The organism is Pseudomonas sp. URMO17WK12:I11, assembly GCF_007677725.1.
Lineage (GTDB): Bacteria > Pseudomonadota > Gammaproteobacteria > Pseudomonadales > Pseudomonadaceae > Aquipseudomonas.
Genome location: NZ_VEDF01000007.1, coordinates 121604 through 179274 on the forward strand (window position 1 = coordinate 121604; position 57671 = coordinate 179274).

The window sequence follows — 57671 nt, forward strand, 5'->3', positions numbered from 1 at the left end:
GCGCCATGCGCCAAAGCGTTCGCGCGCAGACCTCCCAGGATTAACAGGCTCGAAATAAACGTAGGAGCGAGCGCAGCTCGCGATGCGCCGCGCGGGCGGCGCTGGATTTGTCCGGCGCCAAATATCTCAAGGCATGCCATAACGCAGCGTCGAAGGTCTCGCGGCTGTGCTCGGCGAAACGCGGGCGCTGGGTGAGGCTTTCGGCGTCGAGCTGTTTACTTGGCGATGATCCAATTGCCATTGAGGTATTTCTTCATTGTCCCCTCAATTCCAGTGATCTTGGTCCTGCCGATGATCACTGACCAGGTCAATAACTGGATCTGGGGAGTATTGCTGGTGTCCTCGGAGGTCATGAAGGGATGGAGTCTATGGTGGATGCGTCGTACGATCATACGTCCATAAAAAAGGAGAGCCGAGGCTCTCCTTTCGCATCACAACCTTCGGCCTCAGCCAATGGTCATCAAGCTGGCATTGCCGCCCGCAGCAGCGGTGTTGACGCTGACCGCGCGCTCGATCACCAGGCGCTCCAGGGCAATCTGGTGGTCACCGCTGGACAGGCCGTGCACACCGACGATGGCGCCGGCACGCTTGGATACCTGATGACAGACCGCACGCAGCTGGTCGGAGTCGCCATGGTGGATGACGGCGTCGAAGGCCACTTCATCCTTGGTCCAATCGCCTACCAGCTTGACCTTGGCCTGCAACTCCTTCGGCAAGCGGGCGCGCAGAGCCTTGCCAGGTTCGGCATCGGCCCACAGCGCCGAGCTGCCTACCGCCAGCACCGCCGCGAACTGCGCCAGCAGGTCGGCTTCGTTGTCGGCCAGGCACAGCACGTGCTCGCGCGGCAAGATGGTGTAGCTGTTGCGCTCGCCGGTCGGGCCAGGCAGCAGGCGGGCGATACCGCTCTGCGACTGGCTGGCGAATTGGCTGCACAGGGCGGCCAGGTCTGCCTGCTGGTTGCTCTCGGCCCATGCCTTGAGGCTGTGCAGCGGTTTGACCAGTTGCTCGTGCAGGGCACGGTCAGGCTGGCCTTCGCCGTCTTGCTGCTGGAAGTGGCGGCCAATCGCGTCGGCCGGACGGGTCGACAGCAGGCGGTACAGGTACAGCGGGCCGCCTGCTTTCGGGCCAGTGCCGGAGAGGCCTTCACCACCGAATGGCTGCACGCCCACCACTGCGCCAACGATGTTGCGGTTGACGTACAGGTTGCCGGCGTTGGCGTTCTCCACCACCTTGGCGATGGTCTCGTCGATGCGGGTGTGCACGCCGAGGGTCAGGCCGTAGCCGGAGGCGTTGATCTGCTCGATCAGCTGGTCCAGGCTGCGGCGGTTGTAGCGCACTACGTGCAGCACCGGGCCGAAGATCTCGCGTTTGAGCTCCTCGAAGCTCTCCAGCTCGATCAGGGTCGGCATCACGAAGGTGCCACGCTTGATCTCGGCGCTATCGGCGATGGCCACCTGGTACACCGGGCGACCTTTTTCGCGCATGCCTTGGATGTGTTTTTCGATACCAGCCTTGGCTTCTGCGTCGATGACCGGGCCAATGTCCACGGCCAGACGATCCGGGCAACCCAACCGGCTCTCGGCCATGGCGCCCTTGAGCATTTCGATCACGCGGTCGGCGGAGTCTTCCTGCAGGCACAGCACGCGCAGGGCCGAGCAGCGCTGGCCGGCGCTGTCGAACGCCGAGGACACGACGTCGATGACCACCTGCTCGGTGAGCGCCGAGGAGTCGACGATCATCGCGTTCTGCCCGCCAGTTTCGGCAATCAGCGGAATCGGCCGGCCCTGGTTGTCCAGGCGACCCGCGACGTTGCGCTGCAGCAGGCGAGCGACTTCGGTGGAGCCGGTGAACATCACGCCTTTGACGCGCTCGTCACCGACCAGCCCGGCACCGACGGTTTCGCCGCGACCTGGCAGCAGTTGCAGCACGCCTTCAGGGATGCCGGCTTCCAGCAGCAGGCGTACGGCCTGCGCGGCGATCAGCGGGGTCTGTTCGGCCGGCTTGGCCAATACCGGGTTGCCGGCGGCCAGGGCAGCGGCCACCTGGCCGGTGAAGATCGCCAGTGGGAAGTTCCACGGGCTGATGCACACCACCGGGCCCAGCGGGCGGTGGGCGTCGTTGCTGAAATCGTTGCGCGCCTGCACCGCGTAGTAGCGCAGGAAGTCCACCGCTTCACGCACTTCGGCGATGGCGTTGGCGAAGGTCTTGCCCGCTTCGCGGATCAGCAGGCCCATCAGCGGCTGGATCTCAGCCTCCATCAGGTCGGCGGTGCGCTCGAGGATGGCGGCGCGTTCCGCAGGCGGCGTGGCCTGCCAGATCGGCGCGGCGTTCAGCGCGCACTGGATGGCATTGTCGACGTCGGCAACCGTCGCTTCCTGGACATGACCGACCACGTCACGGTGATCGGCTGGGTTCAGTACCGCTACAGCGGCGCCCTCGCTGGCCGCGCAGGCCAGCAGTGGGGTGGCCCGCCAGTCGTTATGGGCGGTGGCGAGCATGGCGCATGACAGCGACGCCAGGCGATGTTCGTTGGCCATGTCGATACCGGCCGAGTTGGCCCGCTCGCTGCCATACAGTTCACGCGGCAGCGGGATGCGCGGGTGTGGCAGGCCGATGCTGCCTTCCTGGGTGCCCATGCGCTCGATGCTCGCGACGGGATCGGCGACCAGTTCCTGGATCGAGATCGAGTGGTCGGCGATGCGGTTGACGAACGAGGTGTTCGCGCCGTTTTCCAGCAAGCGGCGCACCAGGTAGGCCAGCAGGGTTTCGTGGGTGCCGACCGGCGCATACACGCGGCACGGACGGTTCAGCTTGCCTTCCGAGACCTTGCCGACCACTTGCTCGTAGAGCGGCTCGCCCATGCCGTGCAGGCACTGGAACTCGTACTGACCTGGATAGTAGTTCTGCCCGGCGATGTGGTAGATCGCCGACAGCGTATGGGCGTTGTGGGTGGCGAACTGTGGGTAGATGGCTTCCGGCACCGCCAGTAACTTGCGGGCGCACGCCACATAGGACACGTCGGTATACACCTTGCGGGTATAGACCGGGTAGCCTTCCAGGCCTTCGACCTGGGCGCGCTTGATCTCGCTATCCCAGTAAGCGCCCTTGACCAGGCGAATCATCAGGCGATGACGGCTGCGCTTGGCTAGGTCGATCACATAGTCGATCACATACGGGCAGCGCTTCTGATAGGCCTGGATGACGAACCCGATACCGTTCCAGCCCGCCAGGGACGGCTCGAAGCACAGGCGTTCGAGCAGGTCGAGGGACAGCTCCAGGCGGTCTGCCTCTTCGGCATCGATGTTCAAGCCGATGTCGTACTGCTTGGCCAGCAGGGTCAGCGACAGCAGGCGCGGGTACAGCTCTTCCATCACCCGCTCGTACTGGGCGCGGCTGTAGCGTGGGTGCAGCGCCGAGAGCTTGATGGAAATCCCTGGGCCTTCGTAGATGCCGCGGCCATGGGATGCCTTGCCGATCGAATGGATGGCCTGCTCGTAGGACGCCAGGTATTTCTGCGCGTCGTGTTCGGTCAGCGCAGCTTCGCCGAGCATGTCGTAGGAGTAGCGGAAGCCCTTGGACTCGAAGCGAGTGGCATTGGCCAGGGCTTCGGCGATGGTTTCACCGGTGACGAACTGCTCGCCCATCAGGCGCATGGCCATGTCCACGCCCTTGCGGATCATCGGCTCGCCGCTTTTGCCGATGATGCGGGTAAGCGAGGAGGTCAGCCCAGCTTCGTTATGGGTCGAGACCAGCTTGCCGGTCAGCAGCAGGCCCCAGGTTGCGGCATTGACGAACAACGACGGGCTGTTACCCAGGTGCGGATGCCAGTTGCCGTTGCTGATCTTGTCGCGGATCAGCGCATCGCGGGTGCCTTTGTCGGGGATGCGCAGCAGGGCTTCGGCCAGGCACATCAGGGCCACGCCTTCCTGGGACGACAGGGAGAACTCCTGCAGCAGGCCCTGGACGATGCCAGCGCGGCCGCCGGTGCTCTTCTGGTTGCGCAGTTTCTCGGCAATGCCGGCGGCCATCTTGTTGGTCGCCTCAGCCTGAGCGGTGCTCAGGCGCGCCTGCTCGAGCAGCATCGGCACCACCTCCTGCTCGGGGCGGCGATAAGCGGCAGTGATCGCCGAGCGCAGCACCGACTGTGGCAAAATGCTTTCAGCGAATTCGAGGAAGCACTGGTGCGCATGATCGGGTTGGACCTCGCCGGCATCGTCGCTGCCGGTTCCGGCCTGGCCATTGAGTTCGGTCAGGGTAGCGCCACCCTCGAGCTTCTCCAGGTAATTGAAGATCGCTTGCTTGATCAACCAATGCGGCGTGCGGTCGATGGACTGCGCAGCTGCTTTGAGTCGCTCACGGGTAGGGTCGTCGAGTTTGACCCCAAGGGTGGTCGTCGCCATTTCTTATCCTCATTATTGCCACGGTGGTGGCTTAAGCTGGCGCCAAGATTAGCGGGAGCGGATTTTGGGTGCAACCAGGTGCAACCGTATTTTTTCGAAGAAAAGGTGCAACTCGTCTGACATATTTTCCTACAGACTAAAAACGCCGCTTTACGGTGCGTTTTCTTATTAAAAGGTCAGGTTTTGCTCCGATTAGGCGCATAAAACCACTTTTTCCAGGAAAGCACCTAACAGGTGCAACTTGCCGACGAAAAATGGTTGCACCGGCTTTGCGTTGTTGAATAGCATTCGCCGCCTGGGTGCAACCGTCATCGAGGCGGTTGTGCATGAGATAAAAACAAACGCCAGGACACACGCATGGGCAATCCACTTACGATCACCTTCGTGATCTACATCGCGGCAATGGTGCTGATCGGCTTCGCCGCCTATCGCTCCACCAAAAACCTTTCCGATTACATTCTCGGTGGTCGCAGCCTTGGCAGCGTCGTCACCGCGCTTTCTGCCGGTGCCTCCGACATGAGCGGCTGGCTGCTCATGGGCCTGCCAGGCGCCATCTACTTTGCCGGCTTGTCCGAGGCCTGGATCGCCATCGGCCTGACCGTCGGCGCCTACCTTAACTGGCTGTTCGTCGCCGGACGCTTGCGCGTACAGACCGAACACAACGGCGACGCGCTGACCCTGCCGGATTACTTCGCCAGCCGCTTCGAAGACAAAAGCGGCCTGCTGCGCATCATTTCGGCCGTGGTGATCCTGGTGTTCTTCACCATTTACTGTGCCTCGGGCATCGTCGCGGGCGCCCGCCTGTTCGAAAGCACGTTCGGCATGTCTTATGAAACCGCGCTGTGGGCCGGTGCTGCGGCGACGATCGCCTATACCTTCATCGGTGGCTTCCTGGCGGTCAGCTGGACCGACACCGTGCAGGCCTCGCTGATGATCTTCGCGCTGATCCTCACGCCGATCATCGTGCTGATCTCCACTGGCGGCTTCGACACCACCTTCATGGCGATCGAAGCGCAGAACCCGGCCAATTTCGACATGCTCAAGGGTGCAACCTTCATCGGCATCATTTCGTTGATGGGTTGGGGCCTGGGCTACTTCGGCCAGCCGCACATCCTGGCGCGCTTCATGGCCGCCGATTCGGTGAAATCGATCGCCAAGGCGCGTCGCATCTCGATGACCTGGATGATCCTGTGCCTGGCCGGCACCTGCGCCGTGGGCTTCTTCGGCATCGCCTACTTCTCGGCACATCCTGAGCTGGCAGGCCCGGTCAGCGAAAACCATGAGCGGGTATTCATCGAACTGGCCAAGATCCTGTTCAACCCATGGATCGCCGGTGTGCTGCTGTCGGCCATCCTGGCGGCGGTCATGAGTACCCTGAGCTGCCAGCTGCTGGTGTGCTCCAGCGCACTGACCGAAGACTTCTACAAAGCCTTCCTGCGCAAGGGTGCCTCGCAGCGTGAGCTGGTCTGGGTCGGTCGCTTGATGGTGCTGGCCGTGGCGTTGATCGCCATCGCCCTGGCAGCCAATCCGGAAAACCGCGTGCTGGGTCTGGTGGCTTATGCGTGGGCAGGCTTCGGCGCCGCCTTCGGCCCGGTGGTGCTGATTTCGGTACTGTGGAAAGGCATGACGCGCAACGGCGCGCTGGCAGGCATCGTGGTCGGTGCGCTGACCGTGATTCTGTGGAAGCAGATCGACGTCTGGGGCCTGTACGAAATTATCCCTGGCTTCCTGCTGGCGAGCATCGCCATCGTGCTGGTAAGCAAGCTGGGCAAGCCATCGCAGGCCATGTTGCAGCGCTTCGAAACTGCCGATGCGGCGTATCACGCCGAGAAGTAACGCGCGCTGAAGCACGCCGGCCGGCTGGCGCAGGGCCTGCACTGACCTTCAAGCAGTGCAGACCCTGCAGGGCCGGCGTGCGCAGATCGACAGGCAGGCCTGACTCCGCCTGCAAGGCAAGGTAAACTTGCCGTCTTCGCAGGAGTTGCCATGAACTATCGTCACGCCTTCCACGCCGGCAACCACGCCGACGTGCTCAAACATATCGTGCTGACCCGCCTCATCGCCCTGATGTCGCGCAAGGAACAGCCTTTCGCCTATATCGACACACACGCAGGCCTGGGTCTGTATGACCTGCAAGGCGACCAGGCCAGCCGCACCGGCGAATACCTGGAAGGCGTTGCACGTCTTTGGAATCGCGATGACCTGCCGTCCATGGCCGATGACTACCTGCGCATCATCAAGCGCCTGAACGCCGACGGCGAGTTGCGTTACTACCCAGGCTCGCCTGAGCTGGCCCGCCGTCTGATGCGTCAGCAGGACCGCGCCCTGCTCAATGAGAAGCACCCCGAAGACGGGCCGCTGCTCAAGGAAAACATGAAAAAAGACCCACGGGTGATCGTCCACCTGGGCGAAGGCTGGCATGTGCCCAGGGCCTTGCTGCCGGTTCAGGAAAAGCGCGCGATCATGCTCATCGACCCGCCGTTCGAGCAGGCCGATGAACTCAAGCGCTGCACCACCTCCATGAAAGAGGCGATCGGCCGCATGCGGCAGACGGTCGCGGCGATCTGGTACCCGATCAAGGATCAGCGCACCCTCACGCGTTTCTACCAGGACCTCACCAGCACCGGCGCGCCGAAGCTGCTGCGGGTCGAATTGTATGTGCATCATCAGGACAGCCCGCAGGGCCTGAACGGCTCCGGCCTGGCCATTGCCAACCCGCCATGGGGGCTGGAAGAAGAGTTGCGCGAGCTGCTGCCATGGCTGGCCAGGGAGCTGGCGCAGACGGCCGGTAGCTTCCGGATGGACTGGCTGATCGCCGAGTAGGCCGCAGCCCTCGCAGAGGCATGCGCACACTGCGCTTTGCGTTATAATCCCGCCCTTTAGCCGCCAGCCGCCCATGAGGCCGCTGGCGCATCTCTACCGAATGAAGAGGCTAATCCCTTGGCATTGACGATCCTTGGCCTGTCCGGCGCCCTTAGCCATGACCCTTCCGCGGCCTTGTACATTGACGGCAAGCTGATTGCCGCCGCCGAAGAAGAGCGCTTCGTGCGTGACAAGCATGCAAAGAACCGCATGCCCTACGAGTCGGCGAAGTTCTGTCTGGAGCAGGCCGGCATCAAGCCTTCCGACGTCGATGTGGTGGCCATTCCGTTTGCCCCGATCAGTCTGTTCGGCAAGGCCCGCTGGCATTACGCCAAGCGCTACTGGTACGCCCCGGACCGTGCGCTCGACGCCATCCTGATGGGCAACCGCCGCTACAAGCGCTACCGCAAGAAGATCGTCTGGTGCCTGGAGCAACTGGGCTTCGACCCGAAGAAGATCAAGATCGAACCGGTCGAGCACCACCTGGCCCACGCTTCGAGCGCGTACCACTGCTCCGGTTTCAAGGAAAAGACCGCGATCCTTGGCATCGACGGCAAGGGCGAGTACGCCACCACCTTCTTTGGCTACGGCGAAAACGGCAAGATCCACAAGATCAAGGAGTTCTTCGACCCGGATTCGCTGGGCGGTCTATACGGCGCGATCACCGAATTCCTCGGCTTCGAGATGCTCGACGGCGAGTTCAAGGTCATGGGTATGGCGCCGTACGGCGACGCCAGCAAGTATGACTTCTCGCGCCTGGCCAGCTTCGAAAACGGCGAGCTGGTGATCAACACCGACTACGCCAACGTGATCGGCCTGCGCCGTCATAAAGAGAAGGGCAAGGGCTTCTACTTCTCGCCCAAGCTGATCGAGTGGCTGGGGCCCAAGCGCGAAGGCGACATCGCCGACGAGCCGTACATTCATTACGCAGCCAGCATGCAGGCGTTGTTCGAAAAGATCGCCCTGCAGATGATCGATCACTACCTGGGCGACACCCTGCGCGAAACCGGCAAGCTGGCATTCGCTGGCGGCTGCGCGCTGAACGTCAAGCTCAACCAGAAGATCATCGCCCGGCCTGACGTCAAGGAGCTGTTCGTGCAGCCGGCCTCCGGCGATGCCGGCACCGCTGTAGGCGCCGCTGCCTATGTGTCGCATGCCCGTGGCGTGCCGGTGGAGAAGATGGAGCACGTCTACCTTGGCCCTGCCTATTCCAACGAAGACGTGATCGCCGCCTGCGCCCGTCACCCGCACGCGCCGAAGTGGCGCAAGCTCGACGACATGCCCCAGCGCATCGCCAAGATCATGGTCGACGGCAATCCGGTGGCCTGGTTCCAAGGGCGTATGGAGTTCGGCCCGCGTGCCCTCGGCGGTCGTTCGATCATCGGTTGCCCAAGCGTGCCGGGCGTGGCCAATCGCATCAACGAGCAGATCAAGTTCCGCGAGCGCTGGAGACCCTTCTGCCCGTCCATGCTGGACACTGTCGCACCACAGATGATCAAGGTCGATCACCCCGCACCCTTCATGACCTTCACGTTCGAAGTGGCAGAAGAGTGGAAAACCCGCGTGCCGGAAGTCGTCCATGAGGACGGCACCTCCCGCGCTCAGGTGCTCAAGCGCGAGTACAACCCACGCTACTACGACATGATGAAGGCGCTGGAAGACCTGACCGGCAATGGCGTGTCGCTGAACACGTCGCTCAACCGCCGTGGCGAGCCGATGATCTGTTCGCCGACCGACGCACTGAACATGTTCTTCGGCTCCGACCTGCAGTACCTGATCATGGAAGACATCCTGGTCGTGAAGGACGGCGCCAGCGCCTATGACCAGCCGCTCTGAAGCGCGCGTCCTGCAGTTCTGCCATGGTTACGACGGGCCATTCCTCGATTGCGCCCGTCAATATGCCAGTCTGTTCCAGGGCAGCGGCTACAAGGTCACTACCGTGTTCCTCACCGGCGCCGCCGACCCGCAGGTCGCGGCGGGCTGCGCTTCGGACGAGGTGTTGTTTCTCGAATTCAGCTCCAAGGCCGTGCGCGGCCTCAAGCTCGGTGCCATCCGTGCCCTGCGCCGGATTGCCGCTGAACGCCGTTTCAGCTTCTGCATCGCCCACCGTTTCAAGCCGATCTACGTGGCCCTGCTCGCCACGCGCTTGCCGGTTATTGGTGTGCACCACGCCTTCGGTGATTACCAGCGCAAGGGGCGGCGACTGTTCGCCAACCTGTTTCGCAAGCGCCTGAGCCTGCTCGGGGTGTCTGACGCGGTGCGCGACGACATGCGCCGCTGCCTTGCGCAGTGGCCGGCCGAGCGCATCCAGACGCTTTACAACCGTATCGATATCGACGCCCTGCAAGCGGCGCTGGTGCCGCGTGCAGAGGCGCGCCAGGCCTTGGGCCTGGACGCCCAGGCCTGGGTGGTGGGCAATGTCGGGCGCCTGCACCCAGACAAGGACCAGGCCACCTTGCTGCGCGGCTTCGCCCAGGCATTGCCAGACCTGCCTGCCGGCGCCCGCCTGGCGATCCTCGGCAAGGGCCGGTTGGAGGACAGCCTCAAGGCCTTGGCGACGCAGCTGGGCATCGCCGATCACGTGCTGTTCCTTGGCCAGGTGCCGGATGCCCGGCGTTATTTCCAGGCGTTCGACGTGTTCGCCCTGAGTTCGGACCATGAGCCATTCGGCATGGTCCTGCTCGAAGCCATGGTCGCGGGGGTGCCGGTCCTGGCCACCGCCTGTGGCGGCGCGCGCGAGGTGGTCGAAGGGGTCGGTGTGCTGTTTGCGCTTGGTGATGCCGGGCAGTTGGCTGCGGCCCTTGCACATATGGCCGAGCTTGATGAGCAACAGCGCGCGACGTGCGCTGCGTTGATGCTGCAGCGCCTGCGCGAGCGGTTTTCCGACCAGGCAGTGCGCGAGATGTTCTGGCGCCTGCCGCAGGTGCGCGGGCTGACGGAGAAAGGCTGATGCTCAATCATTTCCAGGCCTTTCGCGAACGCGGTTGGCAGGCCATCGATGCGCCGACCTATGCGGCGGCGTGGGCACGCTTTGGCGGCAGCGTCGCCACTCACCCTCTGGTGGTCGAGCAGCTGGCCGAGCTTGCGCAGATTCCCGTGCGCTACCTGGGCTGGTATCGCGCCGGTGAACTGCAAGCGGCCATTCCCACCTGGGGGCGGCACCTGGCGCTGTCCAAGGAGGTGCTCAAGCGAGCCGGCAAGAAGGCCCTGTTCGACCTCGGCAACGCGGAGATCATCCTGCCAGCTGCAGCCGACGCTGGGGCGCCACTGCGCCATGCTGCGCGCTACCTGTCGCAGCTGAACCAGGGACGCTTCGACGGCCTCAAGGCGCAGCAAGAGCAACTGGCCATGGCCCGTGCGCCTGAAGAGCTGTCGAAGAAGTTCCGCTACAACCAGCGCCGCGAGTTACGCTTGCTCGAAGAAGCCGGCGGCGTGGTACGGCCGATCAGTGATTTCACCGCGCCGCAGATCGCCGCCATGTACTGCGATCTGTTCGCCCGCCGCTGGGGTTTCCCGGCCACGGGCGCCGAGCGCATGGCCGATGTGTTGGCGCGCCTGCAGTCATTGCTGATCGGCTCGGTGCTGCTGCTCGACGACAAAGCCATTGCCATCCAATTGGTGTACCGGGTAGAAGCGCCGGAATGGGTCAGCGTCGAGTACATCAATGGCGGCGTCGATCCGGAGACCAAGGCGTTCAGCCCCGGCAGCGTGTTGAGTTTCCTCAATACCCAGGCCGCCTGGGAAGACGCGCGCGCGCGCAACAAGCCGCTGCGCTTTTCATTCGGCCGTGCCGATCGTGAATACAAGGACCGTTGGTGCAACCCCGTACCGGTATTTCAGGCGTGAGCCGCAAGCAGCAGTTGCTCAAGCGCTACCGGCGAAACAAACGCCTGGGCGTGATCGTCTGCGCCCTGGCATCACTGGTGCTGGCGCTCTTCACCTGGTGGTGGCTGGCGCTGCTGTTGCTGCCGCTGCTGTGGATCGCGCATGAGGCCTGGTTCGCCGATCATCTGTTCTATACCCCGGGCGAGGACTATCGCTACCGTTTTGGCGAGCTGACCCGCGAGGCCGATGTCGAACTGCGCGATGGCCTGCTCACTGTCGACTCGCCGCTCCAGGGTGATGAAACCCTTGTGCTTGAAGTGCGAGTGGAAAGTGGCTGGCTTGGCCGGTTTCTCGACCCTCGTGTCGAGTTGACATGCACAGACGACAACGACCGGCAAACCTTCGAGCGCGGCGTGGACGGGCTGCGTTTTCTCAACCTCACGGGTTTCGCAGCGGCTTTGCAGGCGGGCACCTTGCGCCTGCGCGGGCGTCATTGCCGCCTGCTGGGAAAGCCGCGGTTGTGGATAACGCCTGGGGTCGAGTTGCAGCGCCGCCGAATCATGGTGATCGCGCCCCATGCCGACGATGCCGAGCTTGCTGCCTACGGTTTGTACAGCCAGGCGGACGTGGCCTGGATCGTGACGCTCACCGCGGGCGAAATCGAGGCTGAGCATTACCAGCAGATGGGCTTGGGCAAGGCCGAGGCGGCACGCCTCAAAGGTCGCCTGCGGGCCTGGGACAGCGTTGCCGTGCCGCGCTGGGCCGGCGTACCGGAGTCACGCTGCGTACAGCTGGGCTACTTCTGCCTGCAATTGCCCGCCATGCAGGCTGCGCCTGATCAGCCGTTCGCCTCGCGCGAGGCAGACATGCAGGATATTCGTCCGTTCAGGCAGTTCAATACCTTCTCACTGCCCGGCGACAGCAACGGCGCGCCGACCTGGCGCAATCTGCTTGCCGATCTGGCCGCGTTGCTGGAAATGGCCAAGCCCGACGTGCTGGTCATGCCGCACCCGCAACTCGATCCACATCCCGATCATCTGAGTGCCCAAGCGGCGGTCATGCAGGCTTTGCAGGGTTTAGCCTGGCAGCCGCAGACCCTGCTGTGCTACGCCAATCACCTGCATGACAACGACCGCTGGCCCATGGGCGACAGCGGCGATGGCGTTGCCCTGCCGCCGCAATTGAGCGCAGAGCAGGCCTGGGCGCCCTGTGTCTTGCCGCTGGACCTGGCAACCCAGCGCGACAAGGCGATGGCGTTGGGCATGATGCACGACCTGCAGCCCCGTATGCCGTTCAAGCGTCGCCTGCGTCGTCTGTTGCAGCGCTGGCTGGCTGGGCGCCGAGCATCGCCGTATGGCGAAAACGAATTCTTCCGCAAGGCGGTACGTCGTCATGAACTGTTCTGGCGCCGTGAGCTGTGACCCGGACCGCGATGGCGCCGAGCGCCCAAGGAAAGCAATGAAGGTTCTATTCCTGGTACAGAAGGAACAACGCGCGATCCTCGATCGCCTGTATGACGGCGTCGCGGCCAATTGTGAATGCGACCTGCGCTGGTTGAGCAGTGACGAGCAGCGCAACCTGCGCCGCTATTTCAAACACGAAGTTCAGGCCGAGCGCTACGACCGGATCATCTTCTTCCTGCGCTTCAAGCAGGAGATTCGCCAGGCAGCATTCATTCGCACGGTGCCCAACCTGGTCATTCTCGAGCATGACGCCTACCAAAATTACATCCCATGCAAGTACACGGGCAAGTTCAGCGCGCATTATCGCAAGCTGCCTTGGGCGCGGGTGATCAGCTCTGGCTACACGGTCAGCCAGCGCTTGCGCGAGGAAGGCTTCGATGCGGTATTCGTGCCCAAGGGCTATGACGAGCAGCTGCTCACTGACCAGGGCCGCGAGCGGGACATCGAGCTGGCCTTCGTCGGCAGCACCAACAGCGTGGCCTACAGCGGGCGCAAGGCCTTGCTGGACGAGCTAGGCCAGCTCGAGAACCTGGTGGTGACACGAACCAAGTCAGGCGAAGACTATTGCAACACGCTCAACCGCATCCGCTTCTTCGTCAGCGCCGACGTGGGCATGGGCGAGTACATGATCAAGAACTTCGAAGCCATGGCCTGCGGCTGCGTGTTGTTGGCGTATGATCAAGGCGAGCAGGAAAACCGTGCCTTGGGGCTTGAAGACATGCACAACGTCGTGTTTTACCGGGACATCCCGACACTGCGCGGCAAACTGCGCGTCCTGCGCGAAGATCCAGCCTTGGCCGCCCGGATCGCCGCCAACGGCCGCGAACTGGCGGTCACGCGATTCAGTTTCGCCGCAGTGGGGCAGAACATCGTCGAACACATGCGCCCGGCGCTCAGGCCTCACCCGCCTTTGTCTGCCTGGCAGCGCCTGCGGTTGAAGCTAGGCGTGTGAATTCATGAATATCGTCAACATCATGTGGGCCGGCGGTTCGCCATACATTTCCATCCACAACGTGCATCATCAGGTGCTGACCCATGCAGGGCCAGACGCGTCCATCAGCAACTGGCTCTTGCGTGAAGGCGAGCTACGCCATGGACAGTGTGCAACGCGTGAATGGCGCATGCCTCAACGTGCACTCAAAAGCAAACCTGTGTGGCGACTGTTGCGGCCCTGGCTGCGCCTGCGCATGCAGCGCGCATTGCAGGACGTCGACGCCGATGTCGTGCTGCTCGACGGTATCGGCGTAGCCCGCCTGGTGATACCGCTGCTGCATCGGATGCCCACGCTGCGGGCAAGCGTGCTGTTCCATGCCTGCACCGAATTGAACAGTGCCGACAAATTGCTGCTCAGGGGCTTGCCCGCGCAGCGTCTGCGCCTTGCCGCGGTCTCGCAGACCTTGGCCTGCACGCTGCAAAGCGACCTTGGCCGCCCGGTTCAAGCCTTGCGCGTGGCGTTCGACCCACAGGTGTTCCGCCGCGAGCTGCTCAGCCGCGAACAGGCACGCGCCGTCCTCGAATTACCGCAGGACGGCAGGCTACTGCTCGGTGCGGTAGGGCGGCTGGTGGAAAGCAAGGGCTTCGAACTGTTGATCGAAGCATTTGCAGCAGGTGCTTCGACGCGACCTGAGGTTCAGCTGGCAATCGTCGGTGAGGGGCCGCTCTATGCCAGGTTGCAAGCCCGCATTGAGGCATTGGGGCTGGTCGGCCGGGTGCACCTGTGTGGCTATCACGACCAATTGCAGCAGCTGTACCGGGCGTTCGATTGGCTCATGGTGCCGTCGCGGGCTGAAGGCCTGGGGCTGGTGGTGCAGGAAGCCGTCATCGCCGACGTCGCCGTGGTGTGTAGCGACCTGCCGGTGTTTCGCGAGCAACTGCAGGCTGGCGGTTACTATTTGCCGGTAGGCAGTGTGGAGCGGTGGGCACAGGCTATCGGTCGTTGCGATTCCGCCAATGCCCAGGCAATGGCCGCCATGCAACGTCAGGCGCTGGCCCCTGATGCGGCATGGCAGGCATTCTGCGATGGCTCGCAGCGCCTGCTGCGCGGTTGAATTCAGCGGGTCAGCAAGGCGGCTTCGAACTTGCCCAGAGGGAACTGCTCGCCCAGGTTTTCCCGCTCGATGTAGCGCACCATGTGCTGAACATTACGGCGGATCATGCGCGCAGACAGGGGTGGGCGCAAAAAACGCATGTCCGCTACATCGATCAGGCCCAGCTGCTGATCAGGGGTGACCACCACGTTCCCCAGGTGCAGGGATCGGAAATACACGCCGTTGCGATGCAACTGGCTGATCAGTGTGATCAAGCGCGGTAGATAAATGTCCCAGCTGAAACCTTCTTCTCGAGACATCTGCAACAAGGTGCGGCCGGGGAGCGGTCGGTACAACACCGCAGTGCGACCTGGTTGATCCAGCTTATACTGGCTGACCACGCGCAGGGTCGGTATGCCCAGTTGAGCCAACCGCGCGGCGTTGTCGACAAATCGTTGCGAGTATGGGCGCAACAACGCAGATGAAATCAGACGCTTCCTACGAAATACCTTAAGGAAATTACCATCGCCAAGCAGGTAGACTTTGGCGCCATGGCTGTCGGCCTCCACTATCTGGGCGCCGAGTATCAGCTGATCGAAGTCGACCTGATTGAGCCGAGAGCATTGCATGGTTGAGCCTTCTCGTCTGGCGAACAAAAATGACCGGCAATAATGCCGAAAATAACGCTTGAGCACCATCTATGGTGTCTGAGACTAAGCAGGAGTAAGGATGTCGTATCAACAAAACTGGGCGCGAGCCTGGTTAGGCCTTGGGTTGATCTGGTTCCTCGGGGCGATCGCCCTGGCCCCGAGCAACAAGGTCTATCAGCAAGGACTGGTCGCGTTCCTGTGGTTGCCTACCCTGCTGCTGGCGTGGTCGGCGCGAAATGTGCTGCTCGAGGCCTGGCGGCGACAGCCAGGCCTGTGGACCAGCGTATTGTTGTTGATGGCATGGGGCTGGCTCAGCCTGACCTGGTCGCCCGCTGAAGATATCGGGCGTGAAGCCAAGCGGCTGCTGTACATCCTCGTCTTCCTGACGGCCTTTCCCATGCTTGCTCAGGGCGGTGAGGCACGAACAAGGTACCTTTTGCAGATCGGCAGTGGCTTGCTGGCGGTCGCGGCATTCATCTCGATCTACCACTTCTATCGCACTGACGCCAATCCGCTGCTTTCACGACTTTCAGGCATCGGAGAAATTTCGCATCCCATTCTGGGCGCCTATGTCATTGGGGCGGCCGCATTACTGATGCTTTATCAGATGCCAGGCCGCCGGCTCCTGCAGCTGGGCTGGGTATTGGCGGTAGCCTGCCTCGGCGCTTTCGTCATTCTTAGCCAGAGCCGCGGTGCCGGCCTGGCACTGGTGGTGACCGTCGTGCTCGCGCCCTTGTGGCTGCGGGACAAGCACAGCCTGGCGCTGGCCGCAGGTGTGCTGGTGGTTACCGCCTTGGCGTTCTATGGCATGTACGACCTGCTGACGGTGCGAGGCTCGTCATTTCGTCCGGAGATCTTCGGGCAATCCTTGAGAATGGTCGCTGCCCACCCGCTGACCGGCCTCGGCATGGGCGCGGACTACGACGTCACCGTTCCAGCGTTGGGTTTGACGTTCGACCATACCCACAACATGTTCACCCACGTCGCGGTGGAGCTGGGGCTGCCCGGCATGCTGCTGTGGGTTTGCGTGTGGCTGTTCGCGCTGCTCGAAATCCTTCGTTCAAGGCATTTGCCGCTCGGCAAGATCCTGCTGGGTCTGTGGGTGTACTCGAGCTTGGCGATGCAATTCGACGCAGCCAGCCTTACGGCGACACCGCGTGCAGAGTGGTTCATCAGCTGGTTGCCCGTGGGCCTGGCCATGTTGCTGCCCTGGGTACGTGCCGAAAATGACGCCTGTGATAAAATTCGCTGTTCATCCCGAACAGTGAGACCGATGATGTCCGAAACACCCCGACCGGCGGAGCGCAACTCCAGCCTGAAGATCTACTTCCGGCTGTTGAGCTATGTGAAACCCTATGTCGGCATTTTCCTGCTGAGCATTGTCGGTTTCGTGATCTTCGCCTCGACTCAGCCGATGCTGGCCGGCATTCTCAAGTACTTCGTCGACGGGCTGAGCAATCCGCAGGCGGTGCTGTTCCCCAACATCCCCTATCTGCGCGACCTGCAGCTGCTGCAGGCCGTGCCGCTGTTGATCATCCTGATCGCGGCCTGGCAGGGGCTGGGCTCGTTCCTCGGTAACTACTTCCTGGCCAAGGTGTCGCTGTCGCTGGTGCATGATCTGCGCGTGCAGTTGTTCAACAAGCTGCTGGTGCTGCCCAACCGCTACTTCGACAACCACAACTCCGGCCACTTGATTTCACGCATCACCTTCAACGTGACCATGGTCACCGGCGCTGCCACCGATGCGATCAAGGTGGTGATCCGCGAAGGCTTGACCGTGGTTTTCCTGTTCGGTTACCTGCTGTGGATGAACTGGCACCTGACGTTGGTGATGGTCGCCATCCTGCCGGTGATCGCGGTGATGGTCAGCGTCGCGAGCAAGAAATTCCGCAAGCAGAGCAAGAAGATTCAGACGGCGATGGGGGATGTCACGCACGTCGCATCCGAGACTATCCAAGGTTACCGGGTGGTGCGCAGCTTCGGCGGCGAAGCCTACGAGCAGCAGCGCTTCGACAAGGCCAGCCAGAGCAACACCAACAAACAGCTCAACATGACCAAGACGGGTGCGCTGTATACCCCGCTGCTGCAGCTGGTGATCTACAGCGCCATGGCCGCGTTGATGTTCCTGGTGCTCTATCTTCGCGGCGACTCCACCGCCGGTGACCTGGTGGCTTACATCACCGCAGCGGGCCTGTTGCCCAAGCCCATTCGGCAACTCTCGGAAGTCAGCTCGACCATTCAGAAAGGCCTCGCAGGTGCCGAGAGCATCTTCGAGCAGCTCGACGAAACGCCCGAGGTCGATTCCGGCACGGTCGAGAAAGCACGCGTCGAGGGCCGCCTCGAGGTACGCAACCTGAGCTTCACCTACCCGGGCACTGATCGCCAGGTGCTGAGCGACATCAGCTTCGTTGCCGAGCCCGGACAGATGATCGCCCTGGTCGGCCGCTCGGGCAGCGGCAAATCGACATTGGCGGCGTTGATCCCGCGCTTCTACCACCACGACCAGGGGCAGATCCTGCTCGACGGCGTGGAGATCGAGGATTACCGCCTGCGCAACCTGCGTCGCCACGTGTCCCAGGTGACCCAGCATGTCACCCTGTTCAACGACACCGTTGCCAATAACATCGCCTACGGCGACCTGGCCGGGGCGCCACGGGCTGATATCGAGGCGGCAGCGGCCGATGCCTACGCCAAGGAATTCGTCGACCGTCTGCCCAACGGCTTCGACACCGAGGTCGGCGAGAATGGCGTGCTGCTGTCCGGCGGCCAGCGCCAGCGTCTTGCGATTGCCCGGGCGCTGTTGAAGAACGCGCCGCTGCTGATTCTCGACGAGGCCACCTCGGCCTTGGATACCGAGTCCGAACGGCACATCCAGGCTGCCCTCGACCACGTCATGCAGGGGCGCACCACGTTGGTGATCGCTCATCGGCTGTCAACCATCGAGAAGGCCGATCAGATCCTGGTCATGGACCAGGGGCGTCTTGTCGAGCGCGGCACGCACAGCGAGTTGCTTGCGGCTAATGGCCATTATGCGCGCCTGCACGCAATGGGCCTGGATGAGCCGGCCAACGCCGACATCACCTGACTGACTTCGCTCGGGGCCGCGCAGGCCCCGATTGTCAGCGGGTTTTTTCAAGGTGTATCTGGCTTTAAAGCCGCTGCCTGCCCTGTGTTAATATCCCGTCCCTGTTCATTATTTCCATATGGGTTGCCCATGAAGTTGTCCCTGCCGCGATTCGATCAAGCCCCGGTACTGGTGGTCGGCGATGTCATGCTCGACCGCTACTGGCATGGCGGTACTTCGCGTATCTCGCCAGAAGCGCCAGTGCCGGTGGTCAAGGTCGATCAGATCGAAGATCGCCCAGGCGGTGCGGCCAACGTTGCCTTGAACATCGCAGCCCTTGGCGCCCCCGCTTCGCTGGTCGGCGTCACCGGTCAGGACGAGGCCGCCGACAGCCTCGCCAACAGCTTGCAGGCCGCGGGCGTGCGCTCGGTGTTCCAGCGCATTGCCCACCAGCCGACCATCGTCAAGCTGCGAGTCATGAGCCGGCACCAGCAACTGTTGCGCATCGATTTCGAGGAGCCGTTCGCCACCGACGCCCTGTCCCTGGGCGCGGAAGTCGACACGCTGCTCGAAGGCATCAAGGTGCTGGTGCTGTCCGACTACGGCAAGGGCGCGCTGAAAGACCACCAGAGCCTGATCCAGGCCGCTCGGGCCAAGGGCATCCCGGTGCTGGCCGATCCCAAGGGCAAGGATTTTTCCGTGTACCGCGGCGCCAGCCTGATCACGCCGAATCTCAGCGAGTTCGAAACCATCGTCGGTCGTTGCGCCGATGAGGCCGAGCTGGTCGCCAAGGGTCTGCAGTTGCTGCAAGACCTGGACCTGGGCGCGTTGCTGGTCACCCGTGGCGAGCATGGCATGACCCTGCTGCGCAGCGGCCACCCGCCGCTGCACCTGCCGGCTCGGGCCCGCGAAGTGTTCGATGTCACCGGTGCCGGCGACACCGTGATCTCTACCTTGGCTGCGGCCATCGCCGCAGGCGAAGACCTGCCGCACGCGGTAGCCTTGGCCAACCTGGCTGCAGGCATCGTGGTGGGCAAGCTGGGTACCGCGGCCATCAGTGCCCCGGAGCTGCGCCGCGCCATCCAGCGCGAAGAAGGCTCCGAGCGCGGTGTATTGGGCCTGGAGCAACTGCTGCTGGCCATCGACGATGCCCGGGCGCACAAAGAGAAGATCGTCTTCACCAACGGCTGCTTCGATATCCTGCACGCCGGGCATGTCACCTATCTGGAGCAAGCCCGGGCACAGGGCGATCGCCTGATCGTCGCGGTCAATGACGACGCTTCGGTCAGCCGTCTCAAGGGGCCAGGCCGGCCGATCAACAGTGTTGACCGACGCATGGCGGTGCTGGCGGGATTGGGTGCAGTGGATTGGGTGATCAGCTTCTCGGAAGGCACGCCGGAAAACCTGCTGAGCCAGGTCAAGCCCGACGTCTTGGTCAAGGGCGGCGACTACGGCATCGACCAGGTGGTGGGCGCCGATATCGTCAAAGCCAACGGTGGCACGGTAAAGGTGCTAGGGCTGGTGGAAAACAGCTCTACCACCGCGATCGTCGAAAAAATTCGCAAGCATTGAAGCTACACGGAAGGGGCTGCATTGCAGCCCCTTCGTTCATTTGTGCAGGGATGTTCGGGCACGCTGCAGCAATGCCCGGGCCTTGTCGCCAATACGCTTGAGGTGCGACGCGCGTTTAGCCCGGCTTTCGATCAGGCCCTGCTGCCTGAGCCAATCCTTCCAGCGAATGCGCTCGTCTCTGACCACCCAGCCATCCTGTTGCGCGAAGCTTTCAGCCAGGTACAGGCCGCGCGTGCTGGCGGGCAGCAACTCGTCCTTTCTAAGCGTATACAGCTCAGCCAGCGGCCGGCCGTCCTGCAGCGGCATCAGGTACAAGTCTGGCCGCTTGCGGTTCAGACGTGCCACCAGCTGGTCGCCCTCGAGGCGCTCATCGACATGGAACAGGCTGAGTTTCTTGGCATCGCGCGGCACCTGCAAGCGCAGGTCATAGATCAACTGCAACGAAGCAGTGGGCAGGTGCACGTAGGCCCGCGGGCGCTCCAGCAAGGTGAGATTGGCAGCCTGCACGGGGCGCGCCGCGCCGGACTGCGGCGCCAGCTGGAAATGCGGCGTCTCGCGGTAATGCAGGGCAGCGCTGTAGGGCGCCGGCAGCCACGTGTCATTGAAGCGCCCACTCAGCCAGCCCTCCGGGGTTTCCAGCAGGCACTCTTCTGCAACCTCCTGCACGGCGGTGTGCAGCGGCAGGTTCAATTCGTGCGCCGGCACGTAACCGGAAATCAGTTTCAGCACCACATCGCCGCGGTCCTGCCGGCGTTGGCGCACCAGCACCCAATAGTCGCGGTTTTGCCAATGCAAGGTGAGGCGCACCGACACACCCAGGTTGGCCAGCTCGACCACGAAGCGCTGGGGGTCGGCCAGTTGAATCGCCTTGCGCCGCTGCTGGGTCTGAGCAAAGTTCAGCGGCATGCCGATGCTCTGGTAGGTCAGCCCGTCGGCGCTGGCCTCCACATGCAGGGGCAGGGTCTTGAAGTTGCTCGGGTTCTTGCGGATCAGCGTTCGCGCCACGAGGCTCCTCCTTGCTTCGGGTCAGTGCCTCGGCCGGTGGCCGGAGCACTCATTGCCGGCCCAGGATGCGGGCGACGACGCCCACGTTGTGGGCCAGGTGCAATGGGTTGATGGTGCCGACGATAGCACTGCTGACGCCCGGGTGGGCGAACAGCAGCTCGAAACTGGCCTGCACGGGATCGATGCCGGGTGCCAGGCAGATATGTCCACTGGCCAATGCCTTCTTCACCAGGATGGCCTTGCCGTGCTCGGCAGCGTAGTCGAGCACCGGGCGCTCTGCCTGTTCGTTGAGGTTGTAGGTGACCATGGCGCAATCGCCCTGCTGCAGCGCCAACAGCCCGCCAGCGGCCGTCTTGCCAGAGAATCCGAAGCCGAGAATCTTGCCCTCGCGCTTGAGTTCGGCCAGGGTCTGATAGACCTCCTGCTGCTCGAGGATGGCCAGGTCGTTGCCATCGGAGTGCACAAGCACCAGTTCGATGCGGTCGGTTTCCAGGCGCTGCAGGCTGCGCTCCACCGAAAGTCGGGTATGGGCGGCGCTGAAGTCGAAATGCGATTGCCCGACGTCGAACTCCTCGCCCACCTTGCTGACGATCACCCATTCATCGCGCTGGCCGCGCAGCAGCGGCCCGAGGCGCTCCTCACTGCGGCCATAGGCCGGTGCGGTGTCGATCAGGTTGATTCCCAGTTCGCGGGCCTGGGCCAGCAGCAGGCGAGCCTCGTCATCATCGGGGATGGTGAAGCCGTTGGGGTATTTGACGCCCTGGTCGCGGCCCAGCTTGACCGTGCCCAGGCCGAGGGGCGACACCTTCAGACCGGTGCTGCCCAGCGGGCGCCGTAGGCCATGCAAGGTTGGCAGGGTCATGGCAGCAGTTGCTCCCAGGCTGGCACGCCCACGCTTGGCCGGGGCAGGCCGCTCAGGTCCGGCTTGGCCGCGGGGTGGATACCGTCGCGTTCGAGGCTGGCCAGAACCCGGTCGCTGAAATCCGGTGCCAGCGCCAGCTTGGTCGGCCAGCCCACCAGCAAGCGCTGCTGCTCGGCCAGAAACGCGTTGTCCGGACGCACCAGGCCAGATTGTGCCGGCTCGGCGCGATCGACGCGCAGGGTGGCCCAGCGCACCTGGCTCTGATCGATCCAAGGCAGCAGGCTGGCGACTTCCTTCTGGGCCGCCGCGATCTGCGCTGCTGGCTCGCGGGCAACGCCGTCGGCCTCGGCCAGATCGCCACCGAGGTACCACACCCATTGGCCGTCGGCGGCCGGGTGAGTGGTAACGGTCACCCGTGGCTTCGGTCCACCGCCCAGGCAGTGGGCATACAGCGGTTTGAGGTTGGGACCCTTGGCCAGAACCATGTGCAGCGAGCGGGTCTGCATGGCGGGTTGCTCCAGGCCCAGCGCCTGCAGCAGATCGCGCGTGCCTGCCCCGGCGCTGAGCACGATGCGTTGCGCGCGGATCTCGCGGCCATCGACACGCAGACCGACCAGCGCGTCGCCCTCGCGCAGCGGCTCGACGCGCTCGCCTGCCAGCAGGCTGTCGCCGGCGAGTTGCGCCAGGTTGGCCAACAGGCTGGGCACGTCGATGACCAGTTCGGCCAGGCGATAGACCTTGCCCTTGAAGCCCTGGGCTTGCAACGCCGGTGGCAACTGCTCGCCCTTGACCTGGTCGACCCGACCGCGCACGGCTTTGCTGGCGAAGAAGCTGGTCAGGTTGCCGGCCAGTGTACCGGGCGACCACAGGTAGTGGGCGTCGGACAACAGGCGGGTGTGGGTCAGGTCCAGCTCGCCGCTGCCGGCGATGGCTTCGCGCCAGCGCCGGGGCATGTCGGCGATGGCCTCCGAAGCCCCGGTCAGAGCGCCGTGCAAGGCATATTTGGTACCGCCGTGGATGATGCCCTGGGACTTGATGGTCTGCTCGCCGCCAAGGGTCGAGCGTTCTACCAGCACCGTGGAATAGCCCAGCCGGCGCAGCCGTGCATTGAGCCACAGGCCTGCGACCCCGGCGCCGACGATCAGCACGTCAGTGGTAATGGCAGATGGCATGGCGGTACCTCGAAATGTCAGTCAGGCGGCAAGTATACAGACTGCCTCAGTGCCCAGCAGTTTTGGAGAACAGCTGAATCACCACCACGCCACCCACGATCATGGCCATGCCGAGCATGGCCGGCATGTCCAGTTTCTGCCCATAGAGCACCAGCGCCGCCACGCTGATCAACACGATGCCAAGGCCTGACCAGATGGCGTAGGCGATGCCCACCGGAATGCTGCGTACCACCAGGGTCAGCATCCAGAAGGCGATGGCATAGCCGACCACCATCAGCAGCAAGGGGAGTGGTGTGCTCAGGCCCTTGACCGCTTTCATGGAAGCCGTGGCGATGACTTCGGCGCAGATGGCAATGGCGAGATAGGTGTACGCATTCATGACGGATTCCTCGGTTATTGGCCGGCATTCTAGTAAGTTCCTGATTGCGGTAAAGTCATTACCTATCAGAACCGGAGATAGGTTGATGGCCGAGCAATGGAACCTGGAGCAGCTGCGGATCTTCCTGCGCGTGGCCGAATTGCGCTCGTTTTCGGCCGTGGCCCGCGAGCAGCGCAAGGCGCAGTCGGCGATCAGCCAGGCAGTCGCGCTGCTGGAGGCGGACCTCGGCGTGACGCTGTTCGAGCGCAGCAGTGGCCGGCAGCCGAAGTTGACTGCAAACGGCGCAGCGTTGCTTGAAGATGCGCGCGAGCTGTTGCGCCAGTGCGAGCGTCTCGATGGCCGTGCGCTGGCGTTGATGCGCGGCCAGGAGGCGCTGCTCAGGGTGGCCCAGGACGAAGCCATGCCCTATCAGCCGGTCATCGACAGCCTCGACGAGCTGGCCAGCCGCTATCCCTCCCTGGAAGTGCAACTGGCCAGCGGCGCGCAAGGGGATGTCGCACGCAAGCTAGCCGAGCGCCGCGCCGACCTGGGGTTGTTCTTTCATCATGAGCGCATGCCTGCCGCGCTGGAGCGGCGGGCCTTGGGCAGTGTAGAAATGGTTACGGTGTGCGCCGTCGACCACCCGCTCGCTGGCGAGCGCCGGGTCACTCGGCAACAGCTGGCCCGGCATCGTCAGCTGCTGATCACCCCGCAGCAGAGCGGCTACCCCGGCGGCGAGGCGATCAGCCCGCAGGTCTGGCGCGCCGACAGCTTCTACGCCATGGCCGAGTTGCTGATGCGCGGCCTGGGCTGGGCCTGGCTGCCCAGGCATGTGGTGCAGTACCCGACCTACCAGGCCCACATGGTCGAGCTGGACAGCGAGTGGCGGCCACCGGCGCTGGTGGTGGAACTGGCCTGGCGTCGCGACGAGCCGCTCGGCCCTGCCGCGCAATGGTTGGCCGAGCGCTTTGCAGTGCATTTGCGTGCGATCGGGTAAACTTCGCCGCCATGAACAGAACGCTCTATACCTTGTTGTTCCACTTGGGCCTGCCGCTGCTGGCGCTGCGCCTGTACCTGCGTGCACGCAAGGCACCGGCCTATGGCCAGCGCATCGCCGAGCGCTTCGCCTGGCAGATGCCGCCGATGCGTCCGGGTGGCATCTGGGTGCACGCGGTATCGGTGGGTGAAAGTATCGCCGCCGCCCCCATGGTACGGGCACTGCTCAAGGCCTACCCGCATCTGCCCATCACCCTGACTTGCATGACGCCGACCGGCTCCGAGCGCATTCGCGCGCTGTTCGCCGACGAGCCACGGGTCCAGCACTGCTATCTGCCCTACGATCTGCCCTGGGCGGCCGGGCGCTTCCTCGACCACGTGCAGCCCAAGCTGGGCGTGATCATGGAAACCGAGCTGTGGCCCAACCACATCCACCAATGTGCCAAGCGCGGCATTCCTGTAGCGCTGGCCAATGCACGCCTGTCCGAGCGCTCGGCCCGCGGCTATGGGCGTTTCGCCGGGCTGACCCGGCCGATGCTCGCTGAGATGAGCCTGATTGCCGTGCAAACCGAAACCGAGGCCCAGCGTTTTCACGACCTGGGCGCGCGACCCGAGTGCGTGCAGGTGACCGGCTCGATCAAGTTCGACCTGAACATCGCCGCCGACCTGCGGCCCCGTGCCCAGGCCCTGCGCGCAGCATGGGGCGCCGAGCAGCGTGCGCTGTGGATCGCTGCCAGCACCCATGAGGGTGAAGATGCATTGATTCTGCAGGCCCACCGGCAACTGCTGCAGGTGCATGCCGATGCGCTGCTGATCCTGGTGCCGCGCCATCCCGAACGATTCGACGCGGTGCACAGCCTCTGTGCCGAGCAATTTGCCACCATCCGGCGCTCGGCCAGTCAGCCGGTGACCGCGCAGACCCAGGTGTTGCTCGGCGATACCATGGGCGAGCTGTTGTTTCTGTATGCCCTTGCCGATGTCGCTTTCGTCGGCGGCAGCCTGGTCGCCACGGGCGGGCACAATCCGTTGGAGCCAGCCGCGCTGGCAATGCCGGTGATCATGGGGCCGCACGTGTTCAATTTCCTCGAGATCAGCGCCATGCTGCGAGCGGCAGGAGCGCTGCAGCAGGTCGACGACGCCGAGGGCTTGGCCGAGGCAGTGCGGCGCCTGATCGAGCTGCCGCAAGATGCCCAGCGCATGGGCGCGGCGGGCAGGGCGGTGATGCTGGCCAATCAGGGCGCGTTGCAGCGCCTGCTGGAGGGCTTGGCTCGGCTCATGCGCTGAATCCGAGAGTGCGCAGCCCCGCACCCCCTGCCGTTGGTTTCAGGGGCGGCGCTCGAAGTTCTTGGCAGCCGCCGCTGCCAGGTCCGGTGGCAGGAAATCCTTGTCCGGGTTGTAGTCGGCTTTCAGGTAGCGTTTGAGGTCCTGCAAGTCTTGCGGGCTGAGTGTGCCCGCAGCCTGCTTGAGGCTGAGATTGTCGAGGATGTAGTCGTAGCGGCTGTTGTTGTAGTCACGTACCGATGTGTACAACTGGCGCTGCGCATCCAGCACATCGACGATGTTGCGGGTGCCGACCTGGTAGCCGATCTCGGTAGCCTCCAGGGCGCTCTGGTTGGAAATGATCGACTGCTTGCGCGCCTGCACCTGCTCGACGTCGGTGTTGACCGCCCGATGCAGGTTGCGCGTGTTCTCCACCACCTGGCGGCGCAGGCTTTCGCGCTGCTGCTCGCTCTGGCTCAGGCGCTGGTAGGCCTCGCGCACCTGCGAGCTGGTCAGCCCGCCACTGTAGATGGGGATGTTGAGCTGCAGGCCGACGCTGGTCTGTTCGACGTCACCGCTGTAGCGCACGCCCAATTGCGAGGGGTTGCTGAAGCCCAAGCTGTCGTTATCGCCCTTCTGATACTTGGCCACGGCGTCCAGGGTTGGCGCATGACCGGCCTTGCGTTGGCGCAGGGTTTCCTCGGCGGCGGCCACCGCGTAGTTGGTCGCCTGCAGATTGAGGTTCTGGCGCCCGGCGGTTTCTACCCAGGCCTTGGCGTCGTTGGGCATCGGCACCTGCACCGGCAGGCTGTGGACCACGCCTTGAATGGCCGTGTATTCGCGGTTGGTCAGGGTCACCAGGGCCTCGAAGGCGTCCTGCACCTGGCGATCGGCGATGATCCGGTTGGCCCGCGCGGTGTCGTAGCTGGCCTGGGATTGCAGCACATCGGTCTTGTCCGAGAGGCCAACGTCGAAGCGTTCGTTGGACTGATCGAGCTGACGCTTGAGCGCCGCTTCCTCGGCCTTGGTCGCCGCCAGGTTGTCCTGGGCGCGCAGCACGGCGAAGTAGCTTTGTGCCGTTTGCAGGATCAGATTCTGTTCGGTGGCCGACAGCTCGAGCGCGGCTTGTTCGTTGACTGCCTCGGCGGCTTGCAGCTGGAACCAGCGGTCGGCGCGGAAGATCGGCTGGGCCAGGGTCGCGCTCCAGGCGTTGCCGCTGCGGTTGGAGGTGATCGAAGGCTCGTCGAGCTTGGTCCGCGTGTGCATCATTTCGGCGCCTGCCGAAAGGTTTGGCAGCAGGCCGGCACGTGCCTGTGGCACGACCTCCCGGCGAGCGCCGTAGTCGGCACGCGCCGCTGCCAGGTCGGCGTTGTTGTCGACCGCTTCCTGGTAGACGCTGACCAGGTCGGTTCTGACCGTCATGGGCACGGCCGCTGCCCAAACCACTCCATTGGACGCACAAGACACGGCAATCGCCAGTGAGAGTTTGCGCAGCATAAGAGGCAATCCTTGTACGAAATTTTATTACTGAACTGTTGAGTATCGAGCGATGGGCCAGTGTAGTGCCATGCGCACTGGCCAACAATCGCCGCTTGCGCCTTTCATCACCCTTGCGCGTTACCCGCTTGGCTTTGCCAGGCACTCCAGTCTAGACTGCGCCTGTTCTTGTCGGGGTGCCTTGAAGCAAAGGCTGAGATCGCAGAGGTGCGGATCCCGTTGAACCTGATCAGGTTAGCGCCTGCGTAGGGAACAAGATTGCTCGCCTTCCCGGGGAGCCTCTTGTGCCAGGTCCGGGAATGTCGCAGCTGCATGCAGCGCGCGGCACCCGTGTATCCGGCACTGCATCCGCCAGGGTGCGTGCGCGCCGTTCAGGTTCAGCTCCGACATTCCACCGCCAGGAAGCTGTCTGGAGAGCCTGTAATGAGCCAACAAGAAAAACCGATCAACCTCAGCGAATCGGCGCAAGTCGATCAGCAGTCCGTGCAACCTCTGCCCCGTTCGCGCAAAGTCTATGTACAAGGCTCGCGCCCGGACATCCGCGTGCCCATGCGCGAAATCAGCCTGGACGACACCCCCACCGATTTTGGCGGCGAAAGCAATGCGCCGGTGCTGGTCTACGACACGTCCGGCCCCTACACCGATCCCACTGTCATCATCGATGTGCGCAAGGGCCTGCCCGATGTGCGTTCGTCGTGGATCGACGCGCGTGCTGACAGCGAACGCCTGCCGGGCTTGAGCTCGCACTTCGGCCAGCAGCGCCTGAACGATGCCGAACTGGCCAAGCTGCGCTTCGCCCATGTGCGCAACCCGCGTCGGGCCAAGGCCGGTGCCAACGTGTCGCAGATGCACTACGCACGCCAGGGCATCATCACCGCCGAGATGGAATACGTCGCCATCCGCGAAAACATGAAGCTGCAGGAAGCTCGCGCTGCCGGTCTGCTCGATCAGCAGCACGCTGGCCACAGCTTCGGCGCCAGCATCCCGAAACAGATCACCGCCGAATTCGTGCGCGAAGAAGTCGCCCGTGGCCGCGCCATCATCCCGGCCAACATCAATCACCCCGAGCTGGAGCCGATGATCATCGGCCGCAACTTTTTGGTGAAGATCAACGGCAACATCGGCAACAGCGCCCTGGGCTCCTCGATCGAGGAAGAAGTGGCCAAGCTGACGTGGGGCATCCGCTGGGGCTCGGACACGGTCATGGACCTGTCCACCGGCAAGCACATTCACGAAACCCGCGAGTGGATCATCCGCAACTCGCCCGTGCCGATCGGTACCGTGCCCATTTACCAGGCGCTGGAAAAGGTCAATGGCGTGGCCGAGGACCTGACCTGGGAGCTGTTCCGCGACACCCTGATCGAGCAGGCTGAGCAGGGCGTGGACTACTTCACCATCCATGCCGGGGTGCTGCTGCGCTACGTGCCGCTGACCGCCAAGCGGGTCACCGGCATCGTCAGCCGCGGCGGCTCGATCATGGCCAAGTGGTGCCTGGCGCATCACCAGGAGAACTTCCTGTACACGCATTTCGAAGAGATCTGCGAAATCATGAAGGCCTATGACGTGAGCTTCTCGCTCGGTGACGGCCTGCGCCCAGGGTCCATTGCCGACGCCAACGACGCGGCGCAGTTCGGCGAACTGGAAACCCTTGGCGAGCTGACCAAGATTGCCTGGAAGCACGATGTCCAGTGCATGATCGAAGGCCCTGGTCACGTGCCGATGCAACTGATCAAGGAGAACATGGACAAGCAGCTCGAATGCTGCGACGAGGCGCCGTTCTACACCCTCGGCCCACTGACCACCGACATCGCCCCAGGCTACGACCACATCACCTCGGGCATCGGCGCGGCGATGATCGGCTGGTTCGGCTGCGCCATGCTGTGCTACGTAACGCCCAAGGAACACCTGGGCCTGCCCAACAAGGACGACGTCAAGACCGGCATCATCACCTACAAGATCGCCGCCCATGCCGCGGACCTGGCAAAGGGCCATCCAGGGGCGCAGATTCGCGACAACGCCTTGTCCAAGGCGCGTTTCGAGTTTCGTTGGCAAGACCAGTTCAACCTGGGCCTGGACCCGGACACGGCGCGCGCTTTCCACGACGAGACGCTGCCCAAGGAGTCGGCCAAGGTCGCGCACTTCTGCTCGATGTGCGGGCCGAAGTTCTGCTCGATGAAAATCACCCAGGAAGTGCGCGAGTACGCCGCGAAGATCGACACCGTGGACGTGACGATCGAGCAGGGCATGCGCGAGCAGGCCGAGCGCTTCCGTCAGGAAGGCAGCCAGCTTTACCACAAAGTGTAAGAACCCGGGGCCGTTCCTACGTCCTGTAGGAGCGGCCTTGCGTCGCGATTCGAGGACCAAGTCCTCGCCAAGAACACCTACAACATTGCCGGCGAGCGCCAATACATGACATCCCCCAGCCAATTCTCCCCCGACCACCCGGTCCCCACCCATCAGCGCATTTTCGGTGCCCGCGACCTGTTCTCGCTGTGGTTTTCCCTTGGTATCGGTTTGATGGTTCTGCAGGTCGGCGCCATGCTGGCGCCTGGCCTTGGCCTGGCCGGTGCACTACTGGCCATCACCCTTGGCACCGGCGTCGGCGTCCTGCTGCTCGGCGCTGCCGGTGTCATCGGCAGTGACACAGGCCTGTCGGCCATGGGCACCTTGAAACTGAGCCTCGGCCGCCACGGCGCACGCCTGCCGGCCTTGCTCAATCTGCTGCAACTGGTGGGTTGGGGCGCGTTCGAGATCATCGTCATGCGCGATGCCGCCAGCTTGCTGGGCGCACGGGCCTTCGGCGAAGACAGCGCCTGGAATAGCCCGATGCTCTGGACCCTGTGCTTTGGTGGCCTGGCCACCCTGCTGGCAGTCAGCGGCCCATTGGCGTTCGTGCGCAAGGTGCTGCGCGTCTGGGGTATCTGGCTACTGTTGGGCGCGTGCCTGTGGCTGACCTGGAACCTGTTCGCCAAGGCCGACCTGGCTGAACTCTGGAACCGCGCCGGGGATGGTTCGATGTCGCTGGCGGTGGGTTTCGACATCGCCATCGCCATGCCGCTGTCATGGTTGCCGCTGATCGCCGACTATTCGCGTTTCGCGCGTAACGGCAAGCATGTATTCGGTGCAACCGTGCTGGGCTACTTCCTCGGCAACACCTGGCTGATGAGCCTGGGCGTGGCATACACCTTGGCGTTTGCCGCCAGTGCTGAAGTCAATGCGCTGTTGCTCGCCCTCGCCGGCGCCGGGATGGGCATCCCGTTGTTGCTGATTCTGCTGGACGAATCGGAAAAGGCCTTTGCCGACATTCACTCGGCGGCGGTTTCCACAGGCGTGCTGCTGCCGTTGAAAGTCGAGCACCTGGCCCTGGCCATCGGTGTGCTGTGCACCCTGATCGCCTTGCTCGCGCCATTGGCCCAGTACGAAAACTTCCTGCTGTTGATCGGCTCGGTGTTCGCCCCGCTGTTCGGCGTGGTGCTGGTCGACCATTACGTGGTCCGCCGTCGCCGTCTGCCTGGGCAGATCGAGGCCTTGCACTGGCAGGCGCTGCTGGCCTGGGCAGTGGGGGTGGCAGCCTATCACCTGATCGCCGCCACCGCGCCGCAGGTCGGCGCCACCCTGCCGGCGCTATTGCTGGCAGGGGCATTGCATGGCTTGATGAGCCTTAGCCGCGGCCGGGAAACAGTTCGGGCTTGAGCACGCCATTGAGGCGCGGGTAGGGGATTTTCAGTTCGACGTGGCCCATGGAGTACGGGGCGATGGCGTAGACTTCGTACTTCACCACCACCGCGCCGTAAGTCAGGGCGATGTGCGGCGAGCGCTTGAACGGCCAGGTCTTGACGAACTCGGCGTCCTTGTCCATGCCCACGCTCATCAGCCAGGCGCGGTGGGATTCTTCGACGGTCTTCCAGAAGGTTTCTTCCTGACCGGGTACCAGCATGTCCTGCAGGGTCAGGACCTTGTCCAGCTTGCGCGAATAGTTGATGAAGGCCCGCCCCGGCATGCCGTGGGCGCCGCCGCTGTCCAGGTAGCTGGACAGCTCGATGATCACCAGCCCGTCATGCTGCTCGCGTACCTTGGCTTGCAGGTAGCTGCTGTTGCGTTTATCGGCATTGGCCAGGTATTGCTGCTCATACGCCTGCAGAGTGCGCGGGGCGGTGCCATGCTGATTATCTTCGGTGAGCTGCAAGAGGCGCTGCTCGACGATGGCATCGAGTTTGGGCTGGGCCGGGAAGTGCACGGTATCGATATTCACCAAGGGGCAATCGCTTGCACTGCAGCCAGGCTTGAGGTGTTCCCAGGCCTCGCGCTTGACCTCCAGTGGAGTTCGGTAATTGGGCGCGAACAGGCTCTGGCAAGCGCCCAGTGCGAGTGCCAGCAGCGCCACGGAAGTCAGTTTGACCAGTGTCATGATGATCCTTGCAGAACAGGGAAAAGTCGGCCTTTGACCGTCTGTACGGCCTTCAGTTCGCCACTAAGCTATCAGAGTGAAGACTTGCTGTCCCGAGTGTGCGAACGGTGGCCGGAAAGGGGTGAAACGCTCAGGCGTGCAGAGTAGGATGGCGCGAAGCGGTAAATGAGGTAATGAGGATTTCCATGTCAGATACGATCAACTCGGTGCCCAAGGCGGTCGAAATCGTCAAGCGGGACAACTGCTTCCAAGGCTTCTACAGGCTCGACAAGGTGCACCTGCGCCATGAATTGTTCGCCGGCGGCCTGGGTCCCCAGATCAGCCGCGAACTGTTCGTGCGCCACGATGCGGTCTGCGTGCTGCCCTACGATCCGCAGCGTGACGAAGTGGTGCTGATCGAGCAATTTCGCGTCGGCGCGCTGGACAAGATCGACAACCCGTGGCTGATCGAGATGGTCGCCGGGCTGATCGACAAGGACGAGCAACCCGAGGAAGTGGCCCACCGTGAAGCGCAGGAAGAAGCCGGGCTGACCTTCAGCGCCCTGTGGCCGATGACGCGCTACTTTCCCTCGCCCGGCGGCAGCGATGAGTACGTGCACCTGTTCCTCGGACGCTGCAGCAGCGAAGGGGCCGGCGGCCTGCATGGCCTTGAGGAAGAGGGTGAAGACATCCGCGTGCGCGCATGGTCGTTCGAAGACGCCCTGCAGGCCGTGCGCGACGGGCGCATCTGCAACGCAGCGACCATCATTGGTTTGCAGTGGCTGGCGCTGAATCGGGATGAAGTGCGAGGTATGTGGAAGTGAACCTGCTGCGTGAGCGTTATCGGGTCGATCTTGCCGGGCTGCAGGCAGCCTGCGAGGCCAACTACGCCCGGCTCATGCGCCTGTTGCCCGATATGCGCAGCAACCAGAGTTCACGGCGCATCGGCATGACGCAGGGCGACCAGATGATCGGGGTGCTGGTGCTCGAGGTCTTGCTTGCGTGCCCCTACACCACCACGGTGCGGGTAAGCCAGGAACACAGCCTGCCCTGGTTGCCGGTGCCGCATCTGGACGTGCAGGTGTACCACGATGCGCGCATGGCCGAGGTGATCAGTGCCGAACACACCCGGCGCCTGCGCAGCATCTACCCCTACCCGAACGAAGCCATGCACCAGCCGGACGAAAAAGCCCAGCTCAATCTGTTTCTCGGTGAATGGCTGAGCCACTGCCTGGCCTGCGGTCACGAACTGGCCAGCGTACGCTGAAAGGAGACGGCCGTTGCCACACCTGGACCCCTCGCACCCCGTGCTTGCGGTGCAACTGACCGACCCCCACCTGTTCGCCGATCCTGGCGGCAGCATGCTCGGCCTCAATACCCGTGACAGCCTGCGCCACGTGGTGGCCCAGGTGCGGCGCGAGCAGCCGGATATCGACCTGCTGCTGTGCACCGGCGACCTGTCTCAGGACGGCAGTAGCGCTTCGTATGAAGCGTTCCGTGAACTGACAGCGCCGTTGGCCGTGCCGACCCGCTGGTTGCCCGGTAACCACGATGAAGCGCAGGTCATGGCGCAAGTGGCGCCGCAGCTGGTGCAGACCGTGACCGACATGGGCGCCTGGCGCATCATCATGCTCAACACGGCCGTGCCCGGTGCCACCCACGGCTTTTTGCAGGATGATCAGCTGGCCTTGCTCGATGGCGCCTTGGAAGCGGCGGGTACACGGCATTGCCTGGTGTGTCTCCACCATCAGCCGGTGGACATCGGCTGCGCCTGGATCGCGCCGATCGGCTTGCGCAATGCCCAGGCGCTGTTCGATACCATCGATGCTCATCCACAGGTGCGGGCGCTGCTCTGGGGGCATGTGCACCAGGAGTGGGATGAACTACGCGACGGAAGGCGTTTGCTGGCCACGCCCTCGACCTGCATCCAGTTCGCTGCGCGCAGCGAGGACTTTCAGGTGAGCGAAGAACAACCAGGCTACCGCTGGTTGCGCCTGCACGCCGACGGGCGGCTGGAGACCGGGGTAGCGCGAGCGTTGGATTTCCAGGTGAAGCTCGACTTCGACAGCCCAGGGTACTGAGCATTCGAGGCAACGCTCGCCCCTTTGAGTCCATTGAACAATGTGTTGCTAAAACCCGCCTGCGGCGCCAAAACCCTGCCAACGCGCTACACTGCGCGTCCCTGCGCTCGTGAGATCGGGCGCTACGCCACAGATTCCGGGGGCAGCGTGTCAGGTTCCATCCTCTATATCCATGGCTTCAACAGCTCGCCGCTGTCGACCAAGGCGCGTCAGCTCGAGGCGGTCATGCAGCAGCTGGGCCTGGCGCAGCAACTGCGCCTGCCGGCCTTGCATCATCACCCGCGCCAGGCGCTGCTGCAGCTCGAGGCCGCCATCGCCGAGCTGGGTGCGCCACTACTGGTCGGCAGTTCGCTGGGTGGCTACTATGCCACGCACCTTGCCGAGCGGCATGGGCTCAAGGCCTTGCTGGTCAATCCGGCGGTTACGCCGCACAAGCGTTTCGACGGTTATCTGGGCACCCAGCGCAACCATTACACCGGTGAAAGCTGGGAACTGACCCTCGATCACGTGCAGGCCCTGGCCGAGCTGGAAGTGCCGCCTCCGGCGGACCCGGCGCGCTATCAAGTGTGGCTGCAGACCGCCGATGAAACCTTGGATTACCGCCATGCCGAGCAGTATTACCGCGGCTGCGCCCTGCGCATCCAGGCCGGAGGCGACCACAGCTACCAAGGCTTCGCCACGCAATTGCCGGGCTTGCTGGCCTTTGCCGGGATTGCCCGGGGGCAGTATGCGGCGCTCGATTTTTCTGTATTTTGACTTTTTCGCATTCACCAGACTGACGACGAGAACCCATGGCCAATCCCAGCGCTAGCGCCTATAACGCAGACGCCATCGAAGTCCTCTCCGGCCTCGACCCGGTGCGTAAACGCCCGGGCATGTACACCGATACCAGCCGGCCCAACCATCTGGCCCAGGAGGTCATCGACAACAGTGTCGACGAAGCCTTGGCCGGGCATGCACGCTGCGTGCAGGTGATCCTGCATGCCGACCACTCGCTGGAAGTCAGCGACGATGGCCGCGGCATGCCGGTGGACATCCACCCTGAAGAAGGTGTCTCCGGGGTCGAGCTGATCCTCACCAAGCTGCACGCCGGCGGCAAGTTCTCCAACAAGAACTACCAGTTTTCCGGCGGCCTGCACGGGGTCGGCATCTCGGTGGTCAACGCCTTGTCGACCCAGGTGCGGGTGCGCGTCAAGCGCGATGGCAACGAATACCAGATGACCTTCGCCGATGGCTTCAAGGCCAGCGAGCTTGAAGTCGTCGGCACGGTCGGCAAGCGCAACACCGGCACCAGCGTGTACTTCAGCCCGGACCCGAAGTATTTCGACTCGGCCAAATTCTCCATCAGCCGTCTCAAGCACGTGCTCAAGGCCAAGGCGGTACTGTGCCCTGGCCTGTTGGTGAGCTTCGAAGACAAGTCCAGCGGCGAAAAAGTCGAATGGCACTACGAAGATGGCCTGCGCTCGTACCTGGTCGACTCGGTCAGCGAGTACCAGCGCCTGCCCGATGAGCCGTTCTGTGGCAGCCTGGCCGGCAACAAGGAAGCGGTCGACTGGGCCTTGCTGTGGCTGCCCGAAGGCGGCGACAGCGTCCAGGAAAGCTACGTCAACCTGATTCCCACGGCCCAGGGCGGCACCCACGTCAACGGCCTGCGCCAGGGCTTGCTCGACGCCATGCGCGAGTTCTGCGAATTCCGCAACCTGTTGCCGCGGGGGGTCAAGCTGGCGCCCGAGGACGTTTGGGAACGCATCACCTTCGTGCTGTCGATGAAGATGCAGGAGCCGCAGTTCTCTGGCCAGACCAAGGAGCGCCTGTCCTCGCGCGAGGCAGCCGCCTTTGTGTCCGGCGTGGTCAAGGATGCCTTCAGCCTGTGGCTCAATGCCCACCCGGAGCTGGGCATGCAGCTGGCGGAGCTGGCCATCAGCAACGCCGGCCGGCGCCTCAAGGCGAGCAAGAAGGTCGAGCGCAAGCGCATCACCCAGGGTCCGGCACTGCCCGGCAAACTGGCCGATTGCGCAGGCCATGACCCGATGCGCGCCGAGCTGTTCCTGGTCGAGGGTGACTCGGCCGGCGGCTCCGCCAAGCAGGCCCGCGACAAGGAGTTCCAAGCCATCCTGCCGCTGCGCGGCAAGATCCTCAACACCTGGGAAGTCGATGGCGGCGAAGTGCTCGCCAGCCAGGAGGTGCACAACATCGCCGTGGCGATCGGCGTCGACCCTGGCGCCGCCGACCTGTCGCAGTTGCGCTACGGCAAAATCTGCATCCTCGCTGACGCCGACTCCGACGGTCTGCACATCGCCACCTTGCTCTGCGCCTTGTTCGTCCAGCACTTCCGCGCCTTGGTCGAAGCCGGTCACGTCTACGTCGCCATGCCGCCGCTGTACCGCATCGACTTGGGCAAGGAAATCTACTACGCCCTCGATGAAGCCGAGCGTGACGGCATCCTCGATCGCCTGGTGGCCGAGAAGAAACGCGGCAAGCCGCAGGTTACCCGCTTCAAGGGCCTGGGCGAGATGAACCCGCCGCAACTGCGCGAAACCACCATGGACCCGAACACCCGGCGCCTGGTGCAGCTGACCCTGGACGACGTGCAAGGCACGACCGAAATCATGGACATGCTGCTGGCCAAGAAGCGCGCCGGTGATCGCAAGCAGTGGCTTGAAACCAAAGGCAACCTGGCCGAGGTGCTGGTTTGATTCGTCTGCTGGTCGCTGCGTGCGTGGCAGTGCTCGCCTTGCCGAGCCTGGCTGAAGATTGGGCGGAATTGAAACTGACCTCGGAACACCCGATCGAGGGTATGCACGGCGGTAACCTGTCGGGCCTGGCCGAATGCCGCGGCGCCTTGTGGGGCGTGTCCGATCGCGATGACGATCGAATCTATCGTTTTGACCGACAAACTCCCGTGTGGAGCGCGCAGGCGCTGGCGTTCACCGCGCCGCCGGTGCCGGAGAGCGGGCTGCCCTGGGGCCTGAAGGTGCGCAATTGGGCAGCGTCTTTCGTGCGTGGCGGCGAGCTGGACTACGAAGGCATCACCTGCGACCAGGCTGGTAACCTCTATGTGGTCAGCGAGGCGCACGCGGCGGTGCTGCAAATACCGACGGCAGGTGAGCCGCAGTGGCTGAATATCGACGCGGCCATGGTGCGCCAGGCACGCGCCAGCGGCATGCTGCTCAACTTCAACGCGCTGTTCGAAGGCCTGGCGATCAACCCTGCCGGTGATCGTCTCTGGCTTGCCGCCGAGCGCGAGCGGCGTGGGCTGGTGGCGATCGAGAAACAGCAAACGATGTGGACCTGTGGACGGCGCTGCGTGCTGCTCAGCGAAGCCGGGGTGGAAATGCAGCCGCCGCAGGTGCCTGACCCGGTTGCGCTGCCGCGTGATTTCGCCGACCTGGCGTGGTTCGAGGGCAAGCTGTTCACCCTCGAGCGCAACGCCTACCGCATCTGTCGGCGTGCTACCGACACGGGCGAGGTCGAGCGCTGCTGGTCGTTCGCCAGCGAGGCCTTGCAGCCGCAGCGCCGCTATGACCAGCCGTTTGGCCTGGCCGAGGCGCTGGTGATCGATGCCAAGGGCGCGTGGATTGGCCTGGATAACAACAATACCGATCGCGCCGATGGCGAAAGCCGGCCGATCGTCTGGCGCTTTGCCGCACCCCAGGGCGGCTGGAGCGCCAATCCATGAATCAGGCGCCGGGCAAGCGCGCCGGCAAGGTACTGCTGATCGTCGCCTGGGCGGCGGGGCTGTTCCTGGCCACGCGTTTCTTCGGTCAATGGGAAGACCAGCAGCGCAACCCCAATGCCCAGGTGCAGTCCGAGCACGGTGACGGCTACGTGGAGGTGCGCCTGCTGGGTAATGGCCAGGGGCATTTCGTGCTCGACGGAGCGATCAATGGCCAGCTCGTGCACTTCATGCTCGACACCGGCGCGACCGATGTGGCGATCCCGGAGGCGCTGGGCCGCCAGTTGAACCTCAAGCGCGGCAGCCCGGTGTTGCTCAGTACCGCCAACGGCCGCACCGAAGGCTACCGCACGCGCCTGGATAGCCTGCAGCTGGGCGACATCCACTTGCAGGGTGTGCGCGCCATCGTGGTGCCGGGCCTGGACGGGCAGACCGTGCTGCTGGGCATGAGCGCCCTGAAACAACTTGAATTTACCCAGCGCGGCGGCACCATGCTGCTGCGCCAGAACCTGAAATGACGAGGCCCGCATGAGCGACTCACTGGAACTCAGTCTGGATGGCGTCGAACGCCGTTCGCTGGCTGACTTCACCGAACAGGCCTACCTCAACTATTCGATGTACGTGATCATGGATCGCGCCTTGCCGCACATCGGCGACGGCCTGAAGCCCGTGCAGCGCCGCATCGTCTATGCCATGAGCGAGTTGGGGCTCGACGCCGATGCCAAGCACAAGAAGTCTGCCCGTACCGTCGGCGACGTGCTCGGCAAGTTCCACCCGCACGGCGATTCGGCCTGCTACGAAGCCATGGTGCTGATGGCCCAGCCGTTCAGCTATCGCTACACCCTGGTCGATGGCCAGGGCAACTGGGGGGCGCCGGACGATCCGAAGTCGTTCGCCGCCATGCGTTATACCGAGGCGCGCCTGTCGCGCTATTCGCAGGTACTGCTGAGCGAAGTTGGCCAGGGCACCGTCGACTGGGTGCCCAACTTCGACGGCACCCTGCAGGAACCTGCGGTACTGCCAGCGCGCCTGCCGAACATCCTGCTCAACGGCACCACGGGCATCGCCGTGGGCATGGCCACCGATGTGCCGCCGCACAACCTGCGGGAAGTGGCGGCCGCCTGCGTACGCTTGCTCGACGAGCCCAAGGCCACCATCGAGCAGCTGTGCGAGCACATCCAGGGTCCGGACTATCCGACCGAAGCCGAGATCGTGACCCCGCGTGCCGAGATTCAGAAGATCTACGAAAGCGGTCGCGGCTCGATTCGCATGCGTGCGGTGTACCGCGTCGAGGATGGCGATATCGTCGTCACCGCGCTGCCGCACCAGGTGTCCGGTGCCAAGGTGCTGGAGCAGATCGCAGCGCAGATGCAAGCCAAGAAGCTGCCCATGGTCGCTGACCTGCGTGACGAGTCCGACCATGAAAACCCATGCCGCATCGTCATCATTCCGCGCTCCAATCGGGTCGATGCCGATGAGCTGATGCAGCACTTGTTCGCCACCACCGAGCTTGAGAGCAGCTACCGCGTCAACGTCAACATCATCGGCCTGGACGGCCGTCCGCAACTGAAGAACCTGCGTGCGTTGCTGCTTGAGTGGCTGACGTTCCGCACCCAGACCGTGCGCCGCCGCCTGCAGCACCGTCTGGACAAGGTCGAGAAGCGCCTGCACCTGCTGGAAGGTCTGCTCACTGCGTTTCTCAACCTGGATGAAGTGATCCATATCATCCGCACCGAGGAGCACCCCAAGCAGGCGTTGATCGAACGCTTCGCGCTCAGCGAGATCCAGGCCGAGTACATCCTCGAGACCCGTCTACGCCAGTTGGCGCGTCTTGAAGAGATGAAGATCCGCGGCGAGCAGGACGAATTGCTCAAGGAGCAGGCCAAGCTGCAAGGTCTGCTGGGCAGCGAGGCCAAGTTGCGCATGCTGGTGCGCAGCGAACTGATCAAGGATGCCGAAACCTACGGCGATGAGCGCCGTTCGCCGATCGTCGCGCGCGCCGAAGCCAAGGCCTTGTCGGAAAACGAGCTGATGCCGACCGAGCCTGTGACCGTCGTCCTGTCGGAAAAAGGCTGGGTGCGCTGTGCCAAAGGGCACGACATCGATGCCACTGGCCTGTCCTACAAGGCCGGCGATGGTTTCAAGGCCGCCGCCGCTGGGCGTTCCAATCAGTTTGCCGTGTTGATCGACTCTACCGGGCGCAGTTACTCGGTCGCCGCACATTCCTTGCCATCGGCGCGCGGCCAGGGCGAGCCCTTGACCGGGCGTCTGACCCCACCGCCAGGGGCGACCTTCGAGTGCGTGTTGCTGCCCGAGGACGACGCGTTGTACGTGGTGGCTTCCGATGCGGGCTACGGCTTCGTGGTCAAAGGTGAAGATCTGCAGGCCAAGAACAAGGCAGGCAAAGGCTTGCTGAGCCTGCCCAACGGCGCCAAGGTGATGACCCCGCGGCCGGTTGCCGACCGCGAGCAGGACTGGCTGGCGGCGGTGACTACTGAGGGGCGTTTGCTGGTGTTCAAGGTGGCCGACCTGCCGCAACTGGGCAAAGGCAAGGGCAACAAGATCATCGGCGTGCCAGGCGACCGGGTGGCCAGCCGCGAGGAATACGTCACCGACCTGGCAGTGGTAGCCGAAGGGGCGACCCTGGTACTGCAGGCCGGCAAGCGCACCCTCTCGCTCAAGGCCGACGACCTTGAGCACTACAAGGGCGAGCGAGGTCGCCGAGGCAGTAAGCTGCCGCGTGGCTTCCAGCGCGTCGATGCCTTGCAGGTCGAGCGCCCGGGCTGACCCGACGAAATGTCTGGAACGGCAATTTCAGCGCCGTTCCAGGCAGAAATGCTGGAGTCGAACCAATATTTCGCGGATGATAGTGCCCCTGCGGTGCCGGCGTGGCCGTGTGCCTGATTGAGTCTATATCAGTATCACTGCGGTTTGCCTGGTGGCGACCGCCTGGATGGGTTGAATGAAATTCCTGCGCCTTCCATTTGCGCTGTTGATGACGGGTCTACTGGGACTGGGCGGGTGCAGCATGCACCAGCCGGTTGCCCTGTACCAACTCGACAGCGGTGATCCGGGCCAGCCTTCGCAAAGTGCGGGCATGGCCGTGGTGCTCGGCCCGGTGTCGGTTGCCGATTACCTTCAGCGTGAAACCTTCTTGCAGCGTCAGGCCGACGGCAGCCTGAGCTCGGCGACGGACGGTCGCTGGGCCGGCAGTCTGTCATCCGACATCGACCAGCTGCTGGTGCGTCAGCTGGCGTGGCGCCTGGACAGCCAGCGTGTGGTGCTGGCGCCGGCGAGCAGTGGGTTCTCAGCCGATGTGCAAGTTCTGCTGTCGATCACTCGCCTGGATTCGGGCAAGGACCAGCCAGCGATCCTCGACGCCCAGTGGCGTCTGCTCGACCGCCGAGGCCGTGTGCGCGACAACCGTATCGTGCACCTTGAGCAACACCACGAGGGCAGCGAATCGTCGCAGGTGCAGGCGCAGGGGCAGCTGCTGCAAAAGCTTGCCGAGCAGCTGAGCACAGCGCTCAAGCCATTGGCCAATCAGCCTGCGCTCGCCGAAGACACGCCAAAGAAGCCAGCGGCCCCGGTACAGGTCAAGAAAGCACCGGAAAAATCGAAGATTCCGATGGCCTCGCCGATTCGCACCGATATGGAAGTCTATCGGTTCTGATCTCCCCCGCGCCCACGAAAAAGCCCGCATGTTCGCGGGCTTTTTTTTATCTGACGCAGCAAGCCTGAGCGGCAAGGCCACCCAGGCCGGTACCGATTACTGGCGCAAGTCGCGATCACGCAGGCCCAGTAGATACAGCACGCCATCCAGGCCAAGGGTCGAGATCGCCTGCTTGGCCGACTGGCGCACCAATGGCTTGGCACGGAAGGCCACGCCGAGGCCGGCCAGGGCCAGCATCGGCAGGTCATTGGCACCGTCACCCACGGCGATGGTCTGCTCCAGCTGCAAGCCTTCTTCACTGGCCAACTGTTGCAGCAAAGCGGCCTTGCGCTGGGCGTCGACGATCGGTTCGACCGTTTCACCGGTCACCTTGCCGTCGACGACGGGCAGTTCGTTGGCGAATACGTAATCGATGCCCAGTCGCGCTTGCACCTGCTTGGCGAAGTAGGAGAAGCCACCAGACAGGATGGCTGTCTTGTAGCCCAGGCGCTTGAGCTCGGCGAACAGGTGCTCGGCACCCTCGGTCAGGCGCAGGGATGCGCCAATTTCGTCGAGTACGCTCACATCCAGGCCTTTGAGCAGTGCCATGCGCTCCTTGAAGCTGGCGCGGAAGTCCAGCTCGCCGCGCATGGCGCGCTCGGTGATGGCCGCGACCTGTTCGCCGACACCGGCGGCCTTGGCCAACTCATCGATCACCTCGGCTTCGATCAGCGTGGAGTCCATGTCGAATACCGCCAGGCGGCGGTTGCGGCGGAACAGGTCGTCTTTCTGGAAGGCGATGTCGACGTTGAGCGCTTCGGACAAGGCGAAGAAGTCGGCGCGCAGGGCCTGGGCATCGCTCGGCACGCCGCGCACGGAGATCTCCAGGGCGGCCTTGGCGGTTTCGCTTGGCGCATCCAGCGCCACGCGGGCCGACAGGCGCTCGATGCGCTCGATGGTCAGGCCGTACTGGCTGATGACGGCGCTGACGCGCTGCAACTGTTTAGGGCTGATCTTGCGGCTGAGCAGGGTGACGATGTGGCGCGCCTCGCCCTGGGCATCGGCCCAGTGCTGGTAGTCGGCTTCCGAAACGGGCGTGTAGCGGGCCTGCAGGTTCAGCTCATGGGCCTTGGACTGCACGCTCTGCAACAGGCGGGTGGCCACTTCGTTGTCGGGGATGTCGACCAGGATGCCGAACGACAAGGTGCCGTGCATGACCGCCAGGCCGATGTCGAGGATGTTCACACCGCCCTGGAGCAGGACGCCGGTGATAGCCGCAGTGAGACCGGGTCGGTCTTCACCGGTGATGTTGATCAGGACGATTTCGCGCAAAATCGGGCTCCGACTTCGATGAAAAATGCGCATTCTACCGATTTTCCATGACCATCGGGTGCTTACGCTACTTTGCCGACAAAACCCGGCTCGCTATACTGCGCAACACTTTTATGCCATTAAGAGCCTAGCTCTGTGAACCGGCCCACGCCCGTCAAACCAGATAACTTCTTCCTGATGATCTTTCGTGCCCTGCGCCAACGTCGTGTTCCACTGGCACTGCGTATCGCCAGTACCAACATATTCCTGGTCGCCCTGGCGCTGGTGATCTATGCCTGCGTGATGGGCCTGCAGTTCAAGCAGGCCATGCATGAGCAGGCCGATGCCCTGGGCCAGAGCCTGACCACGCAGACCGCCACGTCGGCCACCGAGCTGCTGGTGTCCAACGACATCCTCAGCCTCAACGTCCTGCTGGGCAACCTGGTGAAAAACCCGCTGGTGGCCCACGCGGCCATCTACAGCGTCGACAACCGCATACTCGCCGAAGCCGGCCAGCGTCCGCGCAACAGCCTGCTGGGCGAAGCCGAGGGGCTGTACCAGACCAAGATCACCTTCCAGGACGTGACCGCGGGGCAGTTGCGCATCAGCCTGGACATGGGCCAGTTCCAGCAGCCGATGCTGATCAGCCTGCAGAGCATGGGCATTCTGGCGGCGATCCTGCTGGCCTTGGCCTTGAGCCTGAGCCTGCGCCAAGGTCGTCACATCACCTTGCCGCTGTTGCAGTTGCGTGTCTGGCTGCGCGACCCGCATCCGTACACGCCGGCCATCGACCGTCAGGATGAGATCGGCGACATCGCCCGCCAGCTGCACGCACGCCTGGCGCCGCCACCTCCGCCTGAACCTGAGCCTGAGCCGGAGGAAGACGAGTTCGAAGACCTGCACGATGACGTGCAGGTCTTGCCGGCGCAACGCGCCAAGGCCGTGGTCCAGGCCGACGAGGACGACGACGCAGCCTTTGCCGGACTGCTGGATGACGAGCAAGCGGTGGTCAAACCTGCCCCCGTGATCAGCGATGAGCCGCAGTACAGCGCAGTGCTGGCCGTGCAACTGGGCTCGCAGGAACAACTGCGGCGCCTGCCGCGTACCCGCCTGAGCGAGCTGATCGAGCGCTACGAGGGTTGCCTGGAGCAAGCCGCGTCGCTGTACGAAGGTGAGATTCACGCGCTCAACGACGGCAGCACGCTGGTGCTGTTCCACAGCCGCGAGTGTGGCGAAGATTACCTGACCAATGCCATCTGCTGCGGCGAGCTGCTGCGAGCCCTTGGCCACGCCTTGCAGATCGAAGTGGCCGACAGCGGCATCACTTTGCAACTGCAGTTGGGTCTGGCCTTGAGCGATGACCTGCAAGGGCTGGAGCAGGTCGATCTGTTGATGGCCGAGAAAGCCCAGGACGCCTTGGCGCTGTCACAGCACAGCCGCAACCTGCTGCTGGTGGAGCGGCAGATCAGTGATGATGAGCTGATTCGCAAGCGTGCACGGATTCGTCCGATCGCCAGCCCCGAAGGGGCCTGCTGCGTGGAACGCTTGATGGAGCCGTATCCATCGATGCTGGAGCGGCAGCTGGCGCGGATGCACGAACGCCGCGCCTGATGCACGTGCGCCGCCTTGCCCAAGGGCAGCGGCGGCGCAGTGTGTTCCCCGGCGCTAACCGGGGCGTTGCCAGATTCAGACCTGTTGCGGTTGGGCGAGCAATTCACCCATGCGCACCGCCGAGCCGGCACCGAGCAGCTCGGCCCACTTCACCTGCTGCGGGCCGAACAGCACGATCGCAGTCGAACCCAACTTGAAGCGCCCGAGCTCGGCACCTTTCTCCAGGTGGATCGGTGCGCGGCTGGCATCGTCGTAGCGGAAGGTTTTCAGTTCGCGCTTAGGCGGCGTTACCAGGCCAGCCCACACCGTTTCGACCGAAGCGACGATCATCGCACCGACCAGCACCACGGCCATCGGCCCGCGCTCGGTATCGAACAGGCAAACCACTCGCTCGTTGCGGGCGAACAGTTCCGGCACGTTCTCCGCCGTGGTCTGGTTCACCGAGAACAGCCGGCCGGGCACGTAGACCATCTCGCGCAGGGTGCCGGCCAGGGGCATGTGCACGCGGTGATAATCCTTGGGCGACAGGTAGATGGTGGCGAACTCACCGCCCATGAACGGCGCCGCCAGGGCCGGGTCGCCGCCCAGCAGCTCCAGGGCGCTGAAGCTGTGACCCTTGGCCTGGAAGATGCGACCGTGCTCGATCGGGCCCAGTTGGCTGACCGCGCCATCGGCCGGGCAGAGTACGGCACCTGGGCTCTGGTCCAGCGGGCGAGCGCCGGGCTTCAGGGCGCGGGTGAAGAATGCGTTGAAGTGCTCGTAGGCGCTGAGGTCTTCGACCAGGGCTTCGCTCATGTTGACCTGGTAGCGCTTGGCGAACCAGGCTGTGAAGGCATTCTTGAACCAGCGTACGCGGCATTCGGCGATGCAGCCGGCCAGGCGCGACAGCAGATGATGCGGCAGCAGGTGCTGGCTGATGATGAACAGGCGGGATTTCATTGTAGGCAGTGTCCTTAAACTTCGACAGGCGTGTCCGGGTGGTTGCCCCATTCGCTCCACGAACCGGCATAGGCCTTGATGCGTGGGTAGCCGAGGGCCTTGGCCACCAGGTAGGTAAAGCCGGAGCGGCGGTGAGTCTGACAGTGGGTGATCACTTCCTTGTCGGGGGTGATACCCAGCTGCGCCAGTACGTCGGCGATGTCGTGACGGATGCGCAGGTGATCATTGAGGTCCATGCCGGCGGTCCATTCGAAATTGACCGCGCCGGGTATGTGCCCGCCCTTGGCGGCGAGGACTTTTTCGCCGCTGAATTCCTGCGGCGCACGAGCGTCCCAGACCACCAGGTCGGCGGCGCCCAAGCGACTTTGCAAGTATTCGCGGGTGGCCGTCGGCTCGCTGTGCAGGTGCAGGTGCACCGGGGCAGTGCCGGCGGCCGGGACTGCGGTGCTGAGCTGGTCGGCCGGCCAGGCCTGGATGCCGCCGTTGAGGTAGTGATAGTGCGGATGACCGATGACATCGAGCAGCCAGATGAAGCGCCCGGCCCAGCCGCCGCCTTCATCGTCATAGACCACGTAGACGGCGTCGTCTCGGTGCCCCAGTTCGCTGAACAGCCTTTCCAGCTCGCCCAGGCCTGGCAGCAAGCCAGGCGCCGGCGGTTGCCCGAGCTGGGTGCGCTTGCCCTCGACGAAGCGCGCACCTGGGATATGCCCGCTGACATAGCGGTTGGCGCTGCTCAAGTCGACCAGGATCAACTGCGGGCAGTCCAGGCGCGGTAGCAGGTCCGCGGCTTCGATCACCAGCGGCAGACCGGAAAAGTCAGTCATCCACGTTCTCCAGGGGCAAAGAGCAGCGATTGTAGCGCATGCCCTAGGCTTCGCGGTTGCCAAACACCGCCAGCGCCCGCTCGATACATTGCGCGGTTTTACCGAACGCTTGCACGCTGACATCGGCCAGGGGCTTGCCGCCTTGGTCGGCGATCACCAGCATCAACACCTGATCGTTGACCGCCAGCGAACGCAGCAGCACGTGTTCGCTGCGAAACAGCGCGCGTATCGGGGTTGGCAGCAAAGGCGCGAACTGGCCATGGTTGTCAGGCGTCAGGCGCAGTTGACCGGCCTTGCTCAGCAGCCTTTGCAACAGCTTGCTGTCGGCGACCGGCAGCGTCACGGCGTCGGCCTGCTTGGGCAAACCGGCGCTCTGCTGCACCCGTAGTACTTCGCTGTTGCGGTCCAATGCCAGTAACAGCACGCGCTGCATGCCGCCAGCGAGCAGGGCGTCGCGTGCGTGCGTGGCCAGGTGTACGGCGTTAGTGAAGCGGCTGGGCTGGGCCAGCAGGTCTTGGCACAGCGTGCGCCAGCGGCCGAGGTCTTCGCTCGACGGCGGTGGTGGCGCGAGCATGTCTGGGTGAGGGCGGCGTTGCTGCCACGGCCAGATCAGCGCTTCGGCCGGATGGAACAGGGCATGTCGGGCATGGCGCCGGGCACTGGCGGCGGCCTGCTGGTGCACTTGTTGCTGCACATCGTCCAACGAAGTCTGCAGGTACAGCGCGGTCAGCAGCTGCCAGCGCAGCAAGTGTGGGTTGTCCCAGCCCACCTGCGCCGCCAGGGCCAGGTTATTGGCCAGCAGCACGGTATTGGCCGGCTCGTTGAACCAGCGGCGCAGCCCCGGCGCCTCGTCCAGGCGATGCTGCTGGGCGAGCAGGTCGTCTTCACGCGCGATGCTCAGGACCTGGGCCAGTTGCTCACGTTCTTCGAGCAGCAAGCGGTAGCCTTGGGTGACCCAGCGCGGCAGGCGCCAGTGCTCGGCTACTGCCTGGCACAGCGCCATGATGCGCACGCCGAACAATTCATGTTCGACCTCGGCCGCTTCCTCGCCTTTGTGAATGACCCGCAACTCCCAGGCATCGAGCAGCTTCGGATAGGCCAGCGCCATGGGCCAGAGCGGCGCCAGAAACAGCAGGCTACCCCAGTGGATCTCCTGCCACAGCCGCGCCAGGCGGCTGGCGAACAGCCCACTGGCCTGCTGGGCCGCATGCTGGCTGATCATCAGGAACTGGCGCAGCACGGGCGGAATGTCGTCTTCGGGCACTGCCGGCAGGCGCAACAGCAATTGGCGGGTGCGGGTCAGACCCAGGCGGTTGAGGGCGATTTCCAGGCTTTCGGCTGGCTCGGCCTGGCTGGCATTGGCCGGATGATTGGCTTCGCGCATGGCGGACAACACCAGCGCGGGGCTGTCCTGCATCAGTTCGGCGATGTCACGCAACGAGCGGCGGCTGTCATTGATGGCATTCATGACCCGCTCGTAGCTGTGCTTGGGCACCGGGACGCGCAGCCCGTCGAGCAGCTTCACCCAGGCCTCTAGCGTACGCGGATTGTCAGTAGGCACCTTGGATTCCATTGGCATTTTGACATCAGTCCAAACTGGCTTTTCGCTTTGAGTGGCTATAGTCTGGCGCAGTTCTGCCGATAAGTAGAAGAAGAGTTTTAAAGCTCCCGTCCCTCACCCTGACCACGACAGCAAGTGCTTTGATCCTATGGCTAAAATTATCGGCATCATCGTCGTATTCGCGAGCGTGCTCGGCGGATATGTACTCTCCCACGGCAAGATCGCGGCGCTGATCCAGCCGTTCGAAGTGCTCATCATCGGCGGTGCGGCGTTTGGCGCTTTCCTGCAGGCCAACCCCGGTTACATGACCATGCATGTAATCAAGAAGTCGCTGAAGATGTTCGGTTCGCGCTTCACCCACACGTTCTACCTCGAAGTGCTCGGCCTGGTTTACGAGATTCTCAACAAGAGCCGTCGGGAAGGCATGATGGCGATCGAGGGCGATATCGAAGACGCCGCAGCCAGCCCGATTTTCGCCAAGTACCCCGCGGTACTCGGCGATGAGCGCATGACCGCGTTCATCTGTGATTACCTGCGCATCATGTCGACCGGCAACATGGCGCCGCATGAGCTCGAAGGCCTGTTCGACATGGAGCTGCTGAGCATGAAGGAAGAGCTCGAGCACCCCTCCCATGCGGTCAACGGCATCGCCGATGGCATGCCAGGCTTCGGTATCGTCGCGGCGGTACTGGGCATTGTCGTGACCATGGCGTCGCTGGGTGACGGCGATCAGGCTTCGATCGGTCTGCACGTCGGTGCGGCGCTGGTCGGTACCTTCTTCGGTATCCTCGCGGCCTATGGCTTCTTCGGCCCGCTGGCCAAGTGCCTGGAGCATGATGCCAAGGAAGAAATCAACCTCTATGAGTCGATCAAGGCTTCGCTGGTGGCCTCGGCTTCGGGCATGCCGCCTTCGCTGGCGGTGGAATTCGGGCGCAAGGTGCTGTACCCCAAGCACCGTCCGAGCTTTGCCGAGCTGGAACAAGCAGTTCGCGGTCGCTAAGCCATGGAAAACAATCAGCCGATAATCATCAAGCGCGTCAAGCGCTATGGTGGCGGCCACCACGGTGGCGCCTGGAAGATCGCCTTCGCCGACTTCGCCACGGCCATGATGGCGTTCTTCCTGGTGCTGTGGCTGCTGTCCACGGCCACCCCTGAGCAGAAGATCGCCATTGCCGGTTACTTCAAGGACCCGATCGGCTTCTCCGAAAGCGGTACGCCCTACGTCATCGATCTGGGCGGCTCGCCGCAGCTGGCGCCGGACAAGACCATCAACCCCGAGGAGAAGTCCGAGCCGACGCCTGACACCAGCATTCAGCTGGACAAGGACCAGGTCGAGACGATGGCCGAGCAGGTCGAGCGCGAGCGTCTGGAGCTGCTGTTGCAGGAGCTGCAGAACAAGGTCGAGGAAAACCCGCAGCTGCAGAAGTTCAAGGATCAGATCCTCTTCGAGATCACCCAGGACGGCCTGCGCATTCAGATCATGGACGCCGAGAACCGGCCCATGTTCGATATCGGCAGCGCGCGGTTGCAGCCGTATTTCGAAGACATCCTGCTGGCCATGGCCGACACCATCAAGGCGGTGCCGAACAAGATCAGCATCAGCGGTCACACTGACGCCAAGGCCTATTCCGGCACCGGTGATTTCGGTAACTGGGAATTGTCGGCCAACCGCGCTAACGCCGCCCGTCGCGCGCTGGTCGCCGGTGGCTATCCAGACGGCCAGGTGGCGCGGGTGGTGGGCTACGCCTCATCGTCGCTGTTCGACCGCAAGAATCCGTTCAACCCGGTCAACCGCCGCATCGACATCATCGTGCTGACCAAGAAAGCCCAACGCAACATCGAGGGCGAGCAGGGCACGGAGCAAGCGCCGCCAGCGCCGTCGGCCGAAGCTGCGCCTGGCGCAGCCGCGCCCGACACTGCAGCGCCAGCGGAGCCTGCAAACCAGGCACCGATGCAGCCGCGGGAGCTGCGGCAGAAGCTGAACATTTTCGAGGATGGGACCTTGAAGATGGACGAAGCCAAGGACCAGTAAACTGCGCGGAGCCGCCGTGCGGCTCCATGAATGCCTGACGGCCTGGTTCCTAGTAGCTGTCTTCGGGCAGGCTGGCGATGATCGAGCGGTAGCTGTGCATGCGTTGCGGCTTGATACGGCCCTCGTCGAGGGCCTTGAGCAGCGCGCAGCCCGGCTCGCGGTCATGCTTGCAGTCGCGGAAGCGGCAGGTGCCGAACAGCTCGCGAAACTCGATGAAACCTTCTTCCACATCGCTGCGGCTGACATGGCCGAGCCCGAATTCGCGGATGCCCGGCGAGTCGATCAGGTTGCCGCCGTTGGGGAAGTGGTACAGGCGCGCAGTGGTGGTGGTGTGGGTACCCTGGCCGGACCACTCGGACAGGTCGCCAACGCGCGTGCCTGCCGCTGGCAGCAGGCTGTTGACCAGCGACGACTTGCCCACGCCGGATTGGCCAACGAACACACTGATGTGGCCGTCGAGCATGTGCTGCAAGCGTTGCATGCCGTCGCCCTGGTGTGCGGAAACTTCGAGCAGCGGGTAGCCCAGGTCGCGGTAGACTTCGAGCAGCGCGTGCAGACCGGGGCCGTTTTCGTCGTCGATCAGGTCGGCCTTGTTCAGCAGCAGCAACGGCCGGATACCGGCATGCTCGGCGGCGACCAGATAGCGGTCGATCAAGTTCGGATGTGGCTCCGGCGCGGGCGCGAAGACGATTACGATCAGGTCGACGTTGGCCGCCACCGGCTTGAGTTGACCGTGGTTGTTCGGCCGGCATAGCTCGGTGCTGCGGGGCATCTGCGCGACGATCACGCCGATGCCCTGGTTGCCGGCGCGCCATACCACGCGGTCGCCGGTCACCAGTGCCGGCAGGTTGGCGCGCAAGTGGCAGCGCACGACCTGGCCTGCGGCTTCGCCATCCTGGGCTTCTACCTCGACCTGCACGCCGAAGTGGGCGATGACCAGGCCCAACTGCTCCGGCCCCAGGTCGCCGCCCTCCAGCTCCTGCAGCACGTGCTGCTCGCGTTTGGCGGCGCGAGCGGCGCGTTCGTTCTGGATTTTTTCGATCCGCCAATTTTGGCGACGATTGAGCTGGCGTTTGGCCATGAACCTTCCAAGGTGGGGCAAGTTGAAAACGGCAGGCAGTTTAGCACGCCGTGGTGCCGACCATTCTGCTTACCTGTGGGAGGCGACGCTAGGCTACTATGACGGCCTATACGAGGAGTTCCGTTCATGCATAACCCACAGAACCTGATCTGGATCGATCTTGAGATGACCGGTCTGGACCCGGACCACGATGTGATCATCGAGATGGCCACCATCGTCACCGACAGCGAGCTGAACACCCTGGCAGAAGGCCCGGTGATCGCCATTCACCACAGCGATGAAGTGCTGGCACGGATGGACGAGTGGAACACCCGCACCCACGGCGCCTCGGGCCTGACCCAGCGCGTACGGGACAGCCGCGTGAGCATGGCCGAAGCCGAAGCCCAGACCATCGCGTTCCTGGAGCAGTGGGTACCGAAAGGCAAGTCGCCGATCTGTGGCAACAGCATCTGCCAGGACCGCCGTTTCCTGTACCGGCACATGCGCGAGCTGGAAAACTATTTCCACTACCGCAACCTGGATGTCTCCACCCTCAAGGAACTGGCCGCCCGCTGGGCCCCGGAGGTGCGCGACAGCTTCAAGAAAGGCGGCACCCACCTGGCGCTGGACGACATCCGCGAATCGATCGCCGAACTGCGCCACTATCGCGAGCACTTCATCAAGTTCTAAGCGGCAAGCTGCAAGCTAAAAGCTAAAAGCCAGGCGATGCGCTGTTGCGCTGGACGGGGTTTTCCAGCCTCCGCGCACCGCTTGCAGCTTGCAGCTAGCAACTTCTTCTTCCCCTGGGTCCTGTCATGTTGTTGATGTTGTATTTGATTGCCATTACCGCCGAGGCCATGACCGGGGCGTTGTCCGCGGGTCGGCGTGGCATGGACTGGTTTGGCGTGGTGCTGATCGCCTGTGTCACGGCGCTTGGGGGCGGGTCGGTGCGGGATGTGCTGCTGGGCCATTACCCGCTGACGTGGGTGAAACACCCTGAATACCTGGTGCTGACCAGTTGCGCGGCACTGTTGACGATTTTCATCGCGCCAATGATGCGGCGCTTGCGCTCGCTGTTTCTGGTGCTCGATGCCCTGGGGCTGGTGGCCTTCACCCTGATCGGCTGCATGACCGCGCTGGAAATGGGGCAGGGCATGCTGGTGGCATCGATCAGTGGGGTGATAACCGGCGTATTCGGCGGCATCCTGCGGGATATCTTCTGCAACGATATCCCGCTGGTATTCCGTCGTGAACTGTACGCCAGCGTATCGTTCGCCGCGGCCTGGTTTTACCTGGGCTGCGTGTACTTCCAGGTGCAGGCTGAACAGGCGACGCTGCTGACCCTGTTTGGTGGATTTCTGCTGCGCTTGCTGGCTATCCGCTTTCACTGGGAAATGCCCAAATTCCACTACAACGACCAGCAGTAGCCCGGCCAGGCCGGTAAACGGCGCGGGTGGTCAGTCTGCGCCGTGGCGTTCCAGCGCCCACTCGACATGCTCGCGCACCAGCGCCGAATCGTCTTCGCGACGCGCCTTAAGCGCCTCGATCACGGGGATGGTCGACGGCGCATTGCCCAGGCCCACCGCCAGGTTACGCAGGAAGCGCTCATAGCCCGCGCGGCGCAGCGGCCCACCTTCGGTCTTGCGCAGGAACGTGCGTTCGTCCCACAGGAACATCTCGGCCAACTCGGCGTTTTCCAGGCCGTGCCGCGGCTGAAAGTCCTGCTCCTGGCTGGGCGTGGCGAAGCGGTTCCACGGGCAGACGATCTGACAGTCGTCGCAGCCGAACACCCGGTTGCCCATTTTCGAACGCAGCTCCAGCGGAATCGGCCCGCGCAGCTCGATGGTCAGGTAGGAAATGCAGCGCCGCGCATCCAGCACGTAGGGGCCGACGAAGGCTTGGGTCGGGCAGATGTCCAGGCATGCCTGGCAGCGTCCGCAATGCTCGCTGACATGCGGCGGGTCGACCGGCAAGGGCAGGTCGACGAACAGCTCGGCCAAGAAAAAGTAACTGCCGGCTTTGCGGTTGAGCAGCAGTGTGTTCTTGCCGATCCAGCCCAGCCCGGCCTGTTCGGCCAAGGCCTTTTCCAGGACCGGGGCACTGTCGACGAAAGCCCGGTAGCCGAACGGGCCGATCGCCTCCTGGATGCGGTCGGCCAGAAACTGCACGCGCTTGCGCACCAGCTTGTGGTAGTCCCGGCCCAGGGCATAGCGCGAGATATAGGCCTTTTCGGGCTGGGCGAGACGCTGCGCCATTTGCGTGTCGCCGGGCAGGTAGTCCATGCGCAGCGAAACCACGCGCACCGTGCCCGGAATCAATTGCTCGGGGTGGGCGCGCTTGCTGCCGTGTGCCCCCAGGTACTCCATCTCGCCCTGGTAGCCGGCGTCGAGCCAGCGTTGCAGATGATGTTCATGCTCGCCAAGGTCGACGCCGGCGACGCCAACGTGGGCAAAGCCGAGTTCTTGGCCCCACATCTTGATCGATTGGGCCAGTTGGACGAGGTCGGGTGTAGAAGCAGGCATGGGTGGGCAGGCAATACGGGCTCAGGTGCGTATAATTCTGCCAGACATTGGAGCCTTTGACCCCATGGCGCAGACCAAACACACCGGTAGTACCCCACACGTGCTCAGTAGCGCCACCGTCGCGCGCCTGCCGGCACGTCCGCTTGATGCGCAAAAAGGCGATTTCGGCCACGTCCTGGTGGTTGGCGGCGACCTCGGCACCGGTGGTGCCGTGCTGCTAAGCGCCGAGGCCGCCCTGCGCTGCGGTGCCGGCCTGGTCAGCGTCGCGACCAGGGCGCACCATGTGCCTGCTGGCTTGACGCGGATGCCGGAATGCATGTGCCTGGGCGTCGAGTCGGCCAATCAGCTGATGGCGCTGCTCGATCGCGCCTCGGTGCTGGTGGTGGGCCCGGGCCTTGGCCAGGCCGCCTGGGGGCGCAGCCTGCTGTCGGCGGCTGCTACGGCGCGCTGCCCGCAAGTGTGGGACGCCGATGCCCTGAACCTGCTGGCGCGCGCGCCGTTGGCCCTGCCCAGTGGCAGCATTCTCACGCCGCACCCAGGCGAGGCAGCGCGCTTGCTGGGGATTTCCACCGAAGCGGTGCAGGCCGACCGCGCTGGCGCGGCGCGCAAGTTGGCGCGTCGGCATGACAGTGTCTGCGTGCTCAAGGGCGCCGGCACCTTGGTGGCAGACCCCAGCGGGCAGTTGGCCCAGTGCCTGCGCGGGCACCCGGCCATGGCTGGGGCAGGGCTGGGCGATGTGCTGACCGGAGTGCTGGCAGCTTTGCTGGCGCAAGGGCTCGATGCCTGGCAAGCGGCAGGTCTGGGCGTCTGGCTGCACGCCTGCGCCGGCGAGCGCCTGGGTGTAGAAGGTAGAGGCCTGGCGGCCAGCGATCTGGCGCCGGTCATTCGTGAGTTGTTGGAGGAACATTCTGCGTGTCTGGCATAACCCTGTTTCTGGCCGATGAAGCGGCTACGGTCGATTTCGGTGCGCATCTGGCTGCGGTAACTGACGGTCACGGCGTGATTTTTCTGCAAGGCGACCTGGGCGCGGGGAAAACCACGCTCTCGCGTGGTCTGATCCGAGGCTTGGGCCATACTGGTGCAGTGAAAAGCCCGACCTTTACCGTGGTCGAACCCTACGAGATCGGCGAGCTGCGGGCGTTTCATTTCGACCTGTATCGCCTGGTCGATCCCGAGGAGCTGGAGTTCATGGGCATTCGCGATTATTTCGAGGGCGACCCGCTGTGCCTGTTCGAGTGGCCAGAAAAGGGTGCGGGCGTTTTGCCAAAGCCTGACCTGACCATTACCATAAGCCCCCAAGCGGGCGGCCGCTCGCTTGAGCTCGTGCCGCAGGGGGCTCGCGGCGAGGCCTGGTGCACTGCACTGGCCGCACACCATAAACAGTAAGTGGGGTAGGTATGCGCATACGCGCACTGGTCGCTTTGGTTGGATTGCTGCTGACTGCGGTGACCGTTGACGCTTTGGCCGTTACGCAGGTCAAGAGCATGCGCCTGTGGCGGGCGCCGGACAACACGCGGCTGGTCTTCGACCTGTCAGGCCCGGTGCAGCACAGCGTCTTTACCTTGAGCGCGCCGGATCGCCTGGTCATCGACATCAATGGTGCAACCCTGGCGGCGCCGCTGAACGTGGCCACCTCGAACACCCCCATCAGCAGTGTGCGCTCGGCCCAACGCACCGCCACCGACCTGCGCGTGGTGGTCGACCTGAAGAAATCGGTTACCCCCAAGAGCTTCACCTTGGCGCCCAACGCCCAATATGGCAACCGCCTGGTGGTCGACCTGTACGATCAGGAAGCCGACGCTGTCGCTGCCACCGCGCCGACCCCGCCGCCGACGCCAGTGCCCACGCCTGCAACCACGCCCGCGGTGCCAGTGACCCCGGCCCAGCCAGCCATCAAGCTGCCCCCGGTGCCGAGCGGCAAGCGCGACATCGTGGTCGCCATCGACGCTGGCCACGGTGGCGAAGACCCGGGTGCTTCCGGCTCGCGCGGTCAGCATGAAAAAGACATCGTGCTGCAGATCGCCAAGGAGCTGCAACGCCAGATCAACAGCGAGAAAGGCTATCGTGCCGAGCTGACCCGTACCGGCGACTATTTCATCCCCTTGCGCAAGCGCACGGAAATCGCGCGCAAGAAGGGTGCCGACCTGTTCATCTCGATTCACGCCGACGCCGCGCCGTCGCGCGCCGCCTTCGGTGCGTCGGTGTTCGCCCTGTCCGACCGTGGCGCCACCTCCGAGACGGCGCGCTGGCTGGCGGATACGGAAAACCGCTCCGACCTGATCGGTGGCGCCGGTAATGTCAGCCTCGACGACAAGGACCGCATGCTCGCCGGGGTATTGCTCGACCTGTCGATGACGGCCACGCTGAGTTCGAGCCTGAACGTCGGGCAGAAGGTGCTGGGCAACATGGGGCGGGTGACCTCGCTGCACAAGCAGCGGGTGGAGCAGGCCGGGTTCATGGTGTTGAAATCGCCGGACATCCCGTCGATCCTGGTCGAAACCGGCTTCATCTCCAACAACAGCGAAGCGGCGAAGCTGGCCACGGCCAGCCACCAGCAGGCGCTGGCGCGCTCGATTCATACCGGCGTGCGCCAGTACTTCCAGCAAAATCCGCCGCCAGGCACCTACGTCGCCTGGCTGCGTGACAGTGGCAAGATTGCCCAGGGCCCGCGCGAGCATACGGTACGCCCCGGTGAAACACTGGCCATGCTGGCTGTGCGCTACCAGGTGAGCGTGACCAGCCTGCGTAGTACCAACAGCCTCAAGACCGACGAATTGAAGGTCGGCCAACACCTGGATATCCCTGCTACGACGCTGGCTGCACAATGAGTGGTGGCGCCCGCATCCAGCTGCTGACGCCGCGGCTGGCCAACCAGATCGCCGCTGGCGAGGTCGTCGAGCGGCCTGCCTCGGTGGCCAAGGAGCTGCTGGAAAACAGCCTGGACTCCGGTGCCCGACGCATCGATGTGGACGTCGAGCAGGGCGGGGTGAAGTTGCTGCGCGTGCGTGACGATGGCAGCGGTATTTCAGCCGACGACTTGCCACTGGCCCTGGCCCGTCACGCCACCAGCAAGATTCGTGAGCTCGAAGACCTCGAAGGGGTCTTGAGCCTCGGCTTCCGGGGCGAGGCCCTGGCCTCGATCAGCTCGGTGGCAAGGCTCACCCTGACCTCGCGGACCGCCTCGGCGGGCGAGGCCTGGCAGGTGGAAACCGAAGGCCGCGACATGACCCCGCGGGTGCAGCCAGCGGCGCATCCGGTCGGCACCTCGGTCGAGGTGCGTGATCTGTTCTTCAATACCCCGGCCCGGCGCAAATTCCTCAAGGCCGAGAAGACCGAATTCGATCACCTGCAGGAAGTCATCCGGCGACTGGCGCTTGCGCGCTTCGATGTGGCGTTTCATCTGCGCCACAACGGCAAGAGCATCCTCAGTCTGCACGAGGCCCATGACGACATGGCGCGAGCGCGCCGTGTAGGCGCCATCTGCGGAGCGGGGTTCATGGAGCAGGCGCTGCCGATCGATGTCGAGCGCAACGGCCTGCGCCTGTGGGGCTGGGTCGGCTTGCCGACCTTCTCGCGCAGCCAGGCGGACCTGCAGTACTTCTTCGTCAACGGGCGAGCAGTGCGCGACAAACTGGTCGCCCATGCCGTGCGCCAGGCTTACCGCGACGTGCTGTTCAACGGGCGGCATCCGACCTTCGTGCTGTTCCTGGAGCTCGAACCGAACGGTGTCGACGTCAACGTGCACCCGACCAAGCATGAAGTGCGCTTCCGTGAGGGCCGTTCGGTGCACGATTTCCTCTACGGCACCTTGCACCGGGCCCTGGCCGATGTGCGTCCGGAAGATCAGCTGGCAGCGCCCGCCGCAGTGCCCGAGCCACTGCGTCCCAGTGGCCAGCTGGCCGGCGAATTCGGCCCGCAAGGCGAAATGCGCCTGGCCTCGCCATTGCTCGAGCAACCTCAGACGTTGCAGTCGGGTATCTCCAATGGCGGCAGCGGGGCAGGCTACCAGTACTCGTACACACCGCGCCCGGCCCAGGCGCTGCCGGCCGCCGAGGCACAAGCGGTATATCGCGAGTTCTACAAGCCGCTGAACGATGGTGCGGCTACGGCACCGGCCCTGCCGCAGAGCGAGGGTGATATTCCGCCGCTGGGCTACGCCCTGGCGCAGCTCAAAGGGATCTACATCCTCGCCGAGAACGCCGTGGGGCTGGTGCTGGTGGACATGCATGCGGCCCATGAGCGCATCATGTACGAGCGGCTCAAGGTGGCCATGGCCAGCGAGGGGCTCAGCGGCCAACCGTTATTGGTGCCTGAAACACTGGCCTTGAGCCAACGAGAGGCCGATTGCGCCGAGGAGCACGGCGCCTGGTTCCAGCGCCTGGGGTTCGAACTGCAGCGCCTGGGCCCGGAAACCCTGGCCATCCGCCAGATCCCGGCACTGCTCAAGCAGGCCGAGGCCAATCGCCTGGTGCAGGACGTGCTGGCCGACCTCATGGAGTACGGCACCAGCGACCGGATCCAGGCGCACCTCAACGAGTTGCTCGGCACCATGGCCTGCCACGGCGCGGTGCGGGCCAATCGACGCCTGGCCATTCCCGAGATGAACGCTTTGCTGCGCGACATGGAAAACACCGAGCGCAGCGGCCAATGCAACCACGGTCGGCCTACCTGGACCCAGATGGGTCTTGACGATCTGGACAAACTTTTCCTGCGCGGTCGATGAAATGAGCGGCAAGCCTCCGGCAATATTTCTCATGGGCCCGACGGCGGCCGGCAAGACCGATCTTGCCATCGAGCTGACCCAGGCCTTGCCCTGTGAGTTGATCAGCGTCGATTCGGCGCTGGTGTATCGCGGCCTGGACATCGGTTCGGCAAAGCCGTCCAAGGCCACCCTGGCAGCCTACCCACACCGGCTCATCGACATCCGCGACCCTGCCGAAAGTTATTCGGCAGCGCAGTTTCGTGCCGATGCCCTGGAGGCGATGGCCGACATCAGCGCGCG

General features: G+C 63.9%; 47 protein-coding genes, 2 pseudogenes and 1 riboswitch (1 of these 50 cut by a window edge). Of the genes and pseudogenes, 34 read left to right on the forward strand and 15 right to left on the reverse strand.

Annotated elements, in window-relative coordinates:
* Positions 1-139: 139 nt before the first annotated feature.
* A pseudogene (locus FS665_RS23540) lies at positions 140-241 on the reverse strand (hypothetical protein); the annotation flags it as partial.
* Positions 242-446: 205 nt separating this feature from the next.
* On the reverse strand, positions 447-4400 hold the full coding sequence (putA, locus tag FS665_RS14980) for a trifunctional transcriptional regulator/proline dehydrogenase/L-glutamate gamma-semialdehyde dehydrogenase (RefSeq protein WP_145189839.1): 3954 nt from the start codon (positions 4398-4400) through the stop codon (positions 447-449).
* A 357-nt stretch (positions 4401-4757) separates the two neighbouring features.
* Between putA and putP the strand changes: the two genes are divergently transcribed.
* The 8 genes from putP (at position 4758) to FS665_RS15020 (ending at position 14598) form a co-directional block, all read left to right on the forward strand.
* Positions 4758-6236 carry a sodium/proline symporter PutP gene (putP, locus tag FS665_RS14985; protein ID WP_145189842.1) on the forward strand — a complete coding sequence of 493 codons (1479 nt, stop codon included), beginning with the start codon at positions 4758-4760 and terminating at the stop codon, positions 6234-6236.
* A 150-nt stretch (positions 6237-6386) separates the two neighbouring features.
* Positions 6387-7223, forward strand: a complete 837-nt coding sequence (locus FS665_RS14990) for a 23S rRNA (adenine(2030)-N(6))-methyltransferase RlmJ (RefSeq protein WP_145189845.1) — start codon at positions 6387-6389, stop codon at positions 7221-7223.
* Between the two features lie 117 nt (positions 7224-7340).
* Entirely contained in the window at positions 7341-9098 is a 1758-nt protein-coding gene (locus FS665_RS14995; RefSeq protein WP_145189848.1) for a carbamoyltransferase, read from the forward strand.
* Positions 9082-10212 carry a glycosyltransferase gene (locus FS665_RS15000; RefSeq protein WP_145189851.1) on the forward strand — a complete coding sequence of 377 codons (1131 nt, stop codon included), beginning with the start codon at positions 9082-9084 and terminating at the stop codon, positions 10210-10212. The genes FS665_RS14995 and FS665_RS15000 overlap by 17 nt, the downstream gene beginning before the upstream one ends.
* The gene (locus FS665_RS15005) at positions 10212-11108 is read left to right on the forward strand and encodes an antimicrobial resistance protein Mig-14 (RefSeq protein WP_145189854.1); all 897 of its coding nucleotides are present in this window, start codon (positions 10212-10214) and stop codon (positions 11106-11108) included. Before FS665_RS15000 ends, FS665_RS15005 begins: the two co-directional genes overlap by 1 nt.
* Positions 11105-12508, forward strand: coding sequence for a PIG-L deacetylase family protein (locus FS665_RS15010; RefSeq protein WP_145190292.1), 1404 nt, complete (start codon positions 11105-11107; stop codon positions 12506-12508). Before FS665_RS15005 ends, FS665_RS15010 begins: the two co-directional genes overlap by 4 nt.
* A gap of 37 nt (positions 12509-12545) precedes the next feature.
* Entirely contained in the window at positions 12546-13502 is a 957-nt protein-coding gene (locus FS665_RS15015; protein WP_145189857.1) for a glycosyltransferase, read from the forward strand.
* Positions 13503-13506: 4 nt separating this feature from the next.
* Positions 13507-14598 carry a glycosyltransferase gene (locus FS665_RS15020; RefSeq protein ID WP_145189860.1) on the forward strand — a complete coding sequence of 364 codons (1092 nt, stop codon included), beginning with the start codon at positions 13507-13509 and terminating at the stop codon, positions 14596-14598.
* A gap of 2 nt (positions 14599-14600) precedes the next feature.
* Here FS665_RS15020 and FS665_RS15025 read toward each other — a convergent pair whose 3' ends face one another.
* Positions 14601-15206 carry a serine/threonine protein kinase gene (locus FS665_RS15025; protein WP_145189863.1) on the reverse strand — a complete coding sequence of 202 codons (606 nt, stop codon included), beginning with the start codon at positions 15204-15206 and terminating at the stop codon, positions 14601-14603.
* A 628-nt stretch (positions 15207-15834) separates the two neighbouring features.
* On the opposite strand from FS665_RS15025, the pseudogene FS665_RS23720 reads away from it, so the two are divergent.
* The 3 genes and pseudogenes from FS665_RS23720 to hldE all read left to right on the forward strand — a co-directional run.
* Positions 15835-16191: pseudogene (locus FS665_RS23720) on the forward strand (O-antigen ligase family protein); the annotation flags it as partial.
* 312 nt (positions 16192-16503) lie between these two features.
* Positions 16504-18312, forward strand: coding sequence for a lipid A export permease/ATP-binding protein MsbA (gene msbA / locus FS665_RS23725; RefSeq protein ID WP_256675104.1), 1809 nt, complete (start codon positions 16504-16506; stop codon positions 18310-18312).
* Between the two features lie 129 nt (positions 18313-18441).
* Positions 18442-19863, forward strand: coding sequence for a bifunctional D-glycero-beta-D-manno-heptose-7-phosphate kinase/D-glycero-beta-D-manno-heptose 1-phosphate adenylyltransferase HldE (gene hldE, locus FS665_RS15035; protein ID WP_145189869.1), 1422 nt, complete (start codon positions 18442-18444; stop codon positions 19861-19863).
* Positions 19864-19899: 36 nt separating this feature from the next.
* On the opposite strand, the gene FS665_RS15040 is transcribed toward hldE, so the two are convergent.
* Genes FS665_RS15040 through FS665_RS15055 form a run of 4 tightly spaced genes read right to left on the reverse strand, consistent with a single transcriptional unit; the run spans position 19900 to position 23281 of the window.
* Positions 19900-20868, reverse strand: a complete 969-nt coding sequence (locus tag FS665_RS15040; RefSeq protein ID WP_145189872.1) for a metal ABC transporter ATPase — start codon at positions 20866-20868, stop codon at positions 19900-19902.
* A 49-nt stretch (positions 20869-20917) separates the two neighbouring features.
* Positions 20918-21730 carry an aldo/keto reductase gene (locus FS665_RS15045; protein WP_145189875.1) on the reverse strand — a complete coding sequence of 271 codons (813 nt, stop codon included), beginning with the start codon at positions 21728-21730 and terminating at the stop codon, positions 20918-20920.
* Positions 21727-22902, reverse strand: coding sequence for an FAD-binding oxidoreductase (locus FS665_RS15050; protein WP_145189878.1), 1176 nt, complete (start codon positions 22900-22902; stop codon positions 21727-21729). Before FS665_RS15050 ends, FS665_RS15045 begins: the two co-directional genes overlap by 4 nt.
* Before the next feature lie 46 nt (positions 22903-22948).
* A complete protein-coding gene (locus tag FS665_RS15055; RefSeq protein ID WP_145189881.1) occupies positions 22949-23281 on the reverse strand; it encodes a multidrug efflux SMR transporter in 333 nt (110 codons plus the stop codon).
* Between the two features lie 85 nt (positions 23282-23366).
* On the opposite strand from FS665_RS15055, the gene FS665_RS15060 reads away from it, so the two are divergent.
* The gene (locus FS665_RS15060; protein ID WP_145189884.1) at positions 23367-24257 is read left to right on the forward strand and encodes a LysR family transcriptional regulator; all 891 of its coding nucleotides are present in this window, start codon (positions 23367-23369) and stop codon (positions 24255-24257) included.
* 11 nt (positions 24258-24268) lie between these two features.
* The gene (gene waaA, locus FS665_RS15065; protein WP_145189887.1) at positions 24269-25540 is read left to right on the forward strand and encodes a lipid IV(A) 3-deoxy-D-manno-octulosonic acid transferase; all 1272 of its coding nucleotides are present in this window, start codon (positions 24269-24271) and stop codon (positions 25538-25540) included.
* A gap of 39 nt (positions 25541-25579) precedes the next feature.
* Here waaA and FS665_RS15070 read toward each other — a convergent pair whose 3' ends face one another.
* Positions 25580-27013, reverse strand: a complete 1434-nt coding sequence (locus FS665_RS15070) for a TolC family outer membrane protein (protein WP_145189890.1) — start codon at positions 27011-27013, stop codon at positions 25580-25582.
* A gap of 162 nt (positions 27014-27175) precedes the next feature.
* Positions 27176-27282: riboswitch (TPP riboswitch) on the forward strand.
* Positions 27283-27436: 154 nt separating this feature from the next.
* Between FS665_RS15070 and thiC the strand changes: the two genes are divergently transcribed.
* On the forward strand, positions 27437-29317 hold the full coding sequence (gene thiC, locus FS665_RS15075) for a phosphomethylpyrimidine synthase ThiC (protein ID WP_145189893.1): 1881 nt from the start codon (positions 27437-27439) through the stop codon (positions 29315-29317).
* 105 nt (positions 29318-29422) lie between these two features.
* Positions 29423-30706 carry a putative hydroxymethylpyrimidine transporter CytX gene (cytX, locus tag FS665_RS15080; RefSeq protein ID WP_145189896.1) on the forward strand — a complete coding sequence of 428 codons (1284 nt, stop codon included), beginning with the start codon at positions 29423-29425 and terminating at the stop codon, positions 30704-30706.
* On the opposite strand, the gene FS665_RS15085 is transcribed toward cytX, so the two are convergent.
* The gene (locus FS665_RS15085) at positions 30675-31421 is read right to left on the reverse strand and encodes an RsiV family protein (protein WP_145189899.1); all 747 of its coding nucleotides are present in this window, start codon (positions 31419-31421) and stop codon (positions 30675-30677) included. The genes cytX and FS665_RS15085 overlap by 32 nt on opposite strands.
* Before the next feature lie 185 nt (positions 31422-31606).
* On the opposite strand from FS665_RS15085, the gene FS665_RS15090 reads away from it, so the two are divergent.
* The 9 genes from FS665_RS15090 to FS665_RS15130 all read left to right on the forward strand — a co-directional run bounded on the left by FS665_RS15090 (position 31607) and on the right by FS665_RS15130 (position 40830).
* Positions 31607-32224, forward strand: a complete 618-nt coding sequence (locus FS665_RS15090; RefSeq protein ID WP_145189902.1) for an NUDIX domain-containing protein — start codon at positions 31607-31609, stop codon at positions 32222-32224.
* Entirely contained in the window at positions 32215-32667 is a 453-nt protein-coding gene (locus FS665_RS15095; protein ID WP_145189905.1) for a DUF1249 domain-containing protein, read from the forward strand. The genes FS665_RS15090 and FS665_RS15095 overlap by 10 nt, the downstream gene beginning before the upstream one ends.
* Before the next feature lie 13 nt (positions 32668-32680).
* A complete protein-coding gene (gene cpdA / locus FS665_RS15100) occupies positions 32681-33481 on the forward strand; it encodes a 3',5'-cyclic-AMP phosphodiesterase (RefSeq protein WP_256675100.1) in 801 nt (266 codons plus the stop codon).
* Positions 33482-33628: 147 nt separating this feature from the next.
* On the forward strand, positions 33629-34237 hold the full coding sequence (locus tag FS665_RS15105) for a YqiA/YcfP family alpha/beta fold hydrolase (RefSeq protein WP_145189908.1): 609 nt from the start codon (positions 33629-33631) through the stop codon (positions 34235-34237).
* Positions 34238-34272: 35 nt separating this feature from the next.
* Positions 34273-36177, forward strand: a complete 1905-nt coding sequence (gene parE / locus FS665_RS15110) for a DNA topoisomerase IV subunit B (protein ID WP_145189911.1) — start codon at positions 34273-34275, stop codon at positions 36175-36177.
* Positions 36174-37160: an esterase-like activity of phytase family protein gene (locus tag FS665_RS15115; RefSeq protein WP_145189914.1), complete on the forward strand. Its 987-nt coding sequence runs from the start codon at positions 36174-36176 to the stop codon at positions 37158-37160. Before parE ends, FS665_RS15115 begins: the two co-directional genes overlap by 4 nt.
* The gene (locus FS665_RS15120; RefSeq protein WP_145189917.1) at positions 37157-37675 is read left to right on the forward strand and encodes a TIGR02281 family clan AA aspartic protease; all 519 of its coding nucleotides are present in this window, start codon (positions 37157-37159) and stop codon (positions 37673-37675) included. The genes FS665_RS15115 and FS665_RS15120 overlap by 4 nt, the downstream gene beginning before the upstream one ends.
* Positions 37676-37685: 10 nt before the next feature.
* Positions 37686-39944: a DNA topoisomerase IV subunit A gene (parC, locus tag FS665_RS15125; RefSeq protein WP_145189920.1), complete on the forward strand. Its 2259-nt coding sequence runs from the start codon at positions 37686-37688 to the stop codon at positions 39942-39944.
* Positions 39945-40119: 175 nt separating this feature from the next.
* Positions 40120-40830, forward strand: a complete 711-nt coding sequence (locus FS665_RS15130) for a membrane integrity-associated transporter subunit PqiC (RefSeq protein WP_145189922.1) — start codon at positions 40120-40122, stop codon at positions 40828-40830.
* A 96-nt stretch (positions 40831-40926) separates the two neighbouring features.
* On the opposite strand, the gene serB is transcribed toward FS665_RS15130, so the two are convergent.
* Entirely contained in the window at positions 40927-42141 is a 1215-nt protein-coding gene (serB, locus tag FS665_RS15135) for a phosphoserine phosphatase SerB (protein WP_145189925.1), read from the reverse strand.
* Between the two features lie 135 nt (positions 42142-42276).
* On the opposite strand from serB, the gene FS665_RS15140 reads away from it, so the two are divergent.
* Positions 42277-43731, forward strand: coding sequence for an AhpA/YtjB family protein (locus FS665_RS15140; protein ID WP_145189928.1), 1455 nt, complete (start codon positions 42277-42279; stop codon positions 43729-43731).
* A gap of 75 nt (positions 43732-43806) precedes the next feature.
* Here the strand turns inward: FS665_RS15140 and asd are convergent, their stop codons facing one another.
* The 3 genes from asd to FS665_RS15155 are packed head-to-tail and all read right to left on the reverse strand — an operon-like array spanning position 43807 to position 47073.
* Positions 43807-44670, reverse strand: coding sequence for an archaetidylserine decarboxylase (asd, locus tag FS665_RS15145; RefSeq protein ID WP_145189931.1), 864 nt, complete (start codon positions 44668-44670; stop codon positions 43807-43809).
* A gap of 14 nt (positions 44671-44684) precedes the next feature.
* Positions 44685-45494, reverse strand: coding sequence for a rhodanese-like domain-containing protein (locus FS665_RS15150; RefSeq protein ID WP_145189934.1), 810 nt, complete (start codon positions 45492-45494; stop codon positions 44685-44687).
* Positions 45495-45537: 43 nt separating this feature from the next.
* Positions 45538-47073 carry an HDOD domain-containing protein gene (locus FS665_RS15155; RefSeq protein ID WP_145189937.1) on the reverse strand — a complete coding sequence of 512 codons (1536 nt, stop codon included), beginning with the start codon at positions 47071-47073 and terminating at the stop codon, positions 45538-45540.
* A 130-nt stretch (positions 47074-47203) separates the two neighbouring features.
* Between FS665_RS15155 and motA the strand changes: the two genes are divergently transcribed.
* Together motA and motB are read left to right on the forward strand one after the other, a co-directional pair.
* Positions 47204-48055, forward strand: coding sequence for a flagellar motor stator protein MotA (gene motA / locus FS665_RS15160; RefSeq protein WP_145189940.1), 852 nt, complete (start codon positions 47204-47206; stop codon positions 48053-48055).
* A gap of 3 nt (positions 48056-48058) precedes the next feature.
* Positions 48059-49087: a flagellar motor protein MotB gene (gene motB / locus FS665_RS15165; protein WP_145189942.1), complete on the forward strand. Its 1029-nt coding sequence runs from the start codon at positions 48059-48061 to the stop codon at positions 49085-49087.
* Between the two features lie 49 nt (positions 49088-49136).
* Here motB and rsgA read toward each other — a convergent pair whose 3' ends face one another.
* Positions 49137-50168, reverse strand: a complete 1032-nt coding sequence (rsgA, locus tag FS665_RS15170) for a small ribosomal subunit biogenesis GTPase RsgA (RefSeq protein ID WP_145189945.1) — start codon at positions 50166-50168, stop codon at positions 49137-49139.
* A 126-nt stretch (positions 50169-50294) separates the two neighbouring features.
* On the opposite strand from rsgA, the gene orn reads away from it, so the two are divergent.
* Complete coding sequence (gene orn / locus FS665_RS15175) at positions 50295-50837, forward strand: oligoribonuclease (protein WP_145189948.1); 543 nt, start codon at positions 50295-50297, stop codon at positions 50835-50837.
* 125 nt (positions 50838-50962) lie between these two features.
* Positions 50963-51574, forward strand: coding sequence for a trimeric intracellular cation channel family protein (locus tag FS665_RS15180; protein ID WP_145189951.1), 612 nt, complete (start codon positions 50963-50965; stop codon positions 51572-51574).
* 30 nt (positions 51575-51604) lie between these two features.
* Here FS665_RS15180 and queG read toward each other — a convergent pair whose 3' ends face one another.
* A complete protein-coding gene (gene queG, locus FS665_RS15185; protein WP_145189955.1) occupies positions 51605-52669 on the reverse strand; it encodes a tRNA epoxyqueuosine(34) reductase QueG in 1065 nt (354 codons plus the stop codon).
* Positions 52670-52733: 64 nt separating this feature from the next.
* On the opposite strand from queG, the gene FS665_RS15190 reads away from it, so the two are divergent.
* The 5 genes in view from FS665_RS15190 to miaA are tightly spaced (at most 11 nt apart) and all read left to right on the forward strand, a layout consistent with a single transcriptional unit that may run on beyond the window.
* Entirely contained in the window at positions 52734-53594 is an 861-nt protein-coding gene (locus FS665_RS15190) for an NAD(P)H-hydrate dehydratase (protein WP_145189958.1), read from the forward strand.
* A gap of 8 nt (positions 53595-53602) precedes the next feature.
* Entirely contained in the window at positions 53603-54055 is a 453-nt protein-coding gene (gene tsaE / locus FS665_RS15195; protein ID WP_371921280.1) for a tRNA (adenosine(37)-N6)-threonylcarbamoyltransferase complex ATPase subunit type 1 TsaE, read from the forward strand.
* Positions 54056-54066: 11 nt separating this feature from the next.
* Complete coding sequence (locus FS665_RS15200; protein WP_145189963.1) at positions 54067-55497, forward strand: N-acetylmuramoyl-L-alanine amidase; 1431 nt, start codon at positions 54067-54069, stop codon at positions 55495-55497.
* Positions 55494-57392: a DNA mismatch repair endonuclease MutL gene (mutL, locus tag FS665_RS15205; protein ID WP_145189966.1), complete on the forward strand. Its 1899-nt coding sequence runs from the start codon at positions 55494-55496 to the stop codon at positions 57390-57392. Before FS665_RS15200 ends, mutL begins: the two co-directional genes overlap by 4 nt.
* A gap of 1 nt (position 57393) precedes the next feature.
* Positions 57394-57671, forward strand: the 5' portion of a protein-coding gene (gene miaA, locus FS665_RS15210) for a tRNA (adenosine(37)-N6)-dimethylallyltransferase MiaA (RefSeq protein ID WP_145189969.1). Its footprint extends 694 nt past the window's final position; the window shows 278 of its 972 coding nt (coding positions 1-278); the start codon lies at positions 57394-57396; its stop codon lies off the right edge, out of view.

What these genes read in the sequence shown, in the direction of transcription:
- FS665_RS15180 (WP_145189951.1), top strand. Translation starts at nt 50,963, where the DNA reads ATGTTGTTGATGTTGTATTTGATTGCCATTACCGCCGAGGCCATGACC.
- motA (WP_145189940.1), top strand. Translation starts at nt 47,204, where the DNA reads ATGGCTAAAATTATCGGCATCATCGTCGTATTCGCGAGCGTGCTCGGC.
- FS665_RS15050 (WP_145189878.1), bottom strand. Translation starts at nt 22,902, where the DNA reads ATGCCATCTGCCATTACCACTGACGTGCTGATCGTCGGCGCCGGGGTC.
- thiC (WP_145189893.1), top strand. Translation starts at nt 27,437, where the DNA reads ATGAGCCAACAAGAAAAACCGATCAACCTCAGCGAATCGGCGCAAGTC.
- cytX (WP_145189896.1), top strand. Translation starts at nt 29,423, where the DNA reads ATGACATCCCCCAGCCAATTCTCCCCCGACCACCCGGTCCCCACCCAT.
- orn (WP_145189948.1), top strand. Translation starts at nt 50,295, where the DNA reads ATGCATAACCCACAGAACCTGATCTGGATCGATCTTGAGATGACCGGT.
- queG (WP_145189955.1), bottom strand. Translation starts at nt 52,669, where the DNA reads ATGCCTGCTTCTACACCCGACCTCGTCCAACTGGCCCAATCGATCAAG.
- FS665_RS15150 (WP_145189934.1), bottom strand. Translation starts at nt 45,494, where the DNA reads ATGACTGACTTTTCCGGTCTGCCGCTGGTGATCGAAGCCGCGGACCTG.
- mutL (WP_145189966.1), top strand. Translation starts at nt 55,494, where the DNA reads ATGAGTGGTGGCGCCCGCATCCAGCTGCTGACGCCGCGGCTGGCCAAC.
- FS665_RS15200 (WP_145189963.1), top strand. Translation starts at nt 54,067, where the DNA reads ATGCGCATACGCGCACTGGTCGCTTTGGTTGGATTGCTGCTGACTGCG.
- parE (WP_145189911.1), top strand. Translation starts at nt 34,273, where the DNA reads ATGGCCAATCCCAGCGCTAGCGCCTATAACGCAGACGCCATCGAAGTC.
- FS665_RS15055 (WP_145189881.1), bottom strand. Translation starts at nt 23,281, where the DNA reads ATGAATGCGTACACCTATCTCGCCATTGCCATCTGCGCCGAAGTCATC.
- FS665_RS15190 (WP_145189958.1), top strand. Translation starts at nt 52,734, where the DNA reads ATGGCGCAGACCAAACACACCGGTAGTACCCCACACGTGCTCAGTAGC.
- FS665_RS15000 (WP_145189851.1), top strand. Translation starts at nt 9,082, where the DNA reads ATGACCAGCCGCTCTGAAGCGCGCGTCCTGCAGTTCTGCCATGGTTAC.
- putP (WP_145189842.1), top strand. Translation starts at nt 4,758, where the DNA reads ATGGGCAATCCACTTACGATCACCTTCGTGATCTACATCGCGGCAATG.
- FS665_RS15120 (WP_145189917.1), top strand. Translation starts at nt 37,157, where the DNA reads ATGAATCAGGCGCCGGGCAAGCGCGCCGGCAAGGTACTGCTGATCGTC.
- FS665_RS15020 (WP_145189860.1), top strand. Translation starts at nt 13,507, where the DNA reads ATGAATATCGTCAACATCATGTGGGCCGGCGGTTCGCCATACATTTCC.
- FS665_RS15025 (WP_145189863.1), bottom strand. Translation starts at nt 15,206, where the DNA reads ATGCAATGCTCTCGGCTCAATCAGGTCGACTTCGATCAGCTGATACTC.
- FS665_RS15015 (WP_145189857.1), top strand. Translation starts at nt 12,546, where the DNA reads ATGAAGGTTCTATTCCTGGTACAGAAGGAACAACGCGCGATCCTCGAT.
- rsgA (WP_145189945.1), bottom strand. Translation starts at nt 50,168, where the DNA reads ATGGCCAAACGCCAGCTCAATCGTCGCCAAAATTGGCGGATCGAAAAA.
- FS665_RS15060 (WP_145189884.1), top strand. Translation starts at nt 23,367, where the DNA reads ATGGCCGAGCAATGGAACCTGGAGCAGCTGCGGATCTTCCTGCGCGTG.
- putA (WP_145189839.1), bottom strand. Translation starts at nt 4,400, where the DNA reads ATGGCGACGACCACCCTTGGGGTCAAACTCGACGACCCTACCCGTGAG.
- FS665_RS15130 (WP_145189922.1), top strand. Translation starts at nt 40,120, where the DNA reads ATGAAATTCCTGCGCCTTCCATTTGCGCTGTTGATGACGGGTCTACTG.
- parC (WP_145189920.1), top strand. Translation starts at nt 37,686, where the DNA reads ATGAGCGACTCACTGGAACTCAGTCTGGATGGCGTCGAACGCCGTTCG.
- FS665_RS15090 (WP_145189902.1), top strand. Translation starts at nt 31,607, where the DNA reads ATGTCAGATACGATCAACTCGGTGCCCAAGGCGGTCGAAATCGTCAAG.
- motB (WP_145189942.1), top strand. Translation starts at nt 48,059, where the DNA reads ATGGAAAACAATCAGCCGATAATCATCAAGCGCGTCAAGCGCTATGGT.
- msbA (WP_256675104.1), top strand. Translation starts at nt 16,504, where the DNA reads ATGTCCGAAACACCCCGACCGGCGGAGCGCAACTCCAGCCTGAAGATC.
- FS665_RS15070 (WP_145189890.1), bottom strand. Translation starts at nt 27,013, where the DNA reads ATGCTGCGCAAACTCTCACTGGCGATTGCCGTGTCTTGTGCGTCCAAT.
- FS665_RS15085 (WP_145189899.1), bottom strand. Translation starts at nt 31,421, where the DNA reads ATGACACTGGTCAAACTGACTTCCGTGGCGCTGCTGGCACTCGCACTG.
- hldE (WP_145189869.1), top strand. Translation starts at nt 18,442, where the DNA reads ATGAAGTTGTCCCTGCCGCGATTCGATCAAGCCCCGGTACTGGTGGTC.
- asd (WP_145189931.1), bottom strand. Translation starts at nt 44,670, where the DNA reads ATGAAATCCCGCCTGTTCATCATCAGCCAGCACCTGCTGCCGCATCAT.
- FS665_RS15045 (WP_145189875.1), bottom strand. Translation starts at nt 21,730, where the DNA reads ATGACCCTGCCAACCTTGCATGGCCTACGGCGCCCGCTGGGCAGCACC.
- FS665_RS14990 (WP_145189845.1), top strand. Translation starts at nt 6,387, where the DNA reads ATGAACTATCGTCACGCCTTCCACGCCGGCAACCACGCCGACGTGCTC.
- FS665_RS15155 (WP_145189937.1), bottom strand. Translation starts at nt 47,073, where the DNA reads ATGCCAATGGAATCCAAGGTGCCTACTGACAATCCGCGTACGCTAGAG.
- waaA (WP_145189887.1), top strand. Translation starts at nt 24,269, where the DNA reads ATGAACAGAACGCTCTATACCTTGTTGTTCCACTTGGGCCTGCCGCTG.
- FS665_RS15005 (WP_145189854.1), top strand. Translation starts at nt 10,212, where the DNA reads ATGCTCAATCATTTCCAGGCCTTTCGCGAACGCGGTTGGCAGGCCATC.